Source organism: Micromonospora sp. NPDC005194, assembly GCF_040608335.1.
In the GTDB taxonomy this organism is placed as follows: domain Bacteria; phylum Actinomycetota; class Actinomycetes; order Mycobacteriales; family Micromonosporaceae; genus Micromonospora.
On record NZ_JBEXIA010000008.1, the window covers coordinates 114,375 to 170,727 of the forward strand.

The following is a 56,353-nucleotide window of genomic DNA, read 5'->3' on the forward strand; positions in this document are numbered from 1 at the left end:
CGCCGGCTACGCGGTGCTGGGTGCGGTGCTGGTCGACCGGGCCGACGGCACCGGCCGGTTGGCGCTGGTCCTCGGTGGCGCGGCGCTGGGCCTGGTGACCGTGGCCGCCGGCACCGGGTACGCCCGGCGCGCGGTCTCGCCGTACCTCGGAAGGGTCGCGGACCTCACCGACACGGCCCTGGTGGTCGCCGTGGTGCCGGTCGCCTGCGCGGTGCTCGACCTGTACGACCGGGCCCGGGGGCTGCTCGGTTGAGCGGCTCCCGGGCCCGGTCGGTAAGCGTTCGTCAGTGGGTGGACTCGCCGCGCGCCTCGGCGTCGCGGGCCCGCTGGTAGGAGGCCCGGATCTCGGCCTCGGCCTCGGTGCGGCCGACCCAGGTCGCGCCCTCGACCGACTTGCCGGGCTCCAGGTCCTTGTAGACCTCGAAGAAGTGCTGGATCTCCAGGCGGTCGAACTCGCCCAGGTGGTGGATGTCGCGCAGGTGCTCCTGGCGGGGGTCCTCGTAGGGCACGCAGAGGACCTTGTCGTCGCCGCCCTTCTCGTCGGTCATCCGGAACATGCCGATGGTCCGGCAGCGGATGAGGCAGCCCGGGAAGGTCGGTTCGGGGACCAGCACCAGCGCGTCCAGCGGGTCGCCGTCCTCGCCCAGCGTCTCCTCGATGAACCCGTAGTCGGCCGGGTACTGGGTGGACGTGAACAGGGTGCGGTCCAGCCGGATCCGGCCGGTCTTGTGGTCCACCTCGTACTTGTTCCGGTGACCTTTGGGGATCTCAACCGTCACGTCGAAATCCATCTGCACGCTCCCTCGTCTGCCCACGCTGGCTAACGGAACCACTGGTGGCGCCCTCCGGACAGGTGAATGCCCACCCGCCGACTCCGGCCACCGCATAGTCTTCGGACCGAAGTAGTGTCACCCAAGCCGATTTTCGCTGGGGGAGGAGGGGGTCGTGGGGAGGGAAGATTCACACTACCGCCCGGACGGGGGCACCGCGCGTGGTACCGGGCGATCCGGTTCCGGCGGCGCCACCGGGCGGGTCCCGGTGCCCGACGCCCACCTTCCCCGGGCGCCCGAGGAGTCGGCGCCGGAGCGGCCTCCGCCGCTGCCGTGGCACCCGTCGGAGGCGAATTCCGCCGGGCCGAACAGCGGACGCTTCCCGGTCCTGGGCGGTGGAAACCATCCCACGAGCGCCCCGCCGAGCGGCGCACACCCGACCAGTCCCGCCCCGACCAGTCCGGCCCGGGGTGGCGCGCCGTCCGGTGACGGCCCCACTGTCCGCATTCCGACCGGCGTACCGCCGCTGGGCCCGCCGATCTCCGCGTTGCCGGCGCCGGCCGACGCCGAGCCGCCGGTAGCGCCGCCGACCTCGCCGCGCCGCCGGGGGCGGCTGGTGGCCGTGCTGGCAGTGGTGTTGCTGCTGGTGCTGACCGGTGTCGGCGTCGTGGTGACCCGGCCCGGCCCGGTCGCCGGCTGGTTGGGCGAGGATGCGGCGTCCGCGCCGACCGCCGCCGGCCCCGCCGTGGAACCCGATCCGGCGGACGTGCTGGACGGGCCCGACCCGAACGCCCCGCTGCCCGCGCCGGACGGCGTACGGGCCGCGCTGGACCCGTTGGTCGGTGTCTCCGCCCTGGGCGACCGCGTGAACGTCTCGGTGGCCGACGTGACCACCGGTCAGACGCTGTTCGCCAAGGGTGCGGACGACGGGACGGTGCCCGCCTCGGTGACGAAGCTGGCGACCGCGGTGACCGTGTTGGCCGCCCGTGGGCCCGGGTACCGGATCCCCACCCGGGCGGTGGCCGGCGCCAAGCCCGGCGAGGTGGTGATCGTCGGGGGCGGCGACCCCACGCTCGCGGTGGACAAGAAGGGCTACTACCCCGGGGCGGCACGCCTGGACGACCTGGCCGCGCAGGTGCGCACCGCGCTCGGCGGCACGGCCCCGACCAGCGTCACCGTCGACGGCACGATCTACTCCGGCCCGGTGTACGGCCCCGGCTGGGACGACGACATCCCGACCGGCGGGTACGGCGGCGCGGTGACCGCGCTGATGACCGACGGTGCGCGCAAGGACCCGGGTGCCGAGGCCGGTGGCGCCGAGCGGGTCGCCGAGCCGGACCTCGCCGCCGGCCGGTCGTTCGCCCAACTGCTCGGCGTACCGGCCAGCACCGTCAAGCGGGGCACGGCCCCGGCCCTGGCGACCGCCGCCGGTGGCACCCCGCCTCCCGGTACGGAGCTGGGCGTGGTGCAGTCGCCGCCGTTGATCCGGCTGGTCGACATCATGATCAGCGAGAGTGACAACCTGCTGGCCGAGGCGCTGGCCCGCCAGGTGGCGCTGACCCGCAGCCAGACGGCGTCGTTCGACGGTGCCGCCGCCGCCATGGACGCCGAGGTGGCGGCGCTGGGCCTGCCCGCCGAGGAGATCACCCTCTCCGACGGCAGTGGCCTGTCCCGCCGTAACCGGATCAGCCCGTCACTGCTCACCGACCTGATCCGGCTGGCCGCGAGCCCGGACCACCCGGAGCTGGCCGGCGTCTTCGGCGGTCTGCCGGTGGGCGGCTGGTCCGGCACGCTGGGCGACCGGTACCGGGGCGCTCCCGGCACCGCCGGCGGGGCGGGCGCCGTCCGCGCCAAGACCGGCACCCTGACCGGGGTGCACGCCATCGCCGGCCTGGTCACCACCGCCGACGGCCGACTGCTCACGTTCGCGGTGCTCACCGACAGGGTGCCCGGTGGGACGGACACCGCCCAACCGGCGCTGGACCGCATCGCCGCCGCGCTGGCCGGCTGCGGTTGCCGCTGACGAGCGTCGGGGCGGGGTTTCCGGCCGGCGCCGGGCGCGCGACCGGCGTCGATCGCCGACGCGAGCCCGGGCCGGGGTGTCGCGACGCGGGTACGGTGGGTTCATGGCGCAGTTCGTGGACTGGGATCTGGCCGCCGCGACCGCGGGGGCGTTGAGCAAGTCGGGCCCCCGGGTGTCGTACTCGGAGGCCACCGACGTGGTCGGCGACCTGCGTCGGCTGACCGACGAGGCGGCCGGGCACGTGGCCGACTACACGGGGCTGCGGGCGCAGGTGGCACACCCGCCGGTGCGGGTCGTCGACCGCCGGGACTGGGCGGCCACCAACATCGCCGGGCTGCGTGAGGTGATCACTCCGCTGGTCAGTCGGCTGTCCGGCGACAAGCAACCCGGCGCGCTCACCGAGGCGATCGGGTCCCGGCTGACCGGGGTGCAGGCCGGCACCGTGCTGGCCTACCTCTCCGGCCGGGTGCTCGGCCAGTACGAGGTCTTCTCCGCCGACCCGGGCCAACTGCTGCTGGTGGCGCCCAACATCGTCGAGGTGGAGCGCAAGCTCGGCGCCGACCCCCGGGACTTCCGGCTCTGGGTCTGCCTGCACGAGGTCACCCACCGGACGCAGTTCACCGCCGTGCCATGGATGCGGGCCTACTTCCTCAGCGAGGTGCAGGCGTTCGTCGACGCCTCGTCCAGCGGCGGCGAGCACCTCGTCGAGCGGCTGCGGCGCGGGGTGGCGACGCTGTCCGAGGCGGTCCGCGACCCGGAGAGCCGGACGAGCGTGCTCGACATTGTCCAGACCCCGGCGCAGCGGGCCGTCCTCGACCGGCTCACCGCGCTGATGACCCTGCTGGAGGGGCACGCCGAGTTCGTGATGGACGGCGTCGGCCCGCAGGTGATCCCGAGCGTGGAGCGGATCCGGGCGTCGTTCAACCGCCGGCGCGAGGCGGGTAACCCGTTGGAGAAGGCGATCCGCCGGCTGCTCGGGGTGGACGTCAAGATGCGCCAGTACGCCGAGGGCCGCAAGTTCGTGCACGGCGTGGTCGAGCGGGTCGGCATGGAGGGCTTCAACTCGATCTTCAACTCGCCGCTCACCCTGCCCCGGCTGTCCGAGTTGGGCGACCCGGACGCCTGGGTGGCGCGGGTGCACGGCCCGGCCGGCACCGTACCGGCCGCTGGCTGACCGTCCGTCGATGGGCGCGCTCGCGCCGCCGGTGGCCGCGATCCGGGTGGCGGTCCGCCGCGCGCTGACTCACCTGCCGTCCGGCGGCCCGGTGCTGGTCGCCTGTTCCGGTGGCGCCGACTCACTCGCCCTGGCGGCGGCCACCGTGTTCGTGGCGCCCCGCCTGGGCCGGACCGCCGGCCTGGTGACCGTCGACCACGGCCTGCAGGCCGGCTCGGCGCAGCGCGCGGAGGCGGTGGCCGGCTGGGCCAGAGAGGCCGGTTTCGCGCCGGTGGTGGCGGTGCGGGTGCGGGTGGCCGGGCGTCCGGGTGGCCCGGAGGCGGCGGCCCGGGAGGCCCGCTACGAGGCGTTGACCGAGGCGGCTCGGCAGCACGAGGCGGTCGCGGTGCTCACCGGGCACACCCGCGACGACCAGGCGGAGACCGTGCTGCTCGCGCTCGCCCGGGGCGCCGGTCCACGCGGGCTGGCCGGGATGCCCGGCCGGCGGGAGCTGGCCGGGGTGCCGCTGCTGCGCCCGCTTCTGGAGATCGGTCGGGAGCAGACCCGCGCCGCCTGTGCCGCGCTCGGTCTCAGCGCATGGCAGGACCCGCACAACACCGACCCGTCGTACGCCCGCTCCCGGGTGCGGGCCGACGTGCTGCCGGCGTTGGTGCGGGCGCTCGGGCCGGGCGTGGTGGACAACCTGGCGCGTACCGCCCGACTGGTGGCGGCGGACAACGCCGCCCTCGACGAGACGGCGGCGACGGCGCTGGCGGCGGCCCGGCACCCCGCCGGTGGGCTCGCGGTGCCGGAGCTGGCCGGTCTGGCCGCCGCCGTACGCGGTCGGGTGCTGCACGCCTGGGCGCGGGAGCTGGGCGCGGTGCCCGGGGCGCTGTCGCACCGGCACGTCGCCGCTCTGGACGCCCTGGTCACCGACTGGCACGGTCAGGGTCCCACCGACCTGCCCGGGGGTGTCCGCGTACTCCGTCGTGGCGACCGGCTGACAGCCCTCAGCTCGGGCTGAGAGCCCCGGCGCCGTCCGCCCGGTCCCGGAAGGTGGTCCGGTAGCTGTGCGGGGTGGCGCCGACCCGGCGGCTGAAGTGGTGGCGCAGCGCGGCCGCGTCGCTGAAGCCGGCCTGGTCGGCGACGGCCTCCACGCTCAACGGGGTCTCCTCCAGCAGCCGTCGGGCGAGCAGCACCCGCTGGTTGGTGAGCCAGTCGTGCGGCGTGGTGCCGGTCTCGGCGCGGAACCGGCGGGCGAACGTGCGCGGGGCCATGCCGGCGCGGGCGGCCAGCTCCTCCACCGTGATCGTCCGGTCCAGGTGCCCCATCAGCCACTCCAGCACCGGCTCCAGGGTCGGCGCCTCGGGGGCCCGGGGGATGGGCGCCTCGACGTACTGCGACTGGCCGCCGTCGCGGTGTGGCGGGACCACCATCCGCCGGGCCAGCCGGGTCGCCGTGGCCGAGCCGTGCACCTGGCGGATCAGGTGCAGGCAGGCGTCGATGCCGGCCGCCGTGCCGGCGCTGGTGAGCAGCCGACCGTCCTGGACGTACAGCGAGTTGCAGCGCACCCGGGCGCGGGGATGCCGGCGTTGCAGCTCGTCGACGTAGCGCCAGTGGGTGGTGCACTCCCGGTCGTCCAGCAGGCCCGCCGCACCGAGCAGGAAGGCGCCGGAGCAGACGCTGAACAGGTGCGCGCCGCGCGCGTCGGCCCGGCGCAGCGCGTCGAGCACCGGGTCGGGAATGACGGTGCCCGCGCTGTGCGCGGGGACGGCCACCAGGTCGGCCTCCTCCAGCGGGCCGAGGTCGGCGTTCGGGGTGAGGTGGAAGCCGGCGGACGTCCGGACCGCAGCGCCGTCGGGGCTGCACACGTCGAAGCGGTACGCGGGGAAGCCGTCGGCCGTCCGGTCGGTGCCGAACACCTCGGCCAGCACACCGAGCTCGAAGGGAGCGACCTGGTCGAGGGCGAGGACGGCGACGGATCGGAGCATGTGACGAGGGTAACCCGAGAGGTGGCAGTAAATCGATGCCCAGTGGCATCTCTGCCACTGTCCGGCCGGCGGGAGTCGGCGCAGACTGGTCTCAGTCCGGTGCGCACCGGCGGCGAAACCGACAGCAACCATGCGAAAGTGAGCGCCGCCATGGAGTTCCTGCTCTTCCTCCTGTTCCTCGTCCTGCTCGTCGCCGCCTCGGCGGCCGGCCTCACCGCGGACAGCCACGACTCGGCCGACTGGAAGCCCAGCGAGGACGGCCGCCGCTGGCGGTCTCGCACCAGCTGATGCGTTTGATGCCCTTTGCGCCGAAGATCCCCGGCGGGACCGCACCAAAAGGTGCGGCCCCGCCGACGGAGGCCATCCGACGTACGGCAGGCTAGGAGTCATGGCTGACGGCTCCTGGTACGACGCCGACATCGACCACGTGATCATCTCCGAGGCGCAGATCCGCGAGAAGACAGCGGAGCTGGCCAAGCAGGTCTCCGCCGACTACGCCCACGTGGGCGACGGACTGCTGCTGGTCTGCGTGCTCAAGGGCGCGGTGATGTTCATGGCGGACTTCGCCCGGGCGTTGGGCCGCAACGGCCCCCCGGCCGAACTCGACTTCATGGCCATCTCCTCCTACGGCCAGGGCACCACCTCCTCCGGAGTGGTCCGCATCCTCAAGGACCTCGACCGGGACATCGCCGGCCGGCACGTCGTGGTCGTGGAGGACATCGTCGACTCCGGCCTGACGCTCTCCTGGCTGCTGCGCTACCTGGAGTCGCGCTCGGCGGCGAGCGTCGAGGTGGTCGCGCTCTTCCGCAAGCCGGAGGCGGTCAAGGTGCCGGTGGCCGTGAAGTACGTCGGCTTCGACATCCCCACCGAGTTCGTGGTCGGGTACGGCCTCGATTTCGCCGAGCGGTACCGGGAGCTGCCCTACGTCGGGGTGCTCAAGCCCGAGGTCTACGCCCGGTCCTGATGCCGGCCGACCGTCCCGACGGGTCGCGCCCGGCGGCGTGAGAGCAACTCGCATCGGTATTCGTCAAGCCGACGTTCAGCGGGCTCCCAGCTGTTCCGGTTACCGTGGAGCCCGGTGGCGCGGAGGCAACTCCGTGCCCGGCTCCTCGACCGCGTGACCGGGCGTGCGGGTGGCCGGGCTGGATTCCCCGCCACGCCGGTTCTTGCCCGGACCCGCCGTACGTCCTGGTGCGGGGCTGGCGAGGCCGCTCACGGAGCCCGTCGTCGATGGCGACGGAGAACCGAGGGCGGGGCTCGCGGGCTCACTCCTCGCGTACACGGGGCCTTCGATTGATACACCACTGCGGGGCTCGCAAGCTCACTCCTCGCGTACACGGTGTACCGTCGAATGACCGCGGCGCGGCAGTTTTCGCGCCTCGGGGTCGAGGCCGGCCCGCACGGCGGCTCCGACGCCGCCCAGGGCGGCGACACCATCAGACGGTCAGGACGTCGATCAGGAGGATGCGGGCGCTCCGGCGCTCGACAACAGTATGGAACGTACGCGTTTCTTCCGCCGACCGGTGGTCTGGATCATCCTGGTCATCCTCGGCGCCGTTGTGCTCAGTCAGCTGTTCACCGCTGGTCCCAGCTACCACCGCGTGGACACTTCCGTTGCGCTCGACCAGCTCCACACCGCCCAGATCAACAAGGTCGTCTTCCAGGACAAGGAGCAGACGCTCCAGCTGGACCTGAAGAACAAGACCAAGTTCGGTGAGACCAACACCGACCGGATCGAGGCCCAGTTCCCGTACCAGGCTGGGGACGAGATCTGGAACCAGGTGCTGGACGCCAAGGCGGCCAACCGGGTCACCGGCCCGGCCGACGCCAAGGTCTCGTCGGACAGCATCTGGGTGAGCCTGCTGGTCAACCTGCTGCCGATCGCGCTGCTCGTGCTCCTGCTGCTGTTCTTCATGTCGCAGATGCAGGGCGGCGGCTCCCGGGTGCTCAACTTCGGCAAGTCCAAGGCGAAGATGATCACCAAGGACACTCCGAAGACGACCTTCGCGGACGTCGCGGGTGCCGAGGAGGCCGTCGAAGAGCTGTACGAGATTAAGGACTTCCTGCAGAACCCTGCGAAGTACCAGGCCCTGGGCGCCAAGATCCCGAAGGGCGTGCTGCTGTTCGGCCCGCCCGGCACCGGCAAGACGCTGCTGGCCCGCGCGGTCGCCGGCGAGGCCGGGGTGCCCTTCTACTCCATCTCCGGCTCCGACTTCGTCGAGATGTTCGTCGGTGTCGGCGCCAGCCGGGTCCGCGACCTGTTCGAGCAGGCCAAGACCAACGCCCCGGCGATCGTCTTCGTCGACGAGATCGACGCTGTCGGCCGGCACCGTGGCGCCGGCATGGGCGGCGGCCACGACGAGCGCGAGCAGACGCTCAACCAGCTGCTCGTCGAGATGGACGGCTTCGACACCAAGGGCGGGGTCATCCTGATCGCGGCCACCAACCGACCGGACATCCTCGACCCGGCGCTGCTGCGCCCGGGCCGGTTCGACCGGCAGATCCCGGTGGACGCCCCCGACATGGAGGGCCGCAAGGCCATCCTGCGGGTGCACGCCAAGGGCAAGCCGTTCACCCCCGACGTCGACCTCGACGCGGTGGCCCGACGTACCCCGGGCTTCAGCGGTGCCGACCTGGCCAACGTGATCAACGAGTCGGCCCTGCTCACCGCCCGCAAGGACCAGCGGGCGATCACCAACGACTCGCTGGAAGAGTCGATCGACCGGGTGGTCGCCGGTCCGCAGCGCCGCACCCGGGTGATGAGCGACAACGAAAAGAAGATCACCGCGTACCACGAGGGTGGCCACGCGCTGGTCGCCTGGGCGCTGCCGCACGCCGCGCCGGTGCACAAGGTGACGATCCTGTCCCGTGGCCGCTCGCTGGGCCACACCCTGGTGCTCCCGACCGAGGACAAGTACACCCAGACCCGCGCCGAAATGATCGACACCCTGGCGTACGCCCTGGGCGGCCGGGCCGCTGAGGAGCTGGTCTTCCACGAGCCCACCACCGGTGCCGGCAACGACATCGAGAAGGCCACCCAACTGGCCCGCGCGATGATCACCCAGTACGGCATGAGCTCCAAGCTCGGCGCGATCAAGTACGGCACCAGCGGCGACGAGCCGTTCCTCGGCCGCAACATGGGCCACGAACGGGACTACTCGGACTCGGTGGCCGCCGAGATCGACGGCGAGATGCGGGCACTTGTCGAGCTGGCGCACGACGAGGCCTGGGAGATCCTGGTGGAATACCGGGACGTCCTGGACAACATCGTGCTCGAGCTGATGGAGAAGGAAACCCTCTCCACGGCCGACATGGCGCGGATCTGCTCCCGGGTGGTCAAGCGCCCGCCGCTGGCACCGTACAACGGCTTCGGCAAGCGCCAGCCCTCCACCGAGCCGCCCGTGCTCACCCCTGCGGAGAAGGACAAGCTCAAGGCGCAGGCCCAGGCCGACGGCGCGCAGGCGTCGGTCGGCGGTGGGGCACCGTCCAACAACTCGGACGGTACGCACTGAGCAACGACCCGACGGCCAGCTCCCCTCACCGGGAGCTGGCCGTCTCCGCGACCGAACCCGACGGCGACGACGAACTGGACTACGTGGCCGCGCGGCTGATCAGCGGCAAGCTGACCGGTCGCCCGGTGGAGGACGCCGTCGACCTCGGCCGGATCGAGAAGGCCGTCCGAGAGATCCTGATCGCGGTCGGCGAGGATCCGGACCGCGACGGGCTCCAGCAGACCCCGGCCCGGGTTGCCCGCGCGTACGCCGAACTCTTCGCCGGCCTGCGGGTCGACCCGGCCCAGGTGCTCAGCACCACCTTCGAGGCCAACCACGAAGAGCTGGTGATCGTCCGGGACATCGACGTGATGAGCCTCTGTGAGCACCACCTGCTGCCGTTCCGCGGCAGCGCGCACATCGGTTACATCCCCGGCCCGGACGGGCGGATCACCGGCCTGTCCAAGCTGGCCCGCCTCGTGGAGGTCTTCGCCCGCCGACCCCAGGTGCAGGAGCGGCTCACCTCGCAGGTCGCCGACCTGCTGATGAGCAAGCTCGCCCCGCGTGGCGTCGTCGTCGTGCTCGAATGCGAGCACATGTGCATGGCGATGCGGGGCATCCAGAAGTCCGGTGCCAAGACCATCACGTCGGCGGTGCGCGGCGTCCTGCAGTCCGACTCCAAGTCGCGGGCCGAGGCGATGGCGCTGATCATTCCCCGCTGACCTCCCGGACGCGACAACGGCCGTCCGCCCCCTTTCGGGACGGCCGGCTGTCGCGTCTTGAGGGTGGCCGGCCGTCGCGTCTGCGGGGTGGTCCGCTCGTCAGCCGGTCAGCCGGTCAGCCGGTCAGCCGGTCAGCCGGCCAGCAGGGCCAGGAGCAGGCCGGCCGTGACCAGCACCGCCGGCACCAGGCAGACCAGCGCACCGAGGCGCACCGTCCGGTCCAGCCGCTCGTCGGGGCTCGCCTGGAACAGCCGACCGACACCCACCCAGCCGACGACGAAGGCGACCGCCGGCATCGGAAGGCCGCCGATCAGGGCCGTCACGCTGGCCGGGCCCGTACCCGTCGTCGCGTACACGATGACCTGGATCAGCGGCACCAGCAGCGCCAACGGCCCGTACACCAGGAGGTTGCGGGCCCGCGTGGGCCAGGAGGCCGGTCGGAGGCCGCGACGCGCGGCCAACGCCGCGTCCGCGGCCTCGGCCCGACCCCGCGCGGCCCGCAGCGCCGCCAGTACTGCGGCCGGGCCGCCGACCATCGACCGGGCCGCCTCGGTCAGCTCCGGCGGCGACGGCACCAGCGAGATCGCCGGTACGCCTCGCTCCCGCAGCCGCTCCTGCTGACTCGCCAGCCCGGCACGCACGACCGTCAGTTCCTCCCGGGCGGCCTCCGCCGAGCGGGCCTGCTCACCGGCGGCGGCAGCCGCGCCGCGCCGGACCGCATCCAGTTGCCGCGCCGCCGCCAGGTACTCGGCCCAGCCGCTGACGGGTTCGACGGCCGTCGGCGTGCCATCGCCGTCCGCCCCGGCGGTCCGCTGCCGCCCCGGCCCGGTCACCGTAACGTTCGACCCCACACCGACACCTCCCGCGTGCACCGCCCGCTCACCCCACCTTGTCGGCGAACGGCACCAGGACCGTGCCCCGCTCGTCCGGACCGTCCCACAGCGCCGCCCGGTCCGGGTGTGCCCGCCACTGGACCGGCCGGCCGAAGACGGCGGCGAGCTGCGCCGCCGGCACGTCCAGCACCACGACGGCGGCGAGCTTGTCGACCTCGCCGTCCGGCTCCAGCAGCGCGGCGAACGGCGGCACCGCCCGCCACCAGCCCAGCAGGTGCCGGCCCGCCGGCGGCCCGTCCCGCAGCAGCGCGCGCAACCGGTCGGCCGGCAACTCCCGTGGCCCGGGCCGATCCAACCCGAAGACCACCAGGTACGTCGGCAGCTCCCCATCGGTGTCCGCGAGCAGCGTCGGCACGTCCACCAGGCACGCCGGATGGCGGGCGGCCAGCTCGGCCGTCAACGCCTCCGCCAGGGGGCGTGCCCCCTGGTCCGGCGCGGCCACCAGGAACCGGGCGGTGCCCGGCGGATGATGAGCCGCGGTGCTCCGGGCCGCCGTCGCCAACAGGCCACCCGCCGCCGGCCCCGAGCCCAGCACCGCGAGGTTGCGCCCGGCCGCTGGCCCCATCGGAACGGCAACCGTCGTACGGGCCACGTCCACCGCCCGGCCGAGCAGAGCGGCCGGCCCGTGTGCCTGGCCCGCCAGAGCCGCCCGGTGACGCGGATCGTTGCTCAGCAGCGGGCGAGCGTAGCCGGCGAACACCACCGGTGGCGCCGAGCCGGCCGGCCGAGCCTCCCACAGCTCGTGCCGCAGTTGCTCGACGACCTCCGGATGGTCCAGCGGATCCGGGTGCCGGATCAACCGCTCGTGGCCACGGATCGCGCCCCGGGGACCACCGAGCCCTCCGGCGGTGTTCACCACCGCGCTGCCCACCGGCAGCCCCGCGGCCGAGTCGTTGGTCGGCTCCAGCACCGGGCCGCCGCCCGGCAACGCCACCCGCACCGGGAACTGTCCGAGAACCGAATCCCGGTGCCCGGCGTCCGCGCGGCCACTCAATCCCAGCTCGCCCGCGCCGGCCAGCACCAGGTGTACGCCGTACGCCCGACCGGCGCGCGCCAGCCCATCCACCTGCGCGGTCAGCTCGGCGGCCAGCCGATCCCGCTCGGCGAAGAGCAGCGGCACATTGTCCACCACACAGACGATGCGGGGCAGCGAGCGGTGCTGGCGCAGCTCCGCGAAGCGCTGCCCACCGGCCCGCCCGGCGGCCTCCGCGCGGCGTTGCACCTCGGCCGTCAGCTGGTCGAGCAGGTCGCGGACGTACTCCCGGTCGGCGGCCATGGCCGCGGCCCGCACCTGCGGGATCCAGGAGCGGTCCCGCTCGGTCTGCAGAAACTCCACGAACGACTCACCGTCGCCCAGATCCGCCAGGTAGAGCGCCAGGTCGTCCGGGCCGTACCGGGCGGCGAGCCCCAGCAGCGCGGTGGTCAGGAACGCCGCACGTCCCGCCCCGGACCGGCCACTGACCAACCAGTGCGGGGTCAACTCGGTGAAGCCCAGCGGCACCGGCCGGCCCCCGGCGTCACCCACCATCGTGGTGAGACTGTCCGAGGAGTCCGCCTCCCAGAGCCGCTCACCCGTCGCCGGCAGGAGATCGGCCAGTGCCAACCGGGAGCCCGCCTCCACCTGGGCGGCGAGCCGTCGACAGACCGCGTCGACGAGATCCGCCGGCGGGTCCGTCTCCACGAAGACCGGTGAGTTCAACCCGCCCGGTGGCTCGGCTCCGGGGCCCGCGAACGACGCCCCCGGTGGGTCGCCGAGCAGCGCGTACGCGTTGCGCAGCACCAGTGAGGTGGCCTGCGGCAACGGCGCCCGGGACGCGTACGGGCCCGGTGGCGGCCAACCGGCCACCACCAGGTGCAGGCCGGCCGTGGGCCCCTGCTCGGCCAGCGCCTCGATCCGCGCCAGGTCGGTCGGACCGGTCAGCTCCGGCAACGCGGCGACCACCAGCAGCAGGGTGCGGTCGTGGCGACGACGCCCGCTCGCACCCGGGGTCACCCACTGCTCCGCCTCCGTCAACACCGCCCGCAGACCCGCCACGTCCACCGCCGGTGGCGGCAGCAGCCCGGCATCGGCCAGCGCGCCGAACGGCGTGAGCACCGCACCCGTGGCGTCCACCGCGCGCACCAGCAGCGCCCCGGCGGGCGCCCCGCCCAGCAACCGCAGCAGCACGGCCCGCAGCAGCCCCGCCACCCGGGGCTCCCGCGCATCGGTGTCCACACTCAGGTGCCCGGCCCCGATCAACGGCACGAGCGCGGGGAAACGGGCGTCATCCAACGGTGCCGCCGTACCCACCCGCACGAAGGGCGGCGGGCCGTCACCCGCCGGAGAATCCACGGTGAGCGAGTCCAGATTGGCCCCGGACCAGCCCGGGGCCAGCCGCGCGGCAACCACCCGCAGTCGGTCGGCCAACTCGTACTGGCGGCGCTGATCCGCGGGGGCCGGTCGAGTCTCGTCGAGGATGCCGGCGGCGGCGGTCACGACAGCTGCGGCCCGGCGGTGCAGTGCCGCCGCTCGGTTCGTGCGTGCCTTCGGACCGGCCACCGTGTCCACCCCCTCACCCGAGGTTGGCAACCCCTCCCCGAGCAGTGACGGTATCCCAGCCGGAGCCGCTCCTCCGGGAGGTACCGCGGTGGTGCGCCGGTGTTGTCGCGGATCTCACCGGTGGGGAGGGGTCCGTCACGATCCGCTGGATCTGAGGCATTGGCTCCGGGCCGTCCAGCCGTTAACTTCAGGAGGTGGAATCAGTGCAGCCCCCCGCCGGTTCCCAGGTCTCCCGCGTACCGGCCCAACGGACCCCGTCCGAGCAGCTGCCGCCGGCCCCGCCAGCGCCGGCGCCACAACCGCGCCGCCGCCGACTGCGTACGGTGCTCACCGTGGTCGGTGGGGTGCTCGCCCTGCTCTGCCTCGGCGCGGTGGCGACGGGGTACGTGCTGTACAACCGCGCGGCCGCCCCCGACCGCAGCGCCCCCGACGTGGCCGTCGACAACTACCTACGCGCCTTTCTGGTGGACCGCAACGACGCACGAGCCGACCAGTACACGTGCGAGGGCGGGACGCAACTGGAGCCACTTCGCGCGCTACGAGCCGACCTGCTCACGCGTGAGGATCGCTTTAGGGTCACGATTTCGGTCAGTTGGGGCAGCCTCGGCTTTCAGAAGCAAGGCGACGTTGCTGATGTTCAGGTCACTCTGGTCATTTCCGCCTTGGTGGACGGCACAAGGCAAAGCGAGCGACAGTCCTGGCAATTCAACACCCGGTTAGGCGAAGGGTGGCGAGTATGCGGCGGGCAACCGGCGGCTTGATCACTCGATCCACAGCAGATGGACCGGAACCTCCAGGGTGGTGGGTGATTGGCCACGCCAGGCCCAGCGGTACCACTCCACTTCGGGCGTGATCCGCACGCAGATGTCGCCTTCGGCCCCCGAGTAGGTCTCGGTGACGGCCCGCATGTCCCGGTGTTCCAGCCCACCCTCGACGTGCACCACCCGGCGTCCGGTGACCGCGTCCGCCTCGAAGACGGGCGTGGGGGACCGATGGGACGGCCCGTCCAGCGAGACCAGCCGGATTCCGGTGTCCCGGGTGCCCTCCGATCCGGGCCGTTCGCCGACCGTCTCCACCCAGACCCGCTCCACCGGCACCAGCGGCGCGAACACCTCGACCTGGTCGGCCTCGGCCCGGTACCACTCGTGCTCGGGGATGACCGGCACGTAGGTCCGGGCACCCTGCACGACGCGGTCGTCCGCGCGCAGATCCCCTCGCCAGCCGAGCCCGGGCAGACCGACCAGCACCCGCTGCCCGCGTAGCTCCACGCGTCCGGTCGCGGGCACGATGGTCAGTGGGCGGGGCGGCCGGGGTGCCCAGTCGGGCTGGTCGGCGAACGGGTCCGGCATCGGTCCGGTCATGCCCGTGACAGCCTCACTCCGCGGCGCGCAGCGGGGCGCCCCGCTCGCGCATGAACGGAATCGGGTCGACCGCGCCCCGGCTGGACCGGTCGTTGCGCAGGTGCACCTCGAAGTGCAGGTGCGGGCCGGACGAGTTACCGCTGCTGCCCACCTGCCCGATCACCTCGCCGGCCGGCACGATCTGATCGGGTGCGACCCGGGGATGGACCACCATGTGGCAGTACCGGGTGATGTAGCCGCCGGCGTGCAGGATGTCGACGAACCAGCCACAGCCGCCCTTGCCGGGGTACCCGTCCACGTCGCAGCTCCGCCGTCCGCGATTGTCCGGGTCGCAGCGGGCTACCAGCACCCGGCCGGCAGCCGCGGCGCGGATCTCGGTGCCCTTGGCCGCTCCGATGTCGACACCGTTGTGGCTGGGTCGCTCGGCGGTCCGGAAGCCGGAGCCGACGTCACCGGAGATCGGCGCGGTCCAGCCGGAGGCGGCGATCTGGCCGCGCTCGGCGGCGTCGCAAACCGCCTTGCCGTTGATCTCGACGGTGCGGGCTGCGCCACCGGCCAGCGCGTCCACGATCTTGCTGGCCAGCTCCTCGTGCTTGGCATACGCGTCCGGATAAGCGCTGATCTGCACCTGCTGGGCCACGACGGTCAGCGGTCGGCGCTGCCAGCTGCGTACCTTCACGAGCTTTTCGTAGAACTTCCGGGCCGTGTAGGCGGGAGTCATCCGCTCGGCGACCGAGCCCCATCCCGGCCGCTGCTGGAACAGACCCAATGAGTCGTGGTCCGCGCCGACGCCCTCGTGCGGCAGGGCGAGAGAGGCGGGCACCCCGGTGTTCGCCAGATTACGCAGCGCGGACTCCTGCATCGCGGTGGCCAGGGCGATCACCCAGCCACGCGAGGGCACCCCCATGTCCTGACCGACCTTGATGATGATCGCCGCGTTGCGGATCTGCGCGTCGCCATACTCGGCAAACCGGGGCAGTTCGCCGGCGATGTCCACCGGACGCACGGGTCCGCAGCCCCAACCGGCCAGGGCATCCCCGTCCTCCGCGTCGCCGCCGAGACCGCTGAGAAAGAACGCCGCGGTGCCTCCGGTGCAGCAGAGCAGGAGCAGCACCCCGGTGAGCACGGAGGCGATCACGCCGACCCGAATCGGGCGGCGAAGAGCACGGCCTGCTCGGCCGGCGGTCACTGTCGCTCCCAGTCCACCACGTCGACCAGCCAACCCTCGTCCGCCACCACCAGCTCCAACCGGAGCCGCCCGGTGTCGAGCGGTAGCAGCACCTCGACGAACGTGTCGGTGCGCGATCGCACCGATGGTGGGCCGGTCACCTCCTCGGCCGGCACTCCGCCGGGCTCGGCGCCGGCCAGCTTCTCGGTCAGCGCCGGCGTCGACAACGGCCGCAGGCCGGCCTGCCACTGTTCCGCCGTCATTCCGGGTCGGCCGAGCCAGGCGGAGGCGAACCGGTCGGCGGTCTGCTCCGGCGTGCGGGCGCCGGGCCGGGTGACCGGCGACGGCGGAGCCTCGGTGGAGGTCACCCCGTCGTCACCGGCCGTCGGGTCGACGGTGGTGATCGGCCGGTTCGGTCGGCTGCTCAAGCCGTCCGCCGGGTCCATCGGGCCGGACGCGAGGCGGGCCGCCCCGATCATCCCGAAGACCAGTACCGCGATCACCACCGCCACTCCCAGTCGGGACCGCAGCGCCCGGGTGAAGAGGAATTCCAGGGCCCGTCGCATCGCGGTCACCGAGCCTCTGAGCGCACCCGCGGTCCGGTGCGGTCCGGCGCACGTTCGGTGGAGCCGGGCCGGTAGACCACGAACGACGGGTTCTCCGACGGCACGTCCGGTTCGGTCCAGGTCGCCGGCTGCCGTCGACGGGGCTGCGGTGGCACCGGACGACCTCGGTTGCCGGTCTCCTTCGTCGGCGCCTCATCGGCGCGTTCCTGACCGTCCGGTCGACCGTCGCTGGCGCCTCGGCCCGCGACCGGGGTTGGCGTCGGCGTCGGGGCCGGGTCTTCCCGGCGTGCCTCCGGGCGCAGCCGGGTCTGCTCGGCGTCCGGCGACCGGCGGCGTCCGCCCACCGGTTCCATCGTGCCCCCGGGCTCGGCCACGTCGAGCCGAGCCGCCGTCCGCATGTCCCGGAAAAACCGGCGGTGCCAGGACCCCGCCGAGCTGACCGCCTCGCTGCTGTCCTTACCGCCGAGCTGGGTGATCCGCCGGTACGGCCGCAGCAGCAGCCAGCCGACCACTCCGCACAACCACACCAGCACCACCTGGAGCCAGCCGGGCAGCGTGGGCGTACTCATGATCAAATCGACCGCGAACAGGTAGATAGCGGCGCCGGTGCCGAAGATGGCGATGTTGAAGATCGCGGCGACCACGGCGTTCGCGAGCCGCCGCAGGCCGGCACTGGCCGGACGGAGCAACCCCACCGTGCCCAGGATGGGTGCCGCGATCACCGCCCATCGGAAGATCAGGAAGCCCAGCAGGACCAGCAGCGACGCGGTCAGGTCGAACATGGCGAACAGGACCGAGGCCAGCACCGCGATGAACCCGGCCCCGACCCGGTCCATGTCCCGGACACCCTGGAGGTACTCGTACGCCTCCGGGTCCTCGGTCTGGATCTGCTCGGCCACCCGCGCCCACTGCTGCTGCTTGGCCTTGATCGTCGCCTCCCGGGTGGCCGGGTTGGCGCGCAGCTTCTCGACCTCGTCCCACGACAGCGCCTTGGCGTCGTACAGCGCCGGACCGTACTTGCGGGCCGTCTCACTGTCCGCCGAACCGAGCACGCCCCGTAGCCAGTTTCGATATAGCATCGCCTCGGTGGCGGTGTCGCTGGCTCGCACGGCAGGTGGACGCTTGTCAACACACGCGTCCGGGTTGGGAAGAGCACAGCGGTCCGGTGGAGTATCCCGGGCTGCCGGGCCCACCGCGTCGTGCACCACGCCCAGCGAGGTGACCAGCGTGCCGTCCGCGATGTTCGCCGACTTGACCGGCCAGGCGGCGAGGGCGGTGACCGCGACCATCACCAACAGAGCCCAGCCGGCGGTGGTCATGGCGTTGCTCATGTCGGACTGGCGAGATCGCCAGAGCAGATAGAGCCCCACCACGCACAGCGTGACGATCCCGAAGACGCTGAACACCTTCTCGTAGACGGCCTTGGTCGCCTTCTCAACCAGCGGGTCGGCCCAGCCCCACATCGACCGGGGGTCCCAGGCGCGTTCTCGTAGCGCATTGGAGGCGCCGACGATCGCGGTGGCCACCATGAACTCGCCGTTCGCCACTGTGGTGGTGAACTTGTAGTCCGGATGCAGGACCGACGACGCGCAGCCGCCGGGGATGTCGTACGTCGGATAGCTGTATCCGGCGTAGCCGTAGTCGCTGTAGAGCCCCTTCGGCCCGGGTTGCTTGGCGGAGTCCGGACGACCGGCGAACCAGCCGGCGAGGCCGGAGTCGGGCGTGCCCGGGGTCGGCGCGTTACGGCACTTGACCTCGTCCTCGCTGACCGCCTGGAGCTTCCCTACGCAGGCCCGGAAGTCCGCTTGCCATTCGGCTGTCGTGCAGAGGTCGGCTCGGGCCTGGGCGACCGGTGGCGCGGCTGCGGCCGCCTCCGCGCCGAGCAGCGGCCAGCTGAGGGTGGCCCCGGCCAGCACGCCGAGCGCGAGCAGGAACGACGCGATCCGTGCCCGGGGCCCAGCCATGTCACGCCTCCAGATCCGGCAGGGAGATGCTCGGCAGGACTCCGGCCGCCGCGGCGATCGCGGCGGGCGTCGTGTCGAGGTGGTCCAGCAGGCCGTCGACGTACGAGACGTCGACGCGGACCTTCTGCACCCGACCGTCGACGTCGCGCATCACGAACTCCCGGAAGCCGAGGCGGTCGGCCGAGTTGGTGTCGGCGGCGGAGAGCGAGGCCAGGGTGGCCTCGTACCCGTCGTTGACCGGCACCCGCAGCAGCCGAAGCGCTTCGGAGGCGATCTCGGCGTCCTCGGCGATCCGGCCGACGAAGACGGTGGAGACCAGGTTCTGCACGTCGAGGCCGAGGATGTCGCGGGGGTTCTGCGAGGCGACCAGCGCCGCGAGGTTCCACTTTCGGGAGTCCCGGGCGAGCCGGACCAGGAACGAGCGGCCCGACCGCCAGCCTTCCATGAAGTGCGCCTCGTCGAGGCCGACGAGCTTTCGGGACGACATCGACCCGCCGTAGCAGCGGCGGACGGCGAGCCGGTGCGCGGTGTGCAGCATCGGCAGGGCGAGGGCCTCCTCGGCCGACCAGTACTCTCGTTCGATCTTCAGGTCGGGCAGCCGGAGCCCGGCCATCGTGATCACGGTGAGCGCCGCGTCGGCACCGAGCAGACCCTCCGGCGGCCGACCGAAGAAGAGCATGGCCAGCGGCATCTCGGCGGTGTCCAGGAGCAGGTTCGCCAGCTCCTTGCCGGCGTCGTCGTCGAGCCGGCCGAGGCAGCTCACCACGTCGTCCAGGGTGGACGTCTCCTCGGCGGGGACCTGCCGGACGGCGTGCCGGAACAGGGTGGCGGTCGACGCCTCGCGGGCCACCTGCGGCGGCACGAGCATCATGCAGATGTCCTGGACCAGCATGCGCCGCTCGGCCCGGGCGTTGGAGACCGCGATCTCGAACTCGCGGTCACCGGGGGCGCCGGTGGCGAACTCACTGCGCAGTGGCGTCGGGATGAGCGAGTAGGGCGCCAGGGTGCCGTGGTCCGACCCGGTCAGGTTCAACACCCGGGAGTACGGCCGCAGCTCCGGCATGGCGCAGAGCCGGGCCAGCGGCCCGGACGGGTCGAGCAGGGTCACCTGGACCCCCCGTCGGGCGGCGAGATAGCCCAGCGCGCCGAGCAGGGTCGACTTGCCACCGCCCGGCTCGGCCACGAAGACCGCGAGCCCGGAGCGTTCGCGTACCTCCATGGGGAAGTGCAGGTCGAGGAAGACCGGGCGGCGGCAGGTGCCGGCGGTACGCCCGATGAGGTCGCCCCGGCGGTCACCGACGGTGGACGCGGCCTGGGGAAGCGCGGCAGCGAGCAGCGGGACCGGCATCCGGCGGACGTAGCCGGTGTTGGCGATGGGCTCGCCGGGGATGAACTCGCGAGCCAGCCAGTCCTGGTTCTTCGGGTGCTGCAGGGAGATGCGCAGCTCCCGGGAGTAGAGCTGGATGAGCCGCCGGGCCCGCTCCAGGCACTCCTCCCTGGTCCGGCCGCCGACCGCGATCCGGTGCCAGCCGTGGGCGCGGGCCGAGTCGACGGGCAGCCCGGTGGTCATCTCGTCGCCGATCACCAGCGCCCGCTTGGCGAGGCGTTCCAGCTCCGGTGGCGCGTCGATGCCGTGCTCGGCGTAGTCGAGCTGCTGGGAGCGGATCATCCGCAGCCGGTGTTCGAGATTGCGGAACGAGTCGCCGGATCCGAGGATGTCGACCCGGGTGGAGATCTCCATCGGCCAGGGCAGTCGCTCGTGGAAGTGCAGCCAGGGCTCGTGCCGTTCCGGGATCTCCAGCGGCTCCATCCGGCCGACGGCGAGCACTGCCACGTGCCGTTCCTCGCCGGTCATCCGGTTGACCAGTTTCACGGTCGAGCCGTACGGGGTGCGGTAGCGCTCGACCTGCTCGGTCAGGGCGAGCAGGTCACCGCGCTCCCAGCGGCCGTCGGTCACCGGGGAGAGCCGGCCCGGGGGCGCCATGCACAGCGCCACCGAGCGGTAGAGCAGCCACTCCAGCTCCTGGGCGGTGACACGTCGGCCGCGCATGCCGAACGCGCCGAGAACCTCGTCGAACTGTTCCACGGTGCGGCCCAGTTTGCGACGCTCGCCCTCGGCGGTGCCCCGGCCGAAGGTGCGCAGCAGGCGTTCGGTCATGGAGTCGCCGAGGGAGCGGCGGGCGAAGGTGACGCCCAGGTAGGTCTGCCCCTCGGCGTGGTTGACGGCCATGAGGTGCCGCTGGGCGGCGACCAGGTGGTCCGCCCAGCCGGTGGTGCCGGCCACGTCGGGTAGCGGTGCCGGGGTGTGCGCGTCGATGGTGCGCGCCCACTCGTCGGCGGGGAACGGGCGGGTGGTCCGGCGCAGGTGCAGCCGGAAACCGGCCAGGCCCGCGTACTGCTCGGAGATCGCCGACAGCAGCGCCTCACGCTCGGCGTCCGGGCGGAAGGCCCAGCGGACCTCGGGCAGCCAGTACCAGGCGGTGACCGTGTTGGGGGTGAAGGTCAGGTGGCCGGCGATCTCGGTGATGGCCAGCTCGACCGACGGATCCCGGTCTCCGAATTTGATCTTCGGGGCGCGGACCCGGGTCGGCTTGATCGGCCGGTCCTGGTTGCTCGCGGCCCGCTGGCGGGGTGGGGCGACTTCCTTTCCGGCCCCCTTGGGTCGTTCCGACCCGGGGCGGCGTGGCGCCCGCTCCAGGGCCGGCCGGTCGCTCGGGGCGGCGGTGGCCGGCCGTTCCGCCGGCGCGGCCTGACGCTGCACCGATGCCGTCGGTGGGACGACGGGTGCGGCGCTGGACGTCCGAGGTGCCGGGCCGGTGGCCGTCGACGCGGACGCGCCTGCGGCGGTCGGCTCGGGGTCGTCAGAGGAGTACCGCATCGGGCGTCGGTCACCCGCCTGATGCGGCACCCGGGACTCGCCGGCCGGGTAGGCGTCCGCCCGTCGTGGCTCGACGGGCGGTCGGTCGCTGGTGGACCGGTCGTCGGGCGTCCACGGTGGCTCCAACTCGGGCGCCGGTCGGGCCGGGGTCGGGGCGACCGCGGGCGGCTGCTGCGGGACCGTCGGCTGGCTCCGGGTCGCGGGGCCAGCCGTCACGGCCCGTGGACCACCAGGTCGCGCGCCACCGAACAGGTCCAGGAACGGCGAGTCGATGTCGGCGTTCTCGCCGGCCGAGACCGCGCTGGGCTCGGCGGGCGGCGTCCGGCGGGTGACCGGCCGAGGTGCCTGGAACACACCGACCGCGCCGTGGCCGGGCGAGGTCACCAGCGCGGGGTCGAGCGCCACCTCGTCCTCGGCCTCGGGGTAATCAAATGACTGCGCACGGTGACTGGCCGGCACGGCCGGGCGGCCGGCCGGTGAACCCGGCGTGGAAGAGCGACTCATGCGACCGCCTCACCCGCGTCGTGCAACAGACCGCTCGGCGTACGCCCGGTCATGCCAGCTCCTCCCGGATCCTGATCCGGCTGCCGACCAGACGCGGGTCGCGCTGCTCGATCGCCGGCTCCCGGGTACGTCGCCAGTCGGTCAGCGCGGTGCGGATGACCACCCGCGCCGGCCGGTCGGGGTCGACGTGCCGGAAGATGAACGACGTGGTCACGATGGCGAGCGCGATCTCCCAGGCTGGGAAGAGTTCGACAGTCAACGTGAACAGCCAGTGGATGAACATGTAGAGGGGGACGAGCAGCATGAAGAGCCCGTACTGGGCGTAGGGCAGGTGGACCGGAAGGGTGTAGCCGGGCGGCCCGAGGTAGACCAGGCGGGCCCGGTAGATGTCGTCGTCGGTGCGTAGCCGCATCTGGTGAACGCGCCTATTCGAAGATCAGGTCGATCAGGTAATCGCCGACGAAGAAGAGTGTGGCCGCGCCGGCGATGAAGGCCAGCCCGACGATGGCGATCGCGGAGCTGGTCAGCACCTTGGAGATCTCGCCCCGGCTGGCGCGACCGATGAAGATGACGCCCAGGACGGCGAGCAGGATCGGCGCGATCTTGCTGGCGAAGAAGGTGACGACACTGTTGGTGTCGATCCCCTTCGGTGCCGGCTCCGCGAGTGGAGCCGACGCCAGGGTGGAGAGCGCGTGGGCGACGCCGGAAGACGCCGTCTCCATGAGCTCGAAGGCGATCACTGGAACCTCCCCATAGCGCGGCCGGCGGTGCCGCAGCGGTGCAATGGACGAGCCTGGCGGGAAATGTCCTCCACAGGGCGCAGCGTTCTTGACCCTGCGTTCGTTACTCACCACGGAGGGTGGCGAGGTTTGGGCGTTTTTCCCCCGCTTCGGCCCTCCCTCCAAGCTTCGCCATCTCGATGCTGGCCAATTCCAAAGCGTACGGGCCGCCCCGGATTGCGACAAGCCGCGAAGGGACTGCCTGCTGCTGCCCGGATGACCGATCGTACACCTGTTCTAACGAGCACGTCAGGGGTGGTCGACCCGGGCCGCCGGGTACCGCCACCACGACCGGTACCGTCTAGTCGTGACCGATCTGGTACGGGCTCCGGGCCCGGTGGTGATGGGCGTCCTCAACGTCACGCCGGACTCCTTCTCCGACGGCGGACGGTACGCCGACCTCGACGCGGCCGTCGGACACGGCGTCCGTCTGCGCGAGGCCGGGGCGCACCTGATCGACATCGGCGGTGAGTCGACCCGTCCCGGCGCCGAGCGGATCGACGCGGTGACGGAGGCCGAGCGGGTGCTGCCGGTCATCCGCGAGCTGACCGCCGCCGGTGTGCCGGTCAGCATCGACACCAGCCGGGCGCGCGTGGCCGAGGCCGCGTTGGGCGCCGGCGCGGCGGTGGTCAACGACGTCTCCGGCGGGTTGGCCGACCCCGACATGGCCCGCGTCGTCCGCGACGCCGGCTGCCCCTGGGTCCTGATGCACTGGCGGGGCCACTCCCGGCAGATGCGCGACCTGGCCAGCTACACCGACGTGGTGACCGATGTGCGGGGCGAGCTGGCACAGCGGATCGACGAGGCGCTGGCCGCCGGGGTCCCGGCGGACCGCATCGTCATCGACCCCGGCCTCGGCTTCGCCAAGACGGCCGCCCACAACTGGGAACTCAGCGCTCGCCTGCCGGAGCTGCTGGACCTCGGGTACCCGCTGCTCTTCGGCGCCAGCCGCAAGTCCTACCTCGGTCGACTCCTCGCCGGCGCCGACGGCACACCGCGACCCACCGCTCAGCGGGAGGCCGCCACCGTGGCCACCAGCGTGCTCGCCGTCGCGGCGGGCGCCTGGGGCGTACGCGTGCACGACGTGCGCGCCACCGTGGACGCGCTCGCCGTCTGGGCCGCCACCGGCAGCCCGCGCCTGGTGCCAGCCAGCCCGGCTGGGCGGCCCGTACGAGCGGCCGCCGGCCGGTGAGAGGGAGACCGATGAACGACCGGATCCAGTTGACCGGCCTGCGTGCCCGCGGCCGGCACGGGGTGTACGACTTCGAGCGCGCGCAGGGGCAGGACTTCGTGGTCGACGCCGTCCTGGAGTTGGACCTCGCCCCGGCGGCGGCCAGCGACGACGTCACCGCGACGGTCCACTACGGCGAGCTGGCCGAACGTCTGGTGGCGGTGGTGACCGGCGAGCCGGTCAACCTGATCGAGACCCTCGCCGACCGGCTGATCGCCGTCTGCCTGGCCGACGAGCGGGTCCGCACCGCCACGGTCACCGTGCACAAGCCGGAGGCGCCGGTGCCGCACACGTTCACCGACGTGGCCGTCACGATGACCCGGACGCGTACCCGATGACCCGGGCCGTGCTCTCGCTCGGCAGCAACCTCGGCGACCGCCTGGAGCACCTCCGGACGGCCGTCACCACGCTCGGCGACACCGTGCTGGTGGTCTCCGGCGTGTACGAGACTCCACCGTGGGGGGACGCCGACCAGCCCGCGTACCTCAACGCGGTGCTGCTGGCCCAGGACGCCGCCGCCACGCCCCGCGACTGGCTGGAGCGGGCCCGGGCCGCGGAGCGCGCGGCCGGCCGGGTCCGTGACCCGCAGCGGCGGTTCGGGCCGCGCACCCTCGACGTGGACGTGATCGCGGTCTGGGGCGACGACGACGAGCCGGTGCTCAGCGACGAGGAGGAGCTGACCCTGCCGCACCCCCGGGCGCACCTGCGCGCGTTCGTGCTGCGACCGTGGATCGACATCCAGCCGTACGGGCGGCTGCCCGGCCACGGCTGGTTGACCGACCTGCTCACCGCCGGCCCGGTCGCCGACGACGCGCTGGAACTGCGTCCCCGGCCGGAACTGGCGTTAGAGTCGACGGCATGACCCAGTGGAGCCGGCCGGCATGACGCAGGCGAAGTCCCCACCACCGGGCGGGCCGGGCCCGGACCGGTCACGGATGGGTCCCACCCGGATCTCGACCCTGGTCGTGGCCGCCCTGGGCGCGGCGGCGGTGGCCTGGCTGCTGATCAGCAGCCTCTACTACAGCGGCATCCCCCGTCTGCCGTGGCTGCCGGTGGTGACGCTTGCCGCGCTCGCGGTGCTGGAGGCGTACGCGGCCGTCAACACCCGCGGTCGCATCGAGCGCAAGCCCGGCCGGGATCCGGTGAACCCGTTGATGGTCGCCCGGTTCGTGGTGCTGGCCAAGGCGTCGGCGCTGGCCGGGGCCATCTTCGCCGGTTTCTACGCCGGGCTCAGCGGGTGGCTCTTCGTCGAGACCACCCGGGCCGCCATCGACGATCGGCCGGCCGCCGCGGGCGGGCTGCTGGCGTCGCTGGCGCTGGTGGGGGCCGCGCTCTGGCTGGAGCGGTCCTGCCGGGTCCCGGAGCGCCCGGACGACGAGCACGAGCCCGACCAGCGCCAGAGCCGTCCCGGCCAGCGCTGAGCAGGGGGTTACGCCTGGCTCCGGGCGCGGGTACGGTGCCTCCGATCGGAGAGCAACGGCCGCCCCCGATCCGTCCGTGCGCCGGACCGGGACGGCCGGCCACTGGGGAGGCGGTGCCATGGGGTACGAGGACACGGGCCGGGACCGGTCGGTCGAACCCTCGTCCGGGGTTCCTGTCGCCGTCCTGGAGAACGTCTTCGACGATCCCACCCACGGCGAGCCGGGCCGGGACCGCGTCGGTGTGCACATGTTGTGGGAATTCCTGCTGCTGGTCGGTCTCGCCGCCCTGGGCTGGCTGCTCTGGCGGGCCGACCCGGACACGCTGCGCGGCGCCGGTCTGCGTACGTTGCTGGTCGGCGCGGTCGGCCTCGGGCTGCTCGCTCTCGCCGCCGGGCTGAGCCTGCGCACCGCCGTCCCCAACCTGGCCGTCGGGCCGGTCGCGGTCGCCGCCGCGCTGCACTACGCGGAACAGGGCGATCGAGGGCTGGCGACGTCCGTGGGGTCGGCCGTCGTGGTCGCCGCGGTGGGCGGTCTCGTGTTGGCGCTGGCCGTGGTGGTGTTACAGGTGCCCGCCTGGGCGGCGAGCCTGGCCGCAGCGGCCGGAGTCGTGGTGTACATCGAACGTCGTTCGACGTCGATTCTGGTGCAGGGGGACTACGACCCGAGGCGTACGGCCGGCTACCTCTTCGCCGGGTTCGCCGCCGTCGCGGTTTTCGGCGGTCTGTTCGGCACGATCAGGTCGATCCGCCGGCTGGTGGGTCGGTACCGGCCGGTGGCCGACCCGGCCCGGCGCCGGGGCGCGCTGGCAGCCGTGGTCGCCGCCATCGCGCTCGTCGGTTCCACGGTGCTGGCCGCGCTCGCCGGTGTCCTGCTCGCCGCCAACGGCCCCGGGGCGGTCACGCCCACCTCCGGGCTGGACTGGACCGTCCTGGCCATCGGCGTGTCCCTGCTCGGCGGCACCAGCGCGTACGGCCGCCGCGGCGGGGTGTTCGGCACGGTGCTGGCGGTCGGCCTGGTCACCGTCTTCCAGGCGTACGCGCCGGAGCGCGACTGGACGGTGAGTCACTGGGCGCTCGGTGGCGTGGCGCTCGGCGTCGGGCTGCTGGTGACCCGGCTGGTCGAGACGTTCGGGCGGCCCCGGCCGGGCCACGTGGAGAAGATCGAGCCGGTCGGCGACGGCACGATCAGCACGGGATGGAACGTGCCCCGGCAACAGTCGGCCGACAACTGGCCTCCGACGCTGCCGACACCCCTCGCGCCGGAATCGGCCGACCCGTGGCGTGACCCCCGCTGGGAGACCGGCCCGCGGCGCTGGGACGCCGACGACCGGTGAGCCGTGTCCCGTCCGCCGAGCCGGCGCTGATCTCGACCGTTAGGCTCGCCGCATGACCGACACACCTGCCGCCACCCCCGGCGGAACCTCGTTCGAGGAACTCGATGCGCTGTCCACGGAGGAGCTGCGGGAGCGGGCGTTCGCCCGGGCCCGGGAGCGTCGCGACGTGGGGTTCTACTGGTCGGTGCTGCGGCACCTGCCGAACGCGGACGAGGCCACGGTGCTGGACGGCGCGCCGAACTCGATCGGCCCGACCATCGACGAGGCGAACGCCTTGTGGCGGGAGCTGACCGGGCACGGCTACGAGGAGTCGGCGCCGCTGCTGCGGGCCGCCTTCATCGACTACCTGCTGAAGCACTGAGCCGTTCGGGGCAGCCCAGGTCCGCCCGGCCGGCCGGCACGGGACCTGGGCGGATCATGGGACTCGTCCGTACGGGCCCGGTCAGCGGCTACGGGACGGCCGCCGGCACCGGCGCGCTCGCCGTACTGCTGCTGGTCGGCATCTGTGGCAGCCCGGCGTACACCGGCTGGGCCGCCGCGACGCTTACCGACCCGGACTCGGCCGGCGGCTTCTACCTGCGCCTGCTCGCCTGGCCGGCCTGGCGGCTGGACGCGGACGGGCAGGCCGGCGGTCTGTTCGCCGCCGACCTGCGGGCCGTCGCGCTCGTGGTCCTCGCGGTGGCGCTGCTCTATCTGCTGCCCGCCGCGCAGGTGGCCCGGGTGCCCGGCCCGGTCAGCCAGTTCTTCTCCGGCTGGGCCGCGTACGTGCTGGCCGGCGGGCTCGCCGCCGTGCTGGCGGCGCTGCTCGGCCCGGACCCGTCGCTGCTGGCAGCACTGCGAGACGCCAGCAGCGGCGCCGGCTACGGCTTCCTCACCGGCTGGATCATCGGCACCGCGAGCCTCGGTGGTCGCGCCTGACCCGCGCGACCCCATTCGGAACGGGTGACGCCGCCGGGCCGGTCAGCGGCCGGGTCAGCCCGTCGAGCGGCCCAGGTCGAGCAGACGCTGGCGGCTGAGCGCGCCCACCGGGCGGCCGTCGTCGGTCACGACGAGCTGGTCCCGCCCCGACGTGAGCAGTGCCGCCAGCGCGTCGTACGCCGTGCCGTCCAGCGCCACGGTGGGCAGATCCGCGGCGGCGCCTGGGGGCACCGGCTCCAGGGACTCCCGGTCGAGCGGGGTGACCGCCAGCCGGCGGATGCCCCGGTCGGCTCCGACGAATTCGCGGACGAACGGGGTGGCCGGTGCGCCGAGCAGGGCGGCCGGCGTGTCGTACTGCTCAAGGTGCCCGCCCTGGGAGAGCACGGCGATCCGGTCACCGAGCCGGACGGCCTCGTCGAGGTCGTGGGTGACCAGCACGATCGTCTTGCGGACCTCGGCCTGGAGGCGGAGGAACTCCTCCTGCAGGCGGGCCCGGACGATCGGGTCGACGGCCGAGAACGGCTCGTCCATCAGCAGCACCACCGGGTCCGCGGCGAGCGCGCGGGCCACGCCGACCCGCTGCCGCTGCCCACCCGACAGCTCGTGCGGATAGCGGCGGCCGAACTGGGCCGGGTCCAGACCGACCAGGTCGAGCAGCTCGTCGACGCGGGCCCGGGTCCGATCCCGGGACCAGCGCAGCAGACCCGGGACGGTCGCCACGTTCGCCCGGACCGTCTGGTGTGGAAAGAGGCCGACGTTCTGGATCACGTAGCCGATCCGGCGGCGTAGCCGCACCGGGTCGACGTCGGTGACGTCCTCGTCGCCGAGCATGATCCGCCCGGCCGTCGGCTCGATCAGACGGTTGACCATGCGGAGCACTGTCGACTTGCCGCAGCCGGACGGGCCGATCAGCACCACCAGCTCGCCGGCCTTGACGTCCAGGCTCAGGTCCCGCACGGCCTCGGTGCCGTTCGGGTAGCGCTTCTGGATGCCCTGCAGGGAGATCGACGCCGCGCGAGGGGATTCGGCCACGCTGGCGGCCTCCGGGGTAACGTCCACGTATGTCCTTCCGCCTGAGCTACCGGGCCGACCCGGGTAACCCCTGGTTCTCCTGGCAGTACGTGCGGGACAACTCTGACACGATCCTCGCCGCCATGCGCGAACACGCCTCCCTCACGGGACGCGCGGTGCTGATCGCGGTGCTGATCGCCCTGCCGTTGTCCGTGCTCGCGTACTGGGTCCGCCCGCTGGCCGGCCCGATCCTCGGCGTCACCGGCGTGATCTACACCATCCCGTCACTGGCGCTGTTCGCGTTCATCGCGCCGTACCTGGGCACCGGCGCCACCACCGTGCTGGTCGGGTTGGTCCTGTACGCGCTGCTGCTGATCGTCCGCAACGTGGTGGCGGGGCTCAACCAGGTGCCGCCGGAGGTCGGCGAGGCCGCCGAGGGCATGGGCTACGGCCGCTGGCGGCGGCTCTTCCGGATCGACCTGCCGCTGGCGATCCCCGGCATCCTGACCGGGTTGCGCCTGGCCACCGTGTCGACGGTCGCGCTGGTCACCGTCGGCGTGCTGGTGGGGCACGGCGGCCTCGGTCAACTGATCTTCGCGGGCTTCCAGAACAACCTCTACAAGGCCGAGATCATGACCGGTACGGTGCTCTGCGTGGCGCTCGCGGTGCTGCTGGACCTGCTGCTGGTCCTCGTCGGCCGGCTGGTCACCCCCTGGTCCGCCCGGGGCGTCCGGTGAGCGCCGCGGCCAACCCCGTGCACCAGGCGGTGCTCTGGCTCAACGACCCCCTGAACTGGAGCAACCCGGGCGGCATCCTGGACCGGCTCGGCGAGCACCTGACGATCTCCGCCCTGGCGGTGGCGCTGGGTTGCCTGGTGGCCTGGCCGGTCGGGCTGTGGCTCGGGCACACCGGCCGCGGCGGCGGTCTGGTGGTGCTGGTGTCCAACGCCACCCTGGCCATTCCCACCCTGGCGCTGCTGACCATCCTGCCGCTGACCTTCCTCGGCTTCGGGCGTACGCCGGTGGTGGTGGCGCTCGCCGTCTTCGCCATTCCACCGCTGCTGGCCAACGCCTACACCGGCGTACGTCAGGCCGACCCGGAGGCGCGCGACGCGGCCCGCGGGATGGGCCTGTCCGGCGGGCAGTTGCTGCGCCGGGTGGAGCTGCCGCTCGCGGTGCCGTACCTGGCGGCCGGCTTCCGGACCGCCGCCGTGCAGGTCATCGCCACGACCGCGCTGGCCTCGTTCGTCAACGGTGGCGGTCTCGGCGAGATCATCCGTACCGGATTCGGTCTGAGCATCGCCGCCGGTGGCGGGCAGATCGTGGCCGGCGGTGTGCTGGTGGCCGGGCTGGCACTGCTGGCCGAGCTGCTCCTCGGGGTCGTCGAACGCCTGGTCACCCCCCGTCCGCTGCGACGCGGACGGCAGCGCGCGGGCCGCGCCCGGCCCGCCGACGCCACCGGCCGCGCCTGACGCGCCGTCGCGATCCGTCCGGGTGAGCGGACGCCGAAGCGGCGACCAGCGGCGGGCCGGTCGGTGACGATGCGGTGACGAAGCCCATCCCGGGTTGTCGGTCGCTCGCGGACCATGTTGGGTGGAAGTCGCGGGCGGCCGACAGCCAGGATCGCCCGTCGGACACGCGGCCGGCCCGGGACGGGTCGCGCCGGGACACGGAAGGCGGGCGGCACACATGCGCGCACGTACACGTCTGGCGATGGGCGCCATCGGCGCCATCGCCGGAGCAGCACTCCTCACCGGGTGTGGCGACGCCGGCTCGTCCGGCACCGACGCCCCCCAGACGAACGCCTCCGGCGCCGGGTGCGCTCCGGTCGCCGGTCAGCAGCTCATCGCTCTGACGGACGACAAGAAGCTCCAGAACTCCGACAACGTCATCCCGGCGGTCAACAGCAAGGTGGCCAACCCGCAGCTGATCGCCGCGCTGGACAAGGTCTCCGCGGCGCTCGACACGCCGAAGCTGATCCAGCTCAACAAGGCCGTCGACGCCGACCGCAAGACCCCCAAGGTGGCCGCCGAGGAGTTCGCCAGCGCCAACAACATCACCGCGGGCATCGCCAAGGGCCCGGGTGGCGACATCGTGGTGGGCGCCGGCAACTTCAGCGAGAGTCAGACCCTGGGCGAGCTGTACCGGATCGTGCTCACCGCCGCCGGTTACCAGGTCAAGGTGCAGCAGATCGGCAACCGGGAGCTGTACGAGCCGGCGCTGGAGAAGGGCGAGATCCAGGTCGTCCCGGAGTACGCGTCGACGATGGCCGAGTTCCTCAACACCAAGGCCAACGGCAAGAACGCCCAGCCGGTGTCCTCGCCCGACATCAACACGACGGTGACCAAGCTCAAGGCCGAGGGCGACAAGGTGGGCATCACCTTCGGCACCCCGGCCGCCGCGCAGGACCAGAACGCGTTCGCGGTCACCCAGCAGTTCGCCGACAAGTACGGCGTGCGGACCCTCTCCGAGCTGGCCGCGAAGTGCTCCGGCAGCGCGACGGTGCTGGGCGGCCCGCCGGAGTGCCAGCAGCGTACGTTCTGCAAGCCGGGCCTGGAGAAGACGTACGGGCTCTCGGTGGGCTCGTTCTCCTCGCTGGACCAGGGTGGGCCGCTGACCAAGAACGGGCTGCGTGAGGGCAAGATCAGCGTTGGTCTGGTTTTCTCCTCGGACGGTGCCTTCGCCACCAGCTGAGGTTCCTTTCGGGTGTGCCGTGGACGCCCCCTCCCCATCTCGGGGCGGGGGCGTCCGCGCGTCCGGGGACCCGTTCCCTCCGCTGGGGATCGTCGGTAGGCTGCACAGCCATGCCAGCCCCGGTCACCCCCGACGCCCGGCGTCAACCGCTGTTGCTGACCGTGCTCTTCTGGGGCGGCGTGGCCCTGGCCCCGGTGGCGGCGCTGATCCTTCTGGTCGCTGACGGTAACGGCCCGCTGCGCTTCGCGGCGGTGCTCGCCATCGTGGCGGTGGTCCTGATCGGCCTCTCCATCGCGTTGCGCCCCGACGGTGACGACGGTCGGGCCGATGAGCTGCTGGACGAGATCGAGGAGCTGCGCCGGGAGTTGCGCGCCGAGATCGTGGCCGCCGCGCAACGCGGCAACCAGGCGCTCGACCAGGCGCAGCGAGCCCAGGAGGGGATCGCGGCGGTCCGCCGTCGCCTCGATGCCACCGGAGCGGCCCTCGCCGGCGCCACCCCGCTGGCCGAGCCGGCAGGCGCCGGGCGGGTGCGGGTGCCGGCCGCCGACCCGGTGGACGAGACTCCGCCCGCCCGCAGCCGGGTACCGGTCCCCGGCGACGCCCCGGTCGCCCGGGTCCGGGTGCCCGCTCCCGAGGAGGCCGTCGGCCGGGTTCGGAGCCCGGGTCCGGGCGAGGTGGCCGGTCGGGTTCGGGTGCCGGCCCCGGACGAGGCCGCCGATCGGTGGGGTCGCGACGAGCGCGCCGACGACGAACCGGCGTACCGCCACCGTGCCGCCGCCGACGCGCCCCCCGAGCCAGCCGCCGGCGGTGTGTACGGCGCCGAGCGGTCCGCGGCCGGATACGCCGCCGCTCCCCGCCCGCGTGAGCACGACCGCCCCCGTGAGCACGACCGCTCGGAGCCGGCGCACCGGCCGGTCGGCGTGGTCCGGCACACCGAGACCGTGCACGTCACCACCCGGCACACCGTCGTCGACGGCGGACCGGCCGAGCCGGGCGGGCGCTACGGCGGCGGGTACGCCGGCCAGTGGACCCCGCCGGCCCAGGAATGGACCCGGGGCGGCCCGGAGGGACGTGCCCGGCCGGCCGACCGCTCGTGGGGCGAGCCGGAGAACCCCCGGTCCACGTACGCCGACGACCGTGCCCGCCCAGCCGACGACCGGGCCCGCGCTGCAGACGACCGCGCTCGGCCCGTTGACGACCGGTCCTGGGGTCAGCAGCCCGCCGCCCGGGGTGAGTCCGGTTGGAAGGGCGCACGGGACGGCTCGGGCTCCGACCGGAACGGGCCCGACCGCGGCGACGAGGAGCCGGGCTGGAGGGCTCGCCGCGACGAGCCGGAGTGGACCGGCCAGCGCGACGTGTACGCCCAGGCCGACGAGCCTGCCTGGGGCGGCCGATCGCAGCACGACGACCGTGGCTGGTCGGAGCAGGCCGAGCCCGACCACGCCGGTGCGCCGCAGCCCGGTCCCGCCCTGCGGGCGGACGACACCGGCGAGTACTGGTCGCAGTTGCGGGCCGGCGACCGGTGGGCGGCCGTCCGGGACGACGAGAACGGCCGTGAGCTGCACGTCGGTGAGCGCCGGGCCGAGGTGCACGCCGACGCCACGGGGACCGAGTACCGGATGGCGGACCGCTGGGCGTCCGTCCGCCAGGAGGACCCACGCCGCCACGAGGACCCGCGCCGCCACGAGGACCCACGCCGCCACGACGACGCGCGCCGCCACGAGGACTCACGCTGGCAGGACGAGCGCGAGTCGTACCACCGGTCCGAGCCGGGCGGCCGGCCGGCGCTGCCGGTCGGCGGCGTGCCCGTGCCGGACGAGTGGCGTCCGCCGCGCCAGCGCGGTCACGAGCCGGAGCCCGCCCCCGAGCGGGCCGGCCGCCGCCGGGTCGAGGAGCGGTACGGCTACCCGCCGCAGGACGACGTGCCGCGTGCCGGCGGCGCCCCGGTCACCGACCGCTGGCGCTGACGCGTCACTTGTCGATGTCGCCGACCACGAAGAACATCGAGCCGAGGATGGCGATCAGGTCCGGCACGAGGCAGCCCGGGAGCAGGGTGGCCAGCGCCTGCACGTTCGCGTACGAGGCGGTGCGCAGCTTCAACCGCCAGGGGGTCTTCTCGCCGCGCGACACCAGGTAGTAGCCGTTGATGCCGAGCGGGTTCTCCGTCCAGGCGTACGTGTGCCCCTCGGGCGCCTTGAGCACCTTCGGCAGGCGGGTGTTGATCGGCCCGGTCAGCCGGTCCACTCGGTCCAGACACTGCTCGGCGAGATCCAGCGAGACGTACACCTGGTCGAGCAGCACCTCGAAGCGGGCGTGGCAGTCCCCGGCGGTCTTGGTGACCACCGGCACGTCCAGCTCGTCGTACGCCAGATACGGGTCGTCGCGGCGCAGGTCCAGGTCGAGTCCGGAGGCTCGGGCCACCGGCCCGGACGCGCCGAACGCGGCGGCGTCGGCGGCGGACAGCACGCCCACGCCCACCGTGCGGGCCAGGAAGATCTCGTTACGCCGGATCAGGTGGTCCAGGTCGGGCAGCCGCCGACGGACCTCGCCGATCGCCGCGCGGGCCCGCCCGGTCCAGCCGTACGGGACCTCCTCCTTCAGCCCGCCCACCCGGTTGAACATGTAGTGGATGCGGCCGCCGGAGACCTCCTCCATCACGGCCTGGATGGTCTCCCGTTCCCGAAAGGCGTAGAAGACCGGCGTGATGGCCCCGATCTCCAGCGGGTACGAGCCGAGGAACATCAGGTGGTTGAGCACCCGGTTCAGCTCGGCGAGGGCCATCCGCAGCCAGGTGGCCCGCTCCGGCACCTCCATGCCCATCAGGCGTTCCACCGCGAGCACCACGCCCAGCTCGTTCGAGAACGCCGAGAGCCAGTCGTGCCGGTTGGCCAGCACGATGATCTGCCGGTAGTCGCGTACCTCGAAGAGCTTCTCCGCGCCCCGGTGCATGTAGCCGACGATCGGTTCGCAGGCGATGACCCGTTCGCCGTCGAGCACCAACTTCAGGCGCAGCACGCCGTGCGTGGAGGGATGCTGCGGGCCGATGTTGAGCACCATGTCGGTGCCGAGCTGCTGATCGCCGGTGCCGGCGACCAGACCGGCCCCGGTGCCGACGGTCAGTTCACGGAGGGCCCCGGCGTCGGTGGTCATGCCCGTCATCGTGCCACGGCGGCGGTGCCCCGGGTCATGGCGACCGCTCAGCGCCACCGCGTCGGCCAATCGGCTCATGTGGTCGTCGGACCCCCGCCGTAGCATCCCGATCCATGGAGCGGACGGAGATCGACGGAGTGCCGGTTCGGTGGAAGCAGGGGCCGGCGCCGCTGAGCGCCACCCTGCTGTTCGGCTGCGGCGCGCGGGACGAGACGTTCCGCACCATCGGGGTCACCCACCTGATCGAGCACCTGGTGATGAGCACCCTGCCCCGCCTGCACCACGAGCACAACGCCTCGGTGGACCTGCACGTCACCGAGTTCACGGCGACCGGCCGGCCGGAGCAGATCGTGGCCTTCCTCGCCGCCGTCTGCGACGGTCTCCGGGCCCTTCCGCTCGACCGTCTCGAGAAGGAGGCGGGTGTGCTGGCCGCGGAGGGTGGCCACTGCACCGATCCGACGACGGCCGCGCTGCTCACCCAGCGGCTCGGCGTGCAGGGCGCAGGGCTCGCGCCGTGGACCGGTCCGGGCTACGACCGGCTGACGCCGGAACAGATCCGCGAGTACGCCGCACGTTGGTTCGTGGCCGGCAACGCGGTGCTGCTGCTCACCGGCCCACCGCCGGAGGGCCTGCGGCTGCCGCTGCCGGCCGGGCCTCGACCGGATCATCTCGCGCCGACGCCCGTGGCGACCGCCGAACCGATCTGGTGTGAGCACCTCGTGCCGTCGGTGGGGGTGTCCCTGGTTGGCGACGACGACGCGGCGATGGCGCTGGGCTCCCAGGTGCTCTCTCAGCGGCTGGAGCAGATCGCCCGGCGCACGCACGGCCTGAGCTACGAGGTGGGCGGTGACGTCGTCCTGCTGGGCAACGGACAGCAGTTGGTGACGGTCACGGTGGACGCCCGTGAGGGCCAGGAGCCGCAGGTGGCCGCCCTGCTCTGGGAGGAGCTGAACCGCCTGGCCACGGAGGGACCGACGGCTGCCGAACTGGCCGAGGAGTGCGCCGCCGCCCGCGAGATGATCGAGGACCCGCGCGCCGTCGAGGCTTATCTCCACCGGTCCGGCTTCCGGGAACTGCTGGGCCTGCCGCAGATCACCCCCGAGCAGCGGCTGGCCGACTTCCTGGCGGTCACGCCGGAGGATGTCCGCGTGCGGTTCCAGGCCGCGCTGCCCAGCGCGCACCTCGTCGTACCGTGCGGAGTGACCCTCTCGCTCCCCGGGCTGACCGAAGGCGGCTGTCCTCGTCTTCCCGAGCAGCCCGAAGGTCGGGTGTTCCACCCGCCGATGCTGGCGAAGGTGCTCGCCCGTGAGGCGCGCGGTCTCCGGCTGATCCTCACCGACGACGGGGTAGCGCTCCGCGACCCGGACGGCGACGTGCATTTGGTCCGCTTCGACGAGGTGGTCGGTGTCGAGGAGGACGGCGTCGCGCGTACCGTCTTCGGCCGCAACGGCTGCCACATCCTGGTCGATCCGGACATGTTCCGCGGCGCCGAGCGGGCGGTCCGCGCGGTCGACGCGGCGGTCCCGGCCTCCCTGCGTTACCGGCGCTCGGAACTCGTCGGGCTGGACTGAACGACGTCGGCGATGCCGACCGGTTGGCGCAGCCACCAGTGCCCGCCGAGCCCGGCCGGGTCGGTCAGCTCGGCCACCGCCGACGCGGCGGCCAGCGCCCGCACGTAGCCGACCGGGTCGGTGCCGGCCAGGCTGAGCGGCGGTCGTCCACCGTCGGCCCCGAGCGCCCGCAGCGCCTCGGCCTGCGAGACCAGGGAGTACGCACACCGGGCGACCGCCGCGCCGGCGGAGGCGACCGAGTCCATGGCCACGTGCGCGGTGACATCGCTCGACCCGTCCGGCACCGGAGGCACCTGCCGCCCACCCCGATACCCGGTCAACGTCCCGTCCACCGGTCTGCCGTCGCGCAGGTGTCCGTAGTCGACCGCCACCGCCAGCCCTCGGCTGATCCTGCCCACCGCGTGTGCCCAGGCTTCGTCCCTCGGCCTTCCTATTTCTGCCCGGTTGCTGTGGGGGTTCGGTTGGTCGCGTTGGGGGGTCTCCGGGCAGCCCGGCCGGCTCCGGGCGGTCAGGATTGATCCCTGCGCCGGCCGGGCTGCCCGGAGACCCGACTCGCTTCCGCCAGTCGCATCAGTCGAGGTTGAACCACCGGTCACGGCACGGTCCGCACCGCGCGGGCTCGCGGGACCGGGCCACCAGGTGGTCAGCCAATCAAGATCAGCAGGGTCGACTGGCCCGCCGATCGTCTCCACACCGCTCTCGGGTTCGACAAGTACATACCGCCAGCCACCGGTGGTGTGCAGTGCCACGTCCAACGGCACGTTGTCCAACCACTCGGTAGCCAGCAGCACCCCCGTGATCTCACCGGGGATCTCGGCGGTCCAGTGGATCTCCTCTGGGAGGTCGTCGGGTCGGGGCGCCAACTCGACAGCGGTGAACCGCACCCGTTCCGCCAGCGAACGGGCGGTGATCGACGACCGCTCGCCGGGTGACTGACGGACGGCGGTCGTTGGAGTCAGGGTTTCGGGGGAGCCCGCCCACGCAGGGATCAAGCCTGACCGCCCGGAGTGGGTGGGCTCCCCCGAAACCCCCACCGCAACCCTGCCAGAGTGGGCGGGCTCCCCGGAAACCCCCACCGCGAGCCCGACGGCATCTTCAGACGCGAGAAGGCGGTGCAGGGCTAGCAGCAATTCCCCCCGCCCAGCCCCAACGTCGACCACGTCCAGCCGTGATGGATGGCCGAGGGCAGAGTCCACCTCCGCGACAAGGCGCAGGAGCGCGGCGGCGAAGGCGGGGGAGGCGTGCACGCTGGTCCGGAAGTGGCCGGCCGGCCCGGCGCCGGCCACGAAGAAGCCGTCCGGCCCGTAGAGGGCCTGGCTCATCGCGTCCCGCCACGGGATCGGCGTTCGGAGCGCAGGAGACGTCACCGTGCCGACCCTACGGCCACCGGTCCGGTGGCGACTCCCGATCCCCGTCGCGGTCCGCGGGTGGCCGCGGTCACCGTCGCCCTTCGGGCTCGGGTCAGCAGATCTTGGACAGTTTCCGTTAGCTGCTAACGGAAACTGTCCAAGATCTGCACACGGGGCCGGTGGTGGTGAAGGTTTTCACACATGCTTGTCCCGGTTCGGCGAGCCGGGCGCATACTTGCGATCGACCGGTACCCCTTCTCGAGGACTGGATCGTCGTCATGAGCGCACCGCTGCGCCCGCGCCCGGCCGCCCCACGTGGGCCCGCCGGGTCGTGGGATGGCGCCGACACCGGCGCCCGCGCCACCTCCCGTCTGCTCACCGTCGGTGTCGTCGGCGCGGGCCGCGTCGGTGCCGTGCTGGGCGCGGCGCTCGCCGCCGCCGGGCACCACGTGGTCGCCGTCGCCGGTGACTCCGGGACCAGCCGCGCGCGGCTCGCCCTGCTGCTGCCCGAGGTGCCCCGCCGCCCGGTCACCTCCGTCGCCCGCGCCGCCGCCGACCTGCTGCTGATCGCGGTGCCGGACGACGCGCTGGCCGGAGTGATCGCCGACCTCGCCGACCGGGGTGCCCTGCACCCGGGCCAGGTGGTCGCGCACACCTCGGGCGCGCACGGTCTCGCCGTGCTGGCGCCGGCCGCCGCGGTCGGCGTCCGGCCGCTGGCCCTGCACCCCGCCATGACCTTCACCGGTACGCCGGACGATCTGCCCCGGCTGGCCGGCATCTCGTACGGAGTGACCGCCCTGGCGGACCTGCGCCCGCTGGCCGCCCGGCTGGTCACCGACCTCGGTGGCGTGCCCGAGTGGGTGGCCGAGGCGGACCGTCCGCTGTACCACGCCGCGCTCGCGCACGGCGCGAACCACCTGGTGACCCTGGTGAACGAGGCGGCCGACCGGCTGCGGGACGCCGGCGTGGCCCGCCCGGAGAAGGTGCTCGCCCCACTGCTGCGGGCCGCCCTGGAGAACGCGCTACGCCTCGGCGACGACGCGCTGACCGGTCCGGTCTCCCGGGGCGACGCGGGCACGGTCGAGCGGCACCTGGCCCGGCTGGCCGCCACCGCGCCGGAGTCGGTCCCCGCGTACCTGGCGTTGGCCCGACGTACCGCCGACCGGGCGATCGCCGCGGGCCGTCTGCGACCGGTGGACGCCCAGCCGCTGCTCGGTGTGCTCGCCGGGACGAGCCGGGAGGTGGCGGCATGACGCAGCTTGTCCACACACGCGCCGAGTTGGCCGAGGCCCGGGCCGCGTTGAAGGGCACCGTCGGCGTGGTGATGACCATGGGCGCCCTGCACTCCGGGCACGAGACGCTGCTGCGCGCCGCCCGGGACCAGGCCGACCACGTGCTGGTGACGATCTTCGTGAACCCGCTGCAGTTCGGACCGAACGAGGACTTCGACCGCTATCCGCGCACCCTCGACGCCGACCTGGAGGTGTGCCGGCGGGCCGGCGCCGACCTCGTCTTCGCGCCGTCGGTGGCCGACATGTATCCGGACGGCCAGCCCCGGGTGCGCCTCGACCCGGGTCCGCTCGGCGGGGAGCTGGAGGGCGCGAGCCGCCCCGGCTTCTTCCACGGCGTGCTCACCGTGGTCCTGAAGCTGCTCCAACTCACCCGTCCCGACCTGGCCTTCTTCGGCGAGAAGGACTATCAGCAGCTCACCCTGGTGCGGCGGATGGCCCGGGACCTGGACGTCCCGGTCGAGGTGATCGGCGTACCGACCGTTCGGGAGCCGGACGGGTTGGCGCTGTCCAGCCGCAACCGTTACCTGAGCGAGCCCGAGCGGGCGGCGGCGCTGAGCCTGTCCGCCGCGCTGCGGGCCGGGGCCCGGGCCGCCGACGACGGCCTGGACGCGGGGGAGGTGCTGTCCGCCGCGCACGCCGCGTTCGGCGCCGGTACGCCCGGCGCTCAGCTCGACTACCTGGTGCTCACCGACCCCGAGCTGGAGCCGGGGCCGGTGTCCGGGCCGGCCCGGCTGGTGATCGCCGCCTGGGTCGGCGCCACCCGGTTGATCGACAACGCGGCGATCCACCTCGCCCCTCGTCCCTGACCCGGCCGCACCCACCACCACTCTTTTCGCGAAAGGCGAGCCCGATGCTGCGGACCATGCTCAAGTCGAAGATCCACCGGGCCACGGTGACCCAGGCCGACCTGCACTACGTCGGCTCGGTGACGGTGGACGAGGACCTGCTCGACGCCGCCGATCTGCTCCCCGGCGAGCAGGTCGCGATCGTGGACATCACCAACGGCGCCCGGCTGGAGACGTACGTCATCCCGGGCGAGCGGGGCAGCGGCGTGATCGGCATCAACGGCGCCGCCGCGCACCTCGTACACCCCGGTGACCTGGTCATCCTGATCTCGTACGGGCAGATGGACGACGCCGAGGCCCGGTCGTACCGGCCGCGGGTGGTGCACGTCGACACCGACAACCGGGTCGTCGAGCTGGGGGCGAACCCGGCGGTGGCGGCCCCGGGCACGGCCGGCGACCCGATGCCCAACCCGTTCGCCGTGTCCGGAGTCTGATCCCGCGCGAGCCGATTCCGGTCTGTCACCGGAAGGTCATTTGCGGTTACCCTGGGCACGCTGGCGGAAGCCGGTAGGTGGCTGGGGGAGGCCGCGATGCGCCGTGCCATGACGACCCTGTTCGCCACTGCCGTCACGGCAGTGTTGCTGGTCGGCTGCGCCGGGTCCGGTGGTTTGGACGGTGACCTGACCGACGACTGGGCGGCGCCGCCACCGGCCACGGCGTTCACGCCGGCCGTCGGGATGTGCCAGGCCGCCGACTTCGTCGAGGTGGTCACGCTGGCCGCCTACCAACCCATGGACTGCGCCGGCCCGCACCGGGTGGAGACCGTGCACGTGGGAACGTTCCCGGCCCAGCGGGCTGCCGCCCCGGCCAACGGGTCGGTGGAGCTGCGCGGCGCGTTCACGGACTGCGACACGAGGGCCTCGGCGTACGTGGGCGACGACTGGCGGGCCGGGCGACTGCGGCTGTCGGTGGCGCTGCCCTCCGGGCCGGGCTGGGCAGCCGGTTCCCGCTGGTACCGGTGCGACCTGACCGAGCTGACGACTGTCGAGGCGGCGGCCACGGTGGTGGTCCGGTCGGGCAGCCTGCGGGACGCGTTGAAGGGGGCCTCCGGGCTGCGGTTGGGCTGCCAGCAGACCCGCGCCGGGGCGGGCCGGGGCGTGCAGACGCTGGTCCCGGTGGAGTGCGGCGGCCGGCACGACGCCGAGTTCGTCGGGGTGTGGCGTGCGCCGGACAAGCCGTACCCGGCCAAGGATGCCGACTGGGCGCCGCTCTACACCGGCTGCCGCAGCATCCTCGGCCGCTATGTCGGTGTACCGGACGACTCCGACCTGCGGTTCCGCAGCGGCGTGGTGGTGCGCCCGCCCGGTGCGGGGCGTTGGCGGGTCGGTGACCGGGGGGTCCGCTGTTACCTGTGGCTGAGCGACCGTACGGTGAGCGCGTCGTTGAAGGGCGCGGGCCCGGCCGGCCTGCCGGTGCGGACGAAGTGACCGCGGCCGACCGCTCGGCGCGGCGCGGTCCGCGCCGGACGTGGTAGCCCAAACCACTCGTTGAGCCCCCGCCTCCCTCGGCGAGGATCGTTCGGGTTGACTGGTGGGATGGACGTTCCGACGGTCGACCTGCCGGCCCTGCCCAGACTGCTGGCCGCGCCCGAGCCCGGCTGGGTGGAGACCACCGACGTGATCGTGGTGGGCTCCGGGGTGGCGGGGTTGACCGCTGCGTTGCACCTGCGCGAGGCGGGCCTGCACGTCACGGTCGTCACCAAGGTCAACATTGACGACGGCTCGACCCGGTGGGCGCAGGGCGGCATCGCCGCCGTGCTCGACCCGACGGACACTCCGGCGGCGCACGCCCGGGACACCGAGATCGCCGGAGTGGGGCTCTGCGACCCGGCGGCTGTCCGGGTGCTCGTCGAGGAGGGGCCGACCCGGCTGCGGGAGCTGATGCGGATCGGCGCCGAGTTCGATCGCCACCCCGACGGTTCGTTGATGCTGACCCGGGAGGGTGGGCACCGCGCGGACCGGATCGTGCACGCGGGCGGGGACGCGACCGGCGCCGAGGTGCAGCGGGCCCTGCACGCCGCCGTGCAGCGCGACCCGTGGATCCGGTTGGTCGAGCACGCCCTGGTGCTGGACCTGCTGCGGGCGCCCGGCGACGGCCCGGACGGGCTCGGTCCGGCCTGCGGGATCACCCTGCACGTGCTCGGTGAGGGCAGCGAGGACGGCGTCGGCGCGCTGCTGGCCCGGGCGGTGGTGCTGGCCACCGGCGGGATGGGCCAGATCTTCGCGGCCACCACCAACCCGGCGGTGTCCACCGGCGACGGGGTGGCGCTGGCGATGCGGGCCGGCGCGGCGGTGACCGACGTGGAGTTCGTCCAGTTCCACCCGACCGCCCTGATCACTCCGCCGGGCGCGGGGGTGCCCGGCGCCGGGCACGCGCAGCAGCCGCTGGTCTCCGAGGCGCTGCGCGGCGAGGGCGCGTACCTGGTGGACTCCGACGGCAAGCGGTTCATGGTGGGCCAGCACGAGCTGGCCGAGTTGGCCCCCCGGGACGTGGTGGCCAAGGGCATCCACCGGGTGCTGCTGGCCAGCGGTGCGGACCATGTCTTTCTCGACGCCCGCCATCTGGGCGGCGATTTCCTGGCCGGGCGGTTCCCGACCATCGTGGCGTCCTGCCTGGCGATCGGCGTGGACCCGGCCACCGATCTGATCCCGGTCGCCCCGGCCGCGCACTACGCCTCCGGTGGCGTCCGCACCGACCTGCGCGGCCGCACGTCGATCCCCGGCCTGTACGCCTGTGGCGAGGTCGCCTGCACGGGTGTGCACGGCGCGAACCGGCTGGCCAGCAACTCGCTGCTGGAGGGGCTGGTGTTCTCCCGGCGGATCGCCGACGACATCGCGGCCGGCCTGCCCGAGCAGGCCCAACCGGCGGACGTCGGCGCGTGGCGCGGCGGCGCGGGCTGGGTCCTGCCGGCCGGGGTGACGCCGACGCTCCAGCAGGCGATGACCCGGGGCGCCGGGGTGCTCCGGTCCGCGGCGACGCTGGCGGAGACGGCCGGGACGCTGACCGAGCTGGGCGCGGCCCGGGGCCGACCGCGGACCGCCGACTGGGAGGCGACCAACCTGCTCACGGTGGCTTCGACGCTGGTCGCGGCGGCGTACGCCCGCGGTGAGACCCGGGGTTGCCACTGGCGGGAGGACTTCCCGACGGCCGACGAACGGTGGCTGGGCCACCTGGTCGGGTCGGTCGGGGCGCACGGCCGGGTGACGGAGCAGTGGGAGGGGAAGCCATGACGGGGTCGACAGAGGCGGCGTTGCGGGCGACCGGGCTGGACCCGGAGCAGGTGCGGCGGGTGATCGAGACCGCGCTGGTCGAGGATCTGGGGCCGGGTTTCCTGGACGTCACCAGCGTGGCGACCATTCCGGCCGAGCAGACCGACACCGCCGACCTGGTGGCCCGCGCCGACGGCGTGGTGGCCGGGCTGGCCGTGGCCGCCGCCGTGTTCGAGCTGGTGGGCGAGGTGACCGGCTTCGGTCGTACCGTCGAGGTGTCGGTGCTGGCCCGCGACGGTGAGCGGGTGGCCCGCGGCGACGTGCTGGCGACGGTGACCGGCCCGACCCGGCTGCTGCTGACGGCCGAGCGGACGGCGCTCAACCTGCTCTGCCGGATGTCCGGGGTGGCCACCCACACGCGTGCCTGGGCGGACGCCCTGGCCGGCACGAAGGCGATGGTGCTGGACACCCGCAAGACGACGCCGGGCCTGCGGGCGCTGGAGAAGTACGCGGTGCGAGCCGGCGGAGGCACCAACAAGCGGATGGGCCTCTACGACGTGGCCATGATCAAGGACAACCACAAGCTGGCGGCCGGAGGCATCACGGCGGCGTACCGGCGGGTCCGGGAGGCGTTTCCGGAGGTCCCGGTGCAGGTCGAGGTGACCACTGTCGCCGAGGCGGTGGAGGCGGTGGAGGCGGGCGCCGACTTCCTGCTCTGCGACAACATGACCCCGGAGGTGTTGGCCGAGGCGGTGACCGCGGTGGGCGACCGGGCGGAGCTGGAGGCGACCGGCGGTCTGACCCTGGAGGTGGCGGGCCGGTACGCGGCCACCGGCGTCGACTTCCTCTCGGTGGGCGCGTTGACCCACTCGTCGCCGATCCTGGACATCGCGCTGGACCTGCGTACGGAGTAGTTGTCTAGGCTGCGTGCGTGCTGCTCTGCATCGACATCGGAAACACCAACACCGTGCTGGCGACCTTCGACGGCGACAAGCTGGTGCACTCCTGGCGGATCAAGACCGATGCCCGCTCGACGGCGGACGAGTTGGGCCTGATGTTCCGGGGTCTGCTCGCCGGGGACAACGTCGAGATCACCGGCGTGGCCGCCTGCTCCACGGTGCCGGCCGCGCTGCGGTCGCTGCGGACCATGCTCGGCCGCTACTACGCGGACCTGCCGAGCGTGATCGTCGAGCCGGGCGTGCGGACCGGGGTGCAGCTGGCGATCGACAATCCGAAGGAGGTGGGTGCCGACCGGGTGGTGAACACGCTTGCCGCGTTCACCCTCTACGGCGGGCCGTCGATCGTGGTGGACTTCGGCACCACCACCAACTTCGACGTGATCAGCGGTCGGGGCGAGTTCCTGGGTGGGGCGTTCGCCCCGGGCATCGAGATCTCCTTCGACGCGCTGGCCGCCCGTGCGGCCCAGCTGCGCAAGGTCGAGGCCACCAAGCCCCGCTCGGTGATCGGCAAGAACACCGTGGAGTGCCTCCAGGCCGGTCTCTACTTCGGGTTCGCCGGGCAGGTGGACCGGATCGTCGAGCGGATGACCGAGGAGTTGGGCGAGGTGAAGGCGGTGATCGCCACCGGCGGTCTCGCCTCCCTGGTGATCAACGAGTGCAGCACCATCACCCACCACGAGCCGATGATCACGCTGATCGGCCTGCGGATGGTCTACGACCGCAACCTGTGAACGCCGGCCGCCGTCGAGGCCGGCCTCTGTGCGGGGCTTCAGCGCCGCCGGGCCCGCAGCACGATCGTGCGGTACGGCAGCTCGACGGTTTCCCGCCCGGCCAGCTCGGGATGGCCCGCGAACAGGTCGCGCAGTTCCCGATCGATGCGCGCCCGCCGCTCGGGTGGGGCGGTGAGCCAGTACGAACGGGTGTGCAGCATCGCGACCACCTCGTCGGGTGTGAGCGTCGTGTGGTGCGTGAACTCGCCCAGCTCGACAGGTGTGAACGCGGAGCCGAAGTCCTCGTACCGTCCGACGACGTCGCCAGCGTTGTCACCGAGGTGGGCGATCCGACCCAGCTCGGCCACCCACGCGACCCGCTCGTCCCGCATGTTCCAGATCGGGGCGAACGTCCCACCCGGCCGGAGCACCCGCGCGATCTCGGCGTGCGCCCGCTCCCGGTCGAACCAGTGGTACGCCTGCCCCACCACCACGGCGTCCGCGACCCCGTCGGGCAGCGGCACCGACTCGGCGCCGCCGGCCAGCGCGGTGACGCCGGGGGTGGCGGCGTCCAGTTGGGCGCGCATCTTGGGGTCCGGCTCCACCGGGGTCACCTGGTGGTCGAGGGCGAGCACTCCCCGGGTGAGAATGCCGGTGCCGGCGCCCAGGTCGACAACCTGGGCGGATTCGCCCAGCCCGTCGAGCGCCCACCGCACGGCTGCCACCGGATAGCGGGGTCGAAACCGGTCGTAGTCGGCCGCCGCCGCCCCGAACGAGAGGGCCTGAGTGTGATCCGCCATGGCGGGCAGGTTATCCGGTAACGACCACCTGAGGGCTTGAGTACGCTCGGGCCTGACCCCGCCGACAATCCTTCGTTGAGGAAGCGTGCCGTGACCGAGCAGAACGCCGTGCCAGTTGACCCCGCCGACGACCTTCCCGAGCAGATGAAGGTCCGCCGGGAGAAGCGGGACCGGATGCTCGCCGAGGGTGTGGAGCCGTACCCGGTCGGTTTCCCCCGGACCAGCACGCTCGCCGAGATCCGCGCGAAGTACGCGGATCTGCCCACCGACACCGCCACCGGCGACGAGGTCTCGGTCACCGGCCGGGTGATCTTCGTACGCAACACCGGCAAGCTCTGCTTCGCCACCCTGCGCGACGGCGACGGCACCGAGTTGCAGGCCATGCTCTCCCTGGACCGGGTCGGTCCGGAGCGGCTGGAGGCCTGGAAGCGTCTCGTCGACCTGGGCGACCACGTCGGCGTGACCGGTGAGGTGATCACCAGCCGCCGGGGCGAGCTGTCCGTGCTCGCGCAGCGGTGGGAGATGACCGCCAAGGCCCTGCGGCCGCTGCCGGTGGCCCACAAGCCGCTCTCCGAGGAGGCTCGGGTCCGGCAGCGCTACGTCGATCTGATCGTCCGGCCGCAGGCCCGGCAGATGGTCCGCACCCGGGCGGCGGCGGTGCGTAGCCTGCGCGATTCACTGCACGGCCAGGGCTTCATCGAGGTGGAAACTCCGATGCTGCAACTCCTGCACGGTGGCGCGGCGGCCCGACCTTTCGTGACCCACAGCAATGCGTTGAGCACCGATCTGTATCTGCGAATCGCTCCGGAACTGTTTCTGAAGCGCGCGGTCGTTGGTGGTGTGGACCGCGTCTTCGAGATCAACCGCAACTTCCGTAATGAGGGCGTCGACTCCTCGCACTCACCGGAGTTCGCGATGCTGGAGACGTACCAGGCGTACGGCGACTACGACACGATGGCCGAGTTGACCCGCAATCTCGTGCAACAGGCGGCGATCGCGGTCAGCGGCTCGACGGTGGTGAGCCATGCCGACGGGCGGGAGTTCGACCTGGGCGGCGAGTGGCGATCGGTGACCCTGTTCGGGGTCCTTTCCGAGGCGCTCGGCGAGGAGGTCACGGTCCGCACCGAACGTTCCCGGCTGGTGGAGTACGCGGACAAGGTGGGATTGGCCGTGGACCCGAAGTGGGGCCCGGGCAAGCTCGCCGAGGAACTGTTCGAGGAACTGGTCGTCCCCGGCCTGCAGGCGCCCACCTTCGTACGCGACTACCCGGAGGAGACCAGCCCGCTCACCCGGGCGCACCGCAGCGAGCCGGGGCTGGCCGAAAAGTGGGACCTCTACGTTCTCGGCTTCGAGCTGGGCACCGCGTACTCCGAGCTGGTCGACCCGGTGGTGCAGCGGGAACGGCTGGTGGCCCAGGCGCAGCTGGCCGCCCGTGGCGACGACGAGGCGATGCGTCTCGACGAGGACTTTCTCCGGGCCATGGAGTACGGAATGCCGCCGGCCGGGGGTATGGGAATGGGAATCGACCGGCTGTTGATGGCCCTGACCGGCCTCGGAATTCGGGAAACGATCCTCTTCCCGTTGGTCCGCCCGGAGTAGTCGTCCGCCGACTCCCAGCGAGTCGTAACGGCATCCTATTGACGGGGCGAGCAGCACGGGGGTTATTGTGCTCTCGTTAGCAGGAGCGCCCTGCTCGAAAGGAATGTGGGACGTGGCCAAGCAGATCATTCACAAGCTGGTCGATGACCTGGACGGTGGGGACGCTGACGAGACCGTCAAGTTCGCGCTCGACGGTGTTCAGTATGAGATCGACCTGTCCGGCGCCAACGCCGCGAAATTGCGCGACGTATTCGCGCCGTACGTCGGTGCCGGCACCAAGGTGGGTCGCGGTGGCGTGGTGATCGGTGGGCGGGCCGCCCGCGGTCGCGGTGGCGCGACCGCCGACCGGGAGCAGAACAAGGCGATCCGGGAGTGGGCCAAGAAGGCCGGCAAGGACATCTCGGACCGGGGCCGTATCCCGCAGGAGATCGTCGACGAGTACCACGCCAAGCGCTGATCCGTTCAACTGACCGGTGGCAGCCGCCACCGCAGGGCGACACCGACGCCGGGCCGGAGCATTCTCCGGGCCGGCGTCGCCGTATCCGCGCCCGGACGGGCCGGTCGGAATGTTTCCCGAGCCGACCGGCGTTGTCCACAGGCAGTGGAGTAACTATCCACAACCTGTGGACAACTTCCCGAAAGGGTCGGGTCCGGCCAGTCCGCAGGCTGCCAGATCGGCGCTCGCTTTCTGCGATCCGCCCCTGGAGGCCGTCAGAGACCCTCCCCGGGCCCTGTGGAGCCTTCCGTGGGGTCGGTCGGATTTCGCTCTGCGCGTAGCGCCAGGGGTACCGGAACACCTCCTGAGCGCGGACGGTTGTGCAAAACGACGTGGAACTGACCCAGACCGGAGAGACACGACCTCAGCCGAGTCGGTCAGCGACGATAGAGTAAGGAGGCACGGACGCCCGTCCTGGACGTTCGTGCACCGGCCCCGCCGAGATCTAGACCATCAAGGCGCACGGCACGTGAGGAGCACGAGGGCATGTTCGAGCGGTTCACCGACCGAGCGCGACGGGTTGTCGTCCTGGCCCAAGAAGAGGCCCGGATGCTCAACCACAACTACATCGGTACGGAACACATCCTGCTGGGCCTGATCCACGAAGGTGAAGGCGTCGCGGCAAAGGCCCTGGAGAGCCTCGGCATCTCCCTGGAGGGCGTCCGCCAGCAGGTCGAGGAGATCATCGGCCAGGGTCAGCAGGCGCCGAGCGGGCACATCCCGTTCACGCCGCGGGCCAAAAAGGTGCTGGAGCTGTCGCTGCGCGAGGCGCTGCAGCTCGGCCACAACTACATCGGCACGGAGCACATCCTGCTCGGGCTGATCCGCGAGGGTGAGGGCGTCGCCGCCCAGGTGCTGGTCAAGCTCGGCGCCGACCTCAACCGGGTCCGCCAGCAGGTGATCCAGCTGCTCTCCGGCTACCAGGGCAAGGAGCCCGCCGCGGCGGGTGCCGCGCCGGGTGAGGCCGCGCCGTCGACCAGCCTCGTGCTGGACCAGTTCGGCCGCAACCTGACCCAGGCCGCCCGTGAGGGCAAGCTCGACCCGGTCATCGGGCGCGAGAAGGAAATCGAGCGGGTCATGCAGGTGCTCTCCCGCCGTACCAAGAACAACCCGGTCCTGATCGGTGAGCCCGGCGTCGGTAAGACCGCCGTGGTGGAGGGGCTTTCCCAGAAGATCATCAAGGGCGAGGTGCCCGAGACTCTCAAGGACAAGCAGCTCTACACGCTCGACCTCGGTGCGCTGGTCGCCGGTTCCCGCTACCGCGGTGACTTCGAGGAGCGCCTCAAGAAGGTGCTCAAGGAGATCCGCACCCGCGGCGACATCATCCTGTTCATCGACGAGATCCACACCCTGGTGGGTGCGGGTGCCGCCGAGGGCGCGATCGACGCCGCGAGCATCCTCAAGCCGATGCTGGCCCGTGGTGAGCTGCAGACCATCGGCGCCACCACCCTGGACGAGTACCGCAAGCACCTGGAGAAGGACGCCGCTCTCGAGCGCCGGTTCCAGCCGATCCAGGTGGGTGAGCCGTCGCTGGCGCACACCATCGAGATCCTCAAGGGCCTGCGCGACCGGTACGAGGCGCACCACCGGGTGAGCATCACCGACGCCGCTCTGGTGGCTGCGGCGACGCTGGCCGACCGGTACATCTCCGACCGCTTCCTGCCGGACAAGGCGATCGACCTGATCGACGAGGCCGGCGCCCGGATGCGGATCCGCCGGATGACCGCGCCGCCAGACCTGCGTGACTTCGACGAGCGCATCGCCCAGGTGCGTCGCGACAAGGAGTCCGCGATCGACGCGCAGGACTTCGAGCGCGCCGCCCAGCTGCGCGACAAGGAGAAGCAGCTCCTCGGCCAGAAGGCTCAGCGGGAGAAGGAGTGGAAGGCCGGTGACCTGGACGTCGTCAGCGAGGTTGACGACGAGCAGATCGCCGAGGTGCTCGGCAACTGGACGGGCATCCCGGTCTACAAGCTGACCGAGGAGGAGACCTCGCGCCTGCTGCGCATGGAGGACGAGCTGCACAAGCGCGTCATCGGCCAGGAGGACGCGGTCAAGGCGGTCTCGAAGGCGATCCGGCGTACCCGGGCCGGCCTGAAGGACCCGAAGCGCCCGTCGGGCTCGTTCATCTTCGCCGGCCCGTCCGGTGTCGGTAAGACCGAGCTGTCCAAGGCGCTCGCCGAGTTCCTCTTCGGCAGCGAGGACGCCCTCATCCAGCTGGACATGTCCGAGTTCCACGACCGGTACACGGTGTCCCGCCTCGTGGGTGCTCCTCCCGGCTACGTCGGCTACGACGAGGGCGGGCAGCTGACCGAGAAGGTGCGGCGTCGGCCGTTCTCGGTGGTCCTCTTCGACGAGATCGAGAAGGCCCACCCGGACGTGTTCAACACGCTCCTGCAGATCCTGGAGGACGGTCGGCTCACCGACGGTCAGGGCCGGATCGTGGACTTCAAGAACACGGTCATCATCCTGACCACCAACCTGGGCACCCGCGACGTGGCCAAGGCGGTGTCGCTGGGCTTCCAGGCGTCGGAGGACTCCGAGTCCAACTACGACCGGATGAAGCAGAAGGTCAACGACGAGCTCAAGCAGCACTTCCGGCCTGAGTTCCTCAACCGGATCGACGACACCATCGTCTTCCACCAGCTGCGCCAGACCGAGATCCTCTCGATCGTGGACATCATGATCCAGCGGATCGAGTCGCAGCTGCGCAACAAGGACATGGGTCTGGAGCTGACCGACAACGCCAAGAAGTACCTGGCGGCGAAGGGCTTCGACCCGGTGCTTGGTGCCCGTCCGCTTCGTCGCACGATTCAGCGCGACATCGAGGACAACCTCTCCGAGCGGATCCTCTTCAACGAGCTGACCCCCGGTCAGATCGTCGTGGTGGACTGCGAGGGCGACCCGAACGACATCGACAAGTCCAAGCTCGTGTTCCACGGTGCGGACAAGCCGGTCGAGGTTCCGGACGCCGTCCCCGCCGACCTCGGCGGCACCGCCGCCGGCACCGCCGCGGCGAGTGCCGACGAGTAGCACTACCAGCAGCAAGGGGCGGGGCCCCGGTGGCGCAAGCCACCGGGGCCCCGCCTTTTCGTCGTCGGGGGCACTGGTCCGCTAGGTGCCGGACGACAGGCAGGCATCTCTGTGTCGCAGGCTTTGCTCTGCTTCAGCGGACGCAACACCATGTGTCCGTTATCCGGACACCGAGTGTTGCGTGGGTTGAAGCAGAGCAAAGGTGACGGGAGCACCCCTGCGAACCGGCGGCCGGTTCGCAGGGGTGTCAGGCGTTCAGGTCGGCGGTTGGTGCGGACGGGCCATCGCCGGCGAGCCGGAACGAGTCGGTGCCGACCGGTTCCACAAGCCCGTCCTGTACGAGGCCGGCCAACGCCCGGGCGCGCTGCACGTCGTCGGTCCAGACCTGGTCGAGGCGCTGGTGCGGGACCGGCCCGGTGGTCTCCCGTAGCACCCCGAGCAGCAGTCCGCGTACCTGCCGGTCGGTGCCCGCGTACCGCTGGGGACGGCGGGTCGGGCCGGTTGCCGGCTCCTGCCCGGAGGCCCGCCAGGCGCAGACCGACTCGACCGGGCAGGCCGTGCAGCGTGGTGACCGGGCCGTGCAGAGCACCGCCCCCAGCTCCATGAACGCGGCGCTGGCCAGTGCCGCGGCGGCGGGCTCCGCCGGCAGCAACTCCTCGGTGGCGACCAGGTCGGCGGGCCGGGTGACCGGTCCGGCGTCCGGTTCACCGGCCACGGCGCGACAGACCACCCGCCGTACGTTGGTGTCGACCACCGGATGCCGCTGCCCGTACGCGAAGGCGGCCACCGCACGCGCCGTGTAGGTGCCCACGCCGGGCAGCGCCAGCAACTGCTCCAGCCGGTCCGGCACCTGACCGCCGTGCCGGTCCACGACCGCGACCGCGCACTCCCGCAGTCGGACCGCCCGGCGGGGATAGCCGAGACGCCCCCACATCCGGATCGCCTCGGCCGGGGTGTCGGCCGCCAGCGCGGCCGGGTCGGGCCAGCGGGCCAGCCAGGCGTGCCAGGCCGGCACCACCCGGACGACCGGGGTCTGCTGGAGCATGACCTCGCTGACCAGGATGGCCCACGGGCTGACCCCGGGTTCCCGCCACGGCAGGTCACGGGCGTGCTGCTGGAACCACCGGCTGACCACTGTGGCGAAATCGGGTTGAGTCATGGCGACGTCGATGATGTCACGCGGTCCGGTCCCGCTGGATGGGCGGCTCGGGCGGGGTGTCGCGGTGGCGGTGGGCGGATCGGGCAGAATGCGCGGATGAACGAGCTCGCGATCACCGTCATCGGTCGGGACCGGCCGGGCATCGTGGCCGACGTCGCCGAGGTGCTGGCCCGACTGGGCGCGAACCTCACCGACAGCACGATGACCCGGCTGCGGGGGCATTTCGCGATGACCCTCATCTGCACCGGCCCGGATGCCGCCGGGGTGGAGGCGGCGTTGGCGCCGCTGGCCGCCGAGGGTCAACTGCTGGCGACCGTACGCGCGGTCACGCCCGACGGTGAGGTGGCCCCGGCCGGCGAGCCGTACGTGCTGGCGGTGCACGGGTCGGACCGGATGGGCATCGTCGCGGCGATGACCCGGGTGCTGGTGGACGCCGGCGGAAACGTGACCGACCTGAGCACGCGGTTGGCGGGTTCGCTCTACGTGGTGTTGGCCGAGGTCGAGTTGCCGGCGGGGGTCGCCGAGGCGGTGACCGCACGGCTGCACCGGACGGCCGCCGAGTTGGGGGTCGAGGTCACCCTCCGGCCGGCAGACCCGGATCTGCTGTGAGCGACGGGCGGGGCGGGCCGGACGCCGGCCGGGACGTCGAGGCGTACGCCGGTCTGGGGGACTGGACGCCGGAGTCGCTGGCCGTGGTGGGCGAGGTGCGGGCCGTCGTCTCGGCCCCGCATCCGGTGTTGAGCCGGGCCGGGGACGATGTCGATCCGACGGCCGAGGAGACGGTCCGGCTGGCCGCCGACCTGGTCGCCACGATGCGGGTCTCGCCGGGCTGCGTGGGGTTGGCGGCACCGCAGGTCGGTGTGGCTGCCCGGGTCTTCGCCGTCGACGTGACCGGGCATCCGAAGGCGGTCACCGTGCACGGCACCTTCGTGCTCTGCAACGCCCGGGTGGTCGAGGCGACGCGCTGGAAGCCGGGTCGGGAGGGGTGCATGTCGGTGCCGGACCTGACCGGGGATGTGAAGCGGGCCAGTCGGCTGGTGGTGGAGGGTGACCTGCCGGGCACCGGCGCGGCGGTCCGGTTGGTGACGGACGGCTTTGAGGCGCGGGCGTTGCAGCACGAGATCGACCACTGCGCGGGGCTGCTCTTCCTGGATCGGGTGGCCGGCGCGCACGCCGTCTACCAGCGCAAGGTCTACCTCTGAGCGGGTGGCGGAAGGTCGGCGCGTCCGTCCTCAGTGGAGTTTCGCCGCGCTGCGCCGGTGGCGCTCCGGCGCGTCGTGACGGGCTGGTGGGCGCCGCGCGGCTACGGTGGGGGGCATCATGCGTCTGACGGTCGGCCCCCTGCCACCCGCCGTGTACTGGCGGCGTCGCGCCGTCGTACTCGGAGCGGGGCTTCTCTTCCTGATTGTCCTGCTCTACTCCTGCACCGGCCCGAGCCGCTCCGGCGGTCGACCGAATGCGGGGGCGAGCCCGACGTCGACTCCGACGTCCACGGCGAGTCCCGGGCCGGGTGGTTCGGTGTTGAGCCCGCAGACCGGGGCGCCGTCGGCCTCCGGGTCCGCCGATCCGAATGCACCGGACCGGTCGGCCGATCCGAACGCCACGGACCCGAGCCCCGAGACCACCAGCAACGACCCGCCGCCGGGCTCGGCGGCCGGGTCGGTCGACGACGGCACCTGCACCGACGCGGAGATCAGCGTGACCTCGGTGGCGCGGCCCACCTCGGTACAGCGCGGCGCGGTGGTCGACCTGCAACTGAAGATCAAGAACACCTCGGAGCGGACGTGCAGCCGCAACGTCGGCGCCGACCTGCAGGAGATCTTCATCAAGGCCGGTGCCGAGAAGGTGTGGTCCTCGGACACCTGCGGCAAGGTCCAGGGCTCGGATGTGCAGTCCTTCACGCCCGGGTTCGAGCGCTCCTACCAGGTGGGCTGGAACGGGCGGGACACCACCCGCTGCGATGGCGCCGGGCTGGCCGCCGGCCCCTTCCCGCCGGCCGGGACGTACCAGGTGTTCGCGCGGGTCGGCACCAAGTACAGCGCACCCATGAAGATCACCATCACCGGCTGAGCCGGGTCAGACGTACCGCTCCAGGATGGACGCCTCGGCGAGCCGGGACAGGCCCTCCCGGACGCCCCGGGCCCGGGCGTCGCCCACGCCCTCGACGGCCTGCAGGTCCTCCACCGTCGCGCCCAGCAGCCGCTGGAGGCTGCCGAAGTGCAGCACCAGGCGGTCGACCACGGCCACCGGCAGGCGCGGCACCTTGGCCAGCAGTCGGAAGCCACGCGGGCTGACGGCGGCGTCCAGCGCGTCCGATGCGGCCGGGTAGCCGATGGCCTTGGCGACCGACACCAGGTCGATCAGCTCGGTGGCGCCGAGCAGGTCCAGCTCGACCAGCGCCTCGTCCAGCGTGCGGGACTTGCGGCCGACCGGGAGGTAGTCCCGGATGACCAGGGTGCGGTCGGCGTCGACGCCGGCCATCAGCTCGTCGAGCTGGAGGGCGAGCAGTCGCCCGTCGGTGCCCAGTTCGACGACGTAACCGGCGATCTCGTCGGCGATCCGGCGGACCATCTCCAGCCGCTGCACCACGGCCACCGCGTCCCGCACGGTGACCAGATCCTCGATCTCGAGCGCGGAGAGCGTGCCGGAAACCTCGTCCAGCCGCAGCTTGTACCGCTCCAGGGTGGCCAGCGCCTGGTTGGCCCGGGACAGGATCGCCGCCGAGTCGTCCAGCACGTGCCGCTGGCCGTTGACGTAGAGGCTGATGATCCGCATGGACTGACTGACCGAGATCACCGGGTAACCGGTCTGCCGGGCGACCCGCTCGGCGGTGCGGTGCCGGGTGCCCGACTCCTCCGTCGGGATGGACGGGTCGGGCATCAGGTGCACGGCCGCCCGGACGATGCGGGTGCCGTCGCTGGAGAGCACCACGGCCCCGTCCATCTTGCACAGCTCCCGGACCCGGGTCGCGGAGAACTCGACGTCCAGCGGGAAGCCGCCGGTGCAGAGACCCTCGACGACCTTGTCGTAGCCGAGCACGATGAGCGCGCCGGTGCGCCCCCGCAGGATGCGCTCCAACCCGTCCCGCAGCGCGGTGCCGGGTGCCATCAGGGCGAGGTTCGCCCGCAGCGGATCGCCGGCGCTCCCGGCGGCGGTGGTCACGCTCACGCTGATCGGGCGGGCTGGCGAGCCCACGGCGCCGGTGCGGGCCTGGGGCGGCGCGCCGGCAGGCTTGGTGGTATCGCGGTCGATCGGCACGGGCACAGTCTACGGACTGCCGTGCGGTGGGTGCTGTCGTGGTTACTGTGATGTGTCACGATGCCGCCCTTCCAACCGTTTCCACTTGCGCCGATGCTGTCCGGTATCGCCGCCCGCGTCGGCACGCTGGGTCACTCGGCGGACGCGCGGGCCGCATGGTGCAGCGCCGAGCGGACGTCAGTGACCTCGGTCACCCGCATCCCGTCGGGCCCGGCGCCAGTGCTGGCCGGGCCACAGCCCGGCGGGACCAGCGCCACCTTGAACCCCAGGCGGGCCGCCTCGGCCAGCCGGCGCGGCACCGCTCCGACCCGGCGCACCTCGCCGGTCAACCCCACCTCACCGATCGCCACGAGGTGCGGCGCGATCGCCAGGTTGAGCCCGCCGGAGGCGACCGCCAGCGCGACGGCCAGGTCGGCCGCCGGCTCCACCACCCGGATGCCGCCCACGGTGGCCGCGAAGACCTCGCGATCGTGCAGGGTCAACCGCTCGGTGCGCCGTTGCAGGACCGCGAGCACCATCGCCAGGCGCGCGGAGTCGAGGCCGGAGACCGTACGGCGGGGTGAGCCGGCCACCGTCGCGCCGATCAGGGCCTGCACCTCGGTGACGAGGGCCCGCCGCCCCTCCATGGCCACGGTCACGCAGGTGCCGGGCACGGGTTCCGAGTAGCGGGTGAGGAACAGCCCGGACGGATCGGCCAGGCTGCTGATGCCGCCCTCGTGCATCTCGAAGCAGCCGACCTCGTCGGCCGCGCCGAACCGGTTCTTGACGCCGCGGACCAGCCGCAGCGAGGAGTGCTTGTCGCCCTCGAAGTGCAGCACCACGTCGACCAGGTGCTCCAGCACCCGGGGCCCGGCCACCTGGCCGTCCTTGGTGACGTGGCCGACCAGCACGGTGGCGATGCCACGCTCCTTGGCGACCGAGACCAGCGCGGCGGTGACCGCGCGTACCTGCGTCACGCCACCGGGCACGCCCTCGGTGCCGGTGGTCGAGATGGTCTGCACCGAGTCGAGCACCAGCAGGCCGGGCTTGACCGCGTCGAGGTGCCCGAGCACCGAGGCCAGGTCGCTCTCGGCCGCCAGGTAGAGCTGGTCGTGCAGGGTGCCCATCCGCTCGGCACGCAGCCGGACCTGGCTGACCGACTCTTCCCCGCTGACCACCAGGGAAGGGCTGCCGGCGCCCACCGCCCACTGCTGCGCCACATCGAGCAGCAGGGTCGACTTGCCCACGCCGGGCTCGCCGGCGAGCAGCACCACCGCCCCGGGCACCAGTCCACCGCCGAGCACCCGGTCGAGCTCACTCACGCCGGTGGGCCGGGCACGGGCCGGAGCGGCGCTGATGGTGGCGATCGGCCGGGCCGGCTCGGCCGGCAGCCGTGAGCTCACCACCCGACCGGAGACGGTCGGGCCGGTCACCGTGGACTCGACCACCGAGCCCCACTCGCCGCACTCCGGGCAGCGACCCACCCACTTGGGCGGCTGGTGCCCGCAGGCGTCGCACTCGTACGCCGGACGCGGCTC

52 protein-coding genes (2 of these 52 only partly in view) are annotated in these 56,353 nt (G+C 72.7%); 34 read left to right on the forward strand and 18 right to left on the reverse strand.

The features are described 5' to 3' along the window. Positions 1 to 253, forward strand: partial view of a type VII secretion integral membrane protein EccD gene (eccD, locus tag ABZU53_RS09420; protein ID WP_355064921.1) — the 3' end only. Its footprint begins 1,151 nt before the window's first position; the window shows 253 of its 1,404 coding nt (coding positions 1,152-1,404); its start codon lies beyond the left edge, outside the window; its stop codon occupies positions 251 to 253. 31 nt (positions 254 to 284) lie between these two features. Here the strand turns inward: eccD and ABZU53_RS09425 are convergent, their stop codons facing one another. Continuing rightward, positions 285 to 791 (reverse strand): inorganic diphosphatase, encoded by a 507-nt coding sequence (locus ABZU53_RS09425; RefSeq protein WP_039907066.1) that lies wholly within the window; start codon positions 789 to 791, stop codon positions 285 to 287. Between the two features lie 526 nt (positions 792 to 1,317). Here ABZU53_RS09425 and dacB point away from each other — a divergent pair. From dacB to tilS, 3 genes are all read left to right on the forward strand, one after another. Beyond that, positions 1,318 to 2,793, forward strand: coding sequence for a D-alanyl-D-alanine carboxypeptidase/D-alanyl-D-alanine-endopeptidase (dacB, locus tag ABZU53_RS09430; RefSeq protein ID WP_355065031.1), 1,476 nt, complete (start codon positions 1,318 to 1,320; stop codon positions 2,791 to 2,793). Between the two features lie 103 nt (positions 2,794 to 2,896). Continuing rightward, the gene (locus tag ABZU53_RS09435; RefSeq protein ID WP_354860810.1) at positions 2,897 to 3,967 is read left to right on the forward strand and encodes a zinc-dependent metalloprotease; all 1,071 of its coding nucleotides are present in this window, start codon (positions 2,897 to 2,899) and stop codon (positions 3,965 to 3,967) included. A gap of 10 nt (positions 3,968 to 3,977) precedes the next feature. Further along, on the forward strand, positions 3,978 to 4,970 hold the full coding sequence (tilS, locus tag ABZU53_RS09440; protein WP_355064923.1) for a tRNA lysidine(34) synthetase TilS: 993 nt from the start codon (positions 3,978 to 3,980) through the stop codon (positions 4,968 to 4,970). On the opposite strand, the gene ABZU53_RS09445 is transcribed toward tilS, so the two are convergent. Further along, on the reverse strand, positions 4,957 to 5,937 hold the full coding sequence (locus tag ABZU53_RS09445; protein WP_355064924.1) for a helix-turn-helix domain-containing protein: 981 nt from the start codon (positions 5,935 to 5,937) through the stop codon (positions 4,957 to 4,959). The genes tilS and ABZU53_RS09445 overlap by 14 nt on opposite strands. Before the next feature lie 138 nt (positions 5,938 to 6,075). Here ABZU53_RS09445 and ABZU53_RS09450 point away from each other — a divergent pair, with 138 nt between their 5' ends. The 4 genes from ABZU53_RS09450 (at position 6,076) to folE (ending at position 10,150) form a co-directional block, all read left to right on the forward strand. Next, entirely contained in the window at positions 6,076 to 6,225 is a 150-nt protein-coding gene (locus tag ABZU53_RS09450) for a hypothetical protein (RefSeq protein ID WP_234587421.1), read from the forward strand. Positions 6,226 to 6,325: 100 nt separating this feature from the next. After that, positions 6,326 to 6,901, forward strand: coding sequence for a hypoxanthine phosphoribosyltransferase (gene hpt, locus ABZU53_RS09455; protein ID WP_354860805.1), 576 nt, complete (start codon positions 6,326 to 6,328; stop codon positions 6,899 to 6,901). Positions 6,902 to 7,430: 529 nt separating this feature from the next. Further along, the gene (gene ftsH, locus ABZU53_RS09460; protein WP_355064926.1) at positions 7,431 to 9,449 is read left to right on the forward strand and encodes an ATP-dependent zinc metalloprotease FtsH; all 2,019 of its coding nucleotides are present in this window, start codon (positions 7,431 to 7,433) and stop codon (positions 9,447 to 9,449) included. Between the two features lie 35 nt (positions 9,450 to 9,484). Then, positions 9,485 to 10,150 carry a GTP cyclohydrolase I FolE gene (folE, locus tag ABZU53_RS09465; protein ID WP_355065033.1) on the forward strand — a complete coding sequence of 222 codons (666 nt, stop codon included), beginning with the start codon at positions 9,485 to 9,487 and terminating at the stop codon, positions 10,148 to 10,150. Positions 10,151 to 10,281: 131 nt separating this feature from the next. Here the strand turns inward: folE and ABZU53_RS09470 are convergent, their stop codons facing one another. After that, positions 10,282 to 10,983 carry a hypothetical protein gene (locus ABZU53_RS09470; RefSeq protein ID WP_355065035.1) on the reverse strand — a complete coding sequence of 234 codons (702 nt, stop codon included), beginning with the start codon at positions 10,981 to 10,983 and terminating at the stop codon, positions 10,282 to 10,284. Between the two features lie 46 nt (positions 10,984 to 11,029). Then, complete coding sequence (locus tag ABZU53_RS09475; RefSeq protein ID WP_355064928.1) at positions 11,030 to 13,591, reverse strand: FtsK/SpoIIIE domain-containing protein; 2,562 nt, start codon at positions 13,589 to 13,591, stop codon at positions 11,030 to 11,032. A 194-nt stretch (positions 13,592 to 13,785) separates the two neighbouring features. Between ABZU53_RS09475 and ABZU53_RS09480 the strand changes: the two genes are divergently transcribed. Further along, positions 13,786 to 14,343 carry a hypothetical protein gene (locus ABZU53_RS09480; RefSeq protein ID WP_355065037.1) on the forward strand — a complete coding sequence of 186 codons (558 nt, stop codon included), beginning with the start codon at positions 13,786 to 13,788 and terminating at the stop codon, positions 14,341 to 14,343. Here ABZU53_RS09480 and ABZU53_RS09485 read toward each other — a convergent pair whose 3' ends face one another. The 7 genes from ABZU53_RS09485 to ABZU53_RS09515 are packed head-to-tail and all read right to left on the reverse strand — an operon-like array spanning position 14,344 to position 22,763. Then, positions 14,344 to 14,943 (reverse strand): hypothetical protein, encoded by a 600-nt coding sequence (locus tag ABZU53_RS09485; protein WP_355064930.1) that lies wholly within the window; start codon positions 14,941 to 14,943, stop codon positions 14,344 to 14,346. It lies immediately after the preceding gene. A gap of 13 nt (positions 14,944 to 14,956) precedes the next feature. After that, entirely contained in the window at positions 14,957 to 16,132 is a 1,176-nt protein-coding gene (locus ABZU53_RS09490) for a M23 family metallopeptidase (protein WP_355064932.1), read from the reverse strand. Continuing rightward, entirely contained in the window at positions 16,129 to 16,686 is a 558-nt protein-coding gene (locus tag ABZU53_RS09495) for a hypothetical protein (RefSeq protein WP_355064934.1), read from the reverse strand. The genes ABZU53_RS09490 and ABZU53_RS09495 overlap by 4 nt, the downstream gene beginning before the upstream one ends. Continuing rightward, a complete protein-coding gene (locus ABZU53_RS09500) occupies positions 16,683 to 18,641 on the reverse strand; it encodes an MFS transporter (RefSeq protein WP_355064936.1) in 1,959 nt (652 codons plus the stop codon). Before ABZU53_RS09500 ends, ABZU53_RS09495 begins: the two co-directional genes overlap by 4 nt. A gap of 1 nt (position 18,642) precedes the next feature. Beyond that, positions 18,643 to 22,023: an ATP-binding protein gene (locus ABZU53_RS09505; RefSeq protein WP_355064938.1), complete on the reverse strand. Its 3,381-nt coding sequence runs from the start codon at positions 22,021 to 22,023 to the stop codon at positions 18,643 to 18,645. 49 nt (positions 22,024 to 22,072) lie between these two features. Further along, positions 22,073 to 22,435 carry a hypothetical protein gene (locus ABZU53_RS09510; protein ID WP_007466101.1) on the reverse strand — a complete coding sequence of 121 codons (363 nt, stop codon included), beginning with the start codon at positions 22,433 to 22,435 and terminating at the stop codon, positions 22,073 to 22,075. Positions 22,436 to 22,448: 13 nt separating this feature from the next. Continuing rightward, positions 22,449 to 22,763, reverse strand: coding sequence for a hypothetical protein (locus ABZU53_RS09515; protein ID WP_030327982.1), 315 nt, complete (start codon positions 22,761 to 22,763; stop codon positions 22,449 to 22,451). A gap of 346 nt (positions 22,764 to 23,109) precedes the next feature. On the opposite strand from ABZU53_RS09515, the gene folP reads away from it, so the two are divergent. The 7 genes from folP to ABZU53_RS09550 all read left to right on the forward strand — a co-directional run bounded on the left by folP (position 23,110) and on the right by ABZU53_RS09550 (position 27,705). After that, on the forward strand, positions 23,110 to 23,994 hold the full coding sequence (gene folP, locus ABZU53_RS09520) for a dihydropteroate synthase (RefSeq protein WP_355064939.1): 885 nt from the start codon (positions 23,110 to 23,112) through the stop codon (positions 23,992 to 23,994). 11 nt (positions 23,995 to 24,005) lie between these two features. Then, a complete protein-coding gene (gene folB / locus ABZU53_RS09525) occupies positions 24,006 to 24,371 on the forward strand; it encodes a dihydroneopterin aldolase (protein ID WP_355064941.1) in 366 nt (121 codons plus the stop codon). Continuing rightward, positions 24,368 to 24,895: a 2-amino-4-hydroxy-6-hydroxymethyldihydropteridine diphosphokinase gene (folK, locus tag ABZU53_RS09530; RefSeq protein WP_355064943.1), complete on the forward strand. Its 528-nt coding sequence runs from the start codon at positions 24,368 to 24,370 to the stop codon at positions 24,893 to 24,895. Before folB ends, folK begins: the two co-directional genes overlap by 4 nt. Positions 24,896 to 24,914: 19 nt before the next feature. Continuing rightward, the gene (locus ABZU53_RS09535; protein ID WP_355064944.1) at positions 24,915 to 25,454 is read left to right on the forward strand and encodes a DUF3180 domain-containing protein; all 540 of its coding nucleotides are present in this window, start codon (positions 24,915 to 24,917) and stop codon (positions 25,452 to 25,454) included. A gap of 118 nt (positions 25,455 to 25,572) precedes the next feature. Beyond that, on the forward strand, positions 25,573 to 26,787 hold the full coding sequence (locus ABZU53_RS09540; protein WP_355064946.1) for an ABC transporter permease: 1,215 nt from the start codon (positions 25,573 to 25,575) through the stop codon (positions 26,785 to 26,787). A gap of 52 nt (positions 26,788 to 26,839) precedes the next feature. Continuing rightward, entirely contained in the window at positions 26,840 to 27,148 is a 309-nt protein-coding gene (locus ABZU53_RS09545) for a hypothetical protein (protein WP_234587453.1), read from the forward strand. Positions 27,149 to 27,204: 56 nt separating this feature from the next. Beyond that, positions 27,205 to 27,705, forward strand: coding sequence for a hypothetical protein (locus ABZU53_RS09550; protein WP_354861103.1), 501 nt, complete (start codon positions 27,205 to 27,207; stop codon positions 27,703 to 27,705). Between the two features lie 54 nt (positions 27,706 to 27,759). Here ABZU53_RS09550 and ABZU53_RS09555 read toward each other — a convergent pair whose 3' ends face one another. Continuing rightward, entirely contained in the window at positions 27,760 to 28,764 is a 1,005-nt protein-coding gene (locus tag ABZU53_RS09555) for an ABC transporter ATP-binding protein (RefSeq protein WP_355064948.1), read from the reverse strand. A gap of 2 nt (positions 28,765 to 28,766) precedes the next feature. On the opposite strand from ABZU53_RS09555, the gene ABZU53_RS09560 reads away from it, so the two are divergent. The 4 genes from ABZU53_RS09560 (at position 28,767) to ABZU53_RS09575 (ending at position 33,376) form a co-directional block, all read left to right on the forward strand. After that, on the forward strand, positions 28,767 to 29,453 hold the full coding sequence (locus ABZU53_RS09560; protein WP_354861107.1) for an ABC transporter permease: 687 nt from the start codon (positions 28,767 to 28,769) through the stop codon (positions 29,451 to 29,453). Then, a complete protein-coding gene (locus ABZU53_RS09565; protein ID WP_354861108.1) occupies positions 29,450 to 30,187 on the forward strand; it encodes an ABC transporter permease in 738 nt (245 codons plus the stop codon). Before ABZU53_RS09560 ends, ABZU53_RS09565 begins: the two co-directional genes overlap by 4 nt. A 241-nt stretch (positions 30,188 to 30,428) precedes the next feature. After that, positions 30,429 to 31,409, forward strand: a complete 981-nt coding sequence (locus ABZU53_RS09570) for a glycine betaine ABC transporter substrate-binding protein (RefSeq protein WP_355064950.1) — start codon at positions 30,429 to 30,431, stop codon at positions 31,407 to 31,409. 110 nt (positions 31,410 to 31,519) lie between these two features. Next, positions 31,520 to 33,376 carry a hypothetical protein gene (locus ABZU53_RS09575; protein ID WP_355064952.1) on the forward strand — a complete coding sequence of 619 codons (1,857 nt, stop codon included), beginning with the start codon at positions 31,520 to 31,522 and terminating at the stop codon, positions 33,374 to 33,376. A 4-nt stretch (positions 33,377 to 33,380) separates the two neighbouring features. On the opposite strand, the gene ABZU53_RS09580 is transcribed toward ABZU53_RS09575, so the two are convergent. After that, positions 33,381 to 34,568, reverse strand: coding sequence for an NADH-quinone oxidoreductase subunit D (locus ABZU53_RS09580; RefSeq protein WP_007466075.1), 1,188 nt, complete (start codon positions 34,566 to 34,568; stop codon positions 33,381 to 33,383). Positions 34,569 to 34,672: 104 nt separating this feature from the next. On the opposite strand from ABZU53_RS09580, the gene ABZU53_RS09585 reads away from it, so the two are divergent. After that, positions 34,673 to 36,130 (forward strand): insulinase family protein, encoded by a 1,458-nt coding sequence (locus ABZU53_RS09585; RefSeq protein ID WP_355064954.1) that lies wholly within the window; start codon positions 34,673 to 34,675, stop codon positions 36,128 to 36,130. Here ABZU53_RS09585 and ABZU53_RS09590 read toward each other — a convergent pair. Then, the gene (locus ABZU53_RS09590) at positions 36,097 to 37,452 is read right to left on the reverse strand and encodes an SAM-dependent methyltransferase (protein ID WP_355065039.1); all 1,356 of its coding nucleotides are present in this window, start codon (positions 37,450 to 37,452) and stop codon (positions 36,097 to 36,099) included. The two genes, ABZU53_RS09585 and ABZU53_RS09590, sit on opposite strands and share 34 nt — an antisense overlap. Before the next feature lie 305 nt (positions 37,453 to 37,757). Here ABZU53_RS09590 and ABZU53_RS09595 point away from each other — a divergent pair, with 305 nt between their 5' ends. The 7 genes from ABZU53_RS09595 (at position 37,758) to ABZU53_RS09625 (ending at position 44,515) form a co-directional block, all read left to right on the forward strand. Beyond that, entirely contained in the window at positions 37,758 to 38,732 is a 975-nt protein-coding gene (locus ABZU53_RS09595; protein ID WP_355064956.1) for a Rossmann-like and DUF2520 domain-containing protein, read from the forward strand. Beyond that, positions 38,729 to 39,577: a pantoate--beta-alanine ligase gene (gene panC / locus ABZU53_RS09600; RefSeq protein ID WP_354861599.1), complete on the forward strand. Its 849-nt coding sequence runs from the start codon at positions 38,729 to 38,731 to the stop codon at positions 39,575 to 39,577. Before ABZU53_RS09595 ends, panC begins: the two co-directional genes overlap by 4 nt. A gap of 44 nt (positions 39,578 to 39,621) precedes the next feature. Then, positions 39,622 to 40,050 (forward strand): aspartate 1-decarboxylase, encoded by a 429-nt coding sequence (gene panD, locus ABZU53_RS09605; RefSeq protein ID WP_355064958.1) that lies wholly within the window; start codon positions 39,622 to 39,624, stop codon positions 40,048 to 40,050. 96 nt (positions 40,051 to 40,146) lie between these two features. Then, positions 40,147 to 41,043, forward strand: coding sequence for a septum formation family protein (locus ABZU53_RS09610; RefSeq protein WP_355064960.1), 897 nt, complete (start codon positions 40,147 to 40,149; stop codon positions 41,041 to 41,043). Positions 41,044 to 41,151: 108 nt separating this feature from the next. Further along, positions 41,152 to 42,846, forward strand: coding sequence for an L-aspartate oxidase (locus tag ABZU53_RS09615; RefSeq protein WP_354861604.1), 1,695 nt, complete (start codon positions 41,152 to 41,154; stop codon positions 42,844 to 42,846). After that, entirely contained in the window at positions 42,843 to 43,739 is an 897-nt protein-coding gene (gene nadC / locus ABZU53_RS09620; RefSeq protein ID WP_355064962.1) for a carboxylating nicotinate-nucleotide diphosphorylase, read from the forward strand. Before ABZU53_RS09615 ends, nadC begins: the two co-directional genes overlap by 4 nt. A 17-nt stretch (positions 43,740 to 43,756) precedes the next feature. Continuing rightward, entirely contained in the window at positions 43,757 to 44,515 is a 759-nt protein-coding gene (locus ABZU53_RS09625; RefSeq protein ID WP_234587497.1) for a type III pantothenate kinase, read from the forward strand. Positions 44,516 to 44,553: 38 nt separating this feature from the next. Here the strand turns inward: ABZU53_RS09625 and ABZU53_RS09630 are convergent, their stop codons facing one another. Continuing rightward, positions 44,554 to 45,294, reverse strand: coding sequence for a class I SAM-dependent methyltransferase (locus ABZU53_RS09630; RefSeq protein ID WP_355064964.1), 741 nt, complete (start codon positions 45,292 to 45,294; stop codon positions 44,554 to 44,556). A 90-nt stretch (positions 45,295 to 45,384) separates the two neighbouring features. Here ABZU53_RS09630 and lysS point away from each other — a divergent pair, with 90 nt between their 5' ends. The 3 genes from lysS to ABZU53_RS09645 all read left to right on the forward strand — a co-directional run bounded on the left by lysS (position 45,385) and on the right by ABZU53_RS09645 (position 50,419). After that, on the forward strand, positions 45,385 to 46,893 hold the full coding sequence (gene lysS / locus ABZU53_RS09635; protein WP_355064966.1) for a lysine--tRNA ligase: 1,509 nt from the start codon (positions 45,385 to 45,387) through the stop codon (positions 46,891 to 46,893). A 112-nt stretch (positions 46,894 to 47,005) separates the two neighbouring features. After that, positions 47,006 to 47,350 carry an Lsr2 family protein gene (locus ABZU53_RS09640; protein ID WP_007466057.1) on the forward strand — a complete coding sequence of 115 codons (345 nt, stop codon included), beginning with the start codon at positions 47,006 to 47,008 and terminating at the stop codon, positions 47,348 to 47,350. Between the two features lie 525 nt (positions 47,351 to 47,875). Then, the gene (locus tag ABZU53_RS09645) at positions 47,876 to 50,419 is read left to right on the forward strand and encodes an ATP-dependent Clp protease ATP-binding subunit (RefSeq protein WP_354861611.1); all 2,544 of its coding nucleotides are present in this window, start codon (positions 47,876 to 47,878) and stop codon (positions 50,417 to 50,419) included. Positions 50,420 to 50,666: 247 nt separating this feature from the next. On the opposite strand, the gene ABZU53_RS09650 is transcribed toward ABZU53_RS09645, so the two are convergent. Beyond that, positions 50,667 to 51,578 carry an A/G-specific adenine glycosylase gene (locus ABZU53_RS09650; protein ID WP_355064967.1) on the reverse strand — a complete coding sequence of 304 codons (912 nt, stop codon included), beginning with the start codon at positions 51,576 to 51,578 and terminating at the stop codon, positions 50,667 to 50,669. Positions 51,579 to 51,674: 96 nt separating this feature from the next. Between ABZU53_RS09650 and ABZU53_RS09655 the strand changes: the two genes are divergently transcribed. The 3 genes from ABZU53_RS09655 to ABZU53_RS09665 all read left to right on the forward strand — a co-directional run bounded on the left by ABZU53_RS09655 (position 51,675) and on the right by ABZU53_RS09665 (position 53,648). Further along, the gene (locus ABZU53_RS09655) at positions 51,675 to 52,187 is read left to right on the forward strand and encodes an ACT domain-containing protein (protein WP_354857473.1); all 513 of its coding nucleotides are present in this window, start codon (positions 51,675 to 51,677) and stop codon (positions 52,185 to 52,187) included. After that, positions 52,184 to 52,780 (forward strand): peptide deformylase, encoded by a 597-nt coding sequence (locus tag ABZU53_RS09660; RefSeq protein WP_355064969.1) that lies wholly within the window; start codon positions 52,184 to 52,186, stop codon positions 52,778 to 52,780. Before ABZU53_RS09655 ends, ABZU53_RS09660 begins: the two co-directional genes overlap by 4 nt. Before the next feature lie 118 nt (positions 52,781 to 52,898). Then, positions 52,899 to 53,648, forward strand: a complete 750-nt coding sequence (locus tag ABZU53_RS09665; RefSeq protein WP_355064971.1) for a hypothetical protein — start codon at positions 52,899 to 52,901, stop codon at positions 53,646 to 53,648. 6 nt (positions 53,649 to 53,654) lie between these two features. Here ABZU53_RS09665 and disA read toward each other — a convergent pair whose 3' ends face one another. Next, entirely contained in the window at positions 53,655 to 54,836 is a 1,182-nt protein-coding gene (gene disA, locus ABZU53_RS09670) for a DNA integrity scanning diadenylate cyclase DisA (RefSeq protein ID WP_354857469.1), read from the reverse strand. A 131-nt stretch (positions 54,837 to 54,967) separates the two neighbouring features. Beyond that, positions 54,968 to 56,353: the 3' portion of a DNA repair protein RadA gene (gene radA, locus ABZU53_RS09675; protein ID WP_354857467.1), read on the reverse strand. 72 nt of this gene lie beyond the right edge of the window; the window shows 1,386 of its 1,458 coding nt (coding positions 73-1,458); its start codon lies beyond the right edge, outside the window; the stop codon is at positions 54,968 to 54,970.

Bases quoted from the DNA above. Each gene is read 5' to 3' on its own strand.
- ABZU53_RS09665 (WP_355064971.1), top strand. From the start codon at position 52,899: ATGCGTCTGACGGTCGGCCCCCTGCCACCCGCCGTGTACTGGCGGCGT.
- ABZU53_RS09510 (WP_007466101.1), bottom strand. From the start codon at position 22,435: ATGCGGCTACGCACCGACGACGACATCTACCGGGCCCGCCTGGTCTAC.
- panD (WP_355064958.1), top strand. From the start codon at position 39,622: ATGCTGCGGACCATGCTCAAGTCGAAGATCCACCGGGCCACGGTGACC.
- ABZU53_RS09645 (WP_354861611.1), top strand. From the start codon at position 47,876: ATGTTCGAGCGGTTCACCGACCGAGCGCGACGGGTTGTCGTCCTGGCC.
- ABZU53_RS09535 (WP_355064944.1), top strand. From the start codon at position 24,915: ATGACGCAGGCGAAGTCCCCACCACCGGGCGGGCCGGGCCCGGACCGG.
- ABZU53_RS09595 (WP_355064956.1), top strand. From the start codon at position 37,758: ATGAGCGCACCGCTGCGCCCGCGCCCGGCCGCCCCACGTGGGCCCGCC.
- ABZU53_RS09590 (WP_355065039.1), bottom strand. From the start codon at position 37,452: ATGAGCCAGGCCCTCTACGGGCCGGACGGCTTCTTCGTGGCCGGCGCC.
- ABZU53_RS09445 (WP_355064924.1), bottom strand. From the start codon at position 5,937: ATGCTCCGATCCGTCGCCGTCCTCGCCCTCGACCAGGTCGCTCCCTTC.
- folB (WP_355064941.1), top strand. From the start codon at position 24,006: ATGAACGACCGGATCCAGTTGACCGGCCTGCGTGCCCGCGGCCGGCAC.
- ABZU53_RS09560 (WP_354861107.1), top strand. From the start codon at position 28,767: ATGTCCTTCCGCCTGAGCTACCGGGCCGACCCGGGTAACCCCTGGTTC.
- ABZU53_RS09570 (WP_355064950.1), top strand. From the start codon at position 30,429: ATGGGCGCCATCGGCGCCATCGCCGGAGCAGCACTCCTCACCGGGTGT.
- ABZU53_RS09485 (WP_355064930.1), bottom strand. From the start codon at position 14,943: ATGACCGGACCGATGCCGGACCCGTTCGCCGACCAGCCCGACTGGGCA.
- ABZU53_RS09505 (WP_355064938.1), bottom strand. From the start codon at position 22,023: ATGAGTCGCTCTTCCACGCCGGGTTCACCGGCCGGCCGCCCGGCCGTG.
- ABZU53_RS09500 (WP_355064936.1), bottom strand. From the start codon at position 18,641: ATGGCTGGGCCCCGGGCACGGATCGCGTCGTTCCTGCTCGCGCTCGGC.
- ABZU53_RS09655 (WP_354857473.1), top strand. From the start codon at position 51,675: ATGAACGAGCTCGCGATCACCGTCATCGGTCGGGACCGGCCGGGCATC.
- ABZU53_RS09575 (WP_355064952.1), top strand. From the start codon at position 31,520: ATGCCAGCCCCGGTCACCCCCGACGCCCGGCGTCAACCGCTGTTGCTG.
- ABZU53_RS09580 (WP_007466075.1), bottom strand. From the start codon at position 34,568: ATGACGGGCATGACCACCGACGCCGGGGCCCTCCGTGAACTGACCGTC.
- ABZU53_RS09425 (WP_039907066.1), bottom strand. From the start codon at position 791: ATGGATTTCGACGTGACGGTTGAGATCCCCAAAGGTCACCGGAACAAG.
- ABZU53_RS09550 (WP_354861103.1), top strand. From the start codon at position 27,205: ATGGGACTCGTCCGTACGGGCCCGGTCAGCGGCTACGGGACGGCCGCC.
- ABZU53_RS09615 (WP_354861604.1), top strand. From the start codon at position 41,152: ATGGACGTTCCGACGGTCGACCTGCCGGCCCTGCCCAGACTGCTGGCC.
- ftsH (WP_355064926.1), top strand. From the start codon at position 7,431: ATGGAACGTACGCGTTTCTTCCGCCGACCGGTGGTCTGGATCATCCTG.
- folK (WP_355064943.1), top strand. From the start codon at position 24,368: ATGACCCGGGCCGTGCTCTCGCTCGGCAGCAACCTCGGCGACCGCCTG.
- nadC (WP_355064962.1), top strand. From the start codon at position 42,843: ATGACGGGGTCGACAGAGGCGGCGTTGCGGGCGACCGGGCTGGACCCG.
- tilS (WP_355064923.1), top strand. From the start codon at position 3,978: ATGGGCGCGCTCGCGCCGCCGGTGGCCGCGATCCGGGTGGCGGTCCGC.
- hpt (WP_354860805.1), top strand. From the start codon at position 6,326: ATGGCTGACGGCTCCTGGTACGACGCCGACATCGACCACGTGATCATC.
- ABZU53_RS09585 (WP_355064954.1), top strand. From the start codon at position 34,673: ATGGAGCGGACGGAGATCGACGGAGTGCCGGTTCGGTGGAAGCAGGGG.
- ABZU53_RS09650 (WP_355064967.1), bottom strand. From the start codon at position 51,578: ATGACTCAACCCGATTTCGCCACAGTGGTCAGCCGGTGGTTCCAGCAG.
- ABZU53_RS09630 (WP_355064964.1), bottom strand. From the start codon at position 45,294: ATGGCGGATCACACTCAGGCCCTCTCGTTCGGGGCGGCGGCGGCCGAC.
- ABZU53_RS09435 (WP_354860810.1), top strand. From the start codon at position 2,897: ATGGCGCAGTTCGTGGACTGGGATCTGGCCGCCGCGACCGCGGGGGCG.
- ABZU53_RS09610 (WP_355064960.1), top strand. From the start codon at position 40,147: ATGCGCCGTGCCATGACGACCCTGTTCGCCACTGCCGTCACGGCAGTG.
- panC (WP_354861599.1), top strand. From the start codon at position 38,729: ATGACGCAGCTTGTCCACACACGCGCCGAGTTGGCCGAGGCCCGGGCC.
- ABZU53_RS09545 (WP_234587453.1), top strand. From the start codon at position 26,840: ATGACCGACACACCTGCCGCCACCCCCGGCGGAACCTCGTTCGAGGAA.
- ABZU53_RS09540 (WP_355064946.1), top strand. From the start codon at position 25,573: ATGGGGTACGAGGACACGGGCCGGGACCGGTCGGTCGAACCCTCGTCC.